Annotated in this window: 52 protein-coding genes (1 of these 52 only partly in view); 29 read left to right on the top strand and 23 right to left on the bottom strand. The window is 70.1% G+C overall.

Annotation, left to right across the window (positions count from 1 at the left end):
• The 3 genes from D3P35_RS11990 to D3P35_RS11980 all read left to right on the top strand — a co-directional run.
• On the top strand, positions 1–1,152 hold the 3' portion of the coding sequence (locus D3P35_RS11990; protein WP_118134970.1) for a bifunctional diguanylate cyclase/phosphodiesterase. 465 nt of this gene lie to the left of the window's left edge; the window shows 1,152 of its 1,617 coding nt (coding positions 466–1,617); the start codon falls outside the window, past its left edge; its stop codon occupies positions 1,150–1,152.
• A 63-nt stretch (positions 1,153–1,215) separates the two neighbouring features.
• Positions 1,216–2,319 carry a carbohydrate kinase gene (locus tag D3P35_RS11985; protein WP_198670592.1) on the top strand — a complete coding sequence of 368 codons (1,104 nt, stop codon included), beginning with the start codon at positions 1,216–1,218 and terminating at the stop codon, positions 2,317–2,319.
• A 16-nt stretch (positions 2,320–2,335) separates the two neighbouring features.
• Positions 2,336–3,265 carry a pseudouridine-5'-phosphate glycosidase gene (locus tag D3P35_RS11980; RefSeq protein WP_118134969.1) on the top strand — a complete coding sequence of 310 codons (930 nt, stop codon included), beginning with the start codon at positions 2,336–2,338 and terminating at the stop codon, positions 3,263–3,265.
• A 7-nt stretch (positions 3,266–3,272) separates the two neighbouring features.
• On the opposite strand, the gene D3P35_RS11975 is transcribed toward D3P35_RS11980, so the two are convergent.
• The 5 genes from D3P35_RS11975 to D3P35_RS11955 form a co-directional block, all read right to left on the bottom strand.
• A complete protein-coding gene (locus tag D3P35_RS11975; RefSeq protein WP_157982120.1) occupies positions 3,273–4,517 on the bottom strand; it encodes an MFS transporter in 1,245 nt (414 codons plus the stop codon).
• Positions 4,518–4,680: 163 nt separating this feature from the next.
• On the bottom strand, positions 4,681–6,582 hold the full coding sequence (locus D3P35_RS11970; RefSeq protein WP_118134967.1) for a methyl-accepting chemotaxis protein: 1,902 nt from the start codon (positions 6,580–6,582) through the stop codon (positions 4,681–4,683).
• A gap of 2 nt (positions 6,583–6,584) precedes the next feature.
• On the bottom strand, positions 6,585–7,130 hold the full coding sequence (locus D3P35_RS11965; protein ID WP_157982119.1) for a hypothetical protein: 546 nt from the start codon (positions 7,128–7,130) through the stop codon (positions 6,585–6,587).
• A 167-nt stretch (positions 7,131–7,297) separates the two neighbouring features.
• A complete protein-coding gene (locus D3P35_RS11960) occupies positions 7,298–8,461 on the bottom strand; it encodes a mechanosensitive ion channel family protein (RefSeq protein WP_118134965.1) in 1,164 nt (387 codons plus the stop codon).
• A gap of 161 nt (positions 8,462–8,622) precedes the next feature.
• A complete protein-coding gene (locus D3P35_RS11955; RefSeq protein ID WP_118134964.1) occupies positions 8,623–9,648 on the bottom strand; it encodes a LacI family DNA-binding transcriptional regulator in 1,026 nt (341 codons plus the stop codon).
• Between the two features lie 707 nt (positions 9,649–10,355).
• Here D3P35_RS11955 and cyoA point away from each other — a divergent pair.
• The 7 genes from cyoA (at position 10,356) to D3P35_RS11920 (ending at position 15,569) form a co-directional block, all read left to right on the top strand.
• Positions 10,356–11,219 (top strand): ubiquinol oxidase subunit II, encoded by an 864-nt coding sequence (cyoA, locus tag D3P35_RS11950; protein ID WP_118134963.1) that lies wholly within the window; start codon positions 10,356–10,358, stop codon positions 11,217–11,219.
• Between the two features lie 15 nt (positions 11,220–11,234).
• A complete protein-coding gene (gene cyoB / locus D3P35_RS11945; RefSeq protein ID WP_118134962.1) occupies positions 11,235–13,208 on the top strand; it encodes a cytochrome o ubiquinol oxidase subunit I in 1,974 nt (657 codons plus the stop codon).
• A gap of 2 nt (positions 13,209–13,210) precedes the next feature.
• The gene (gene cyoC / locus D3P35_RS11940) at positions 13,211–13,840 is read left to right on the top strand and encodes a cytochrome o ubiquinol oxidase subunit III (protein WP_118134961.1); all 630 of its coding nucleotides are present in this window, start codon (positions 13,211–13,213) and stop codon (positions 13,838–13,840) included.
• On the top strand, positions 13,840–14,202 hold the full coding sequence (gene cyoD, locus D3P35_RS11935) for a cytochrome o ubiquinol oxidase subunit IV (RefSeq protein WP_118134960.1): 363 nt from the start codon (positions 13,840–13,842) through the stop codon (positions 14,200–14,202). Before cyoC ends, cyoD begins: the two co-directional genes overlap by 1 nt.
• 163 nt (positions 14,203–14,365) lie before the next feature.
• Positions 14,366–14,686, top strand: coding sequence for a helix-turn-helix transcriptional regulator (locus tag D3P35_RS11930; protein ID WP_118134959.1), 321 nt, complete (start codon positions 14,366–14,368; stop codon positions 14,684–14,686).
• Complete coding sequence (locus D3P35_RS11925; protein WP_118134958.1) at positions 14,683–15,129, top strand: SRPBCC family protein; 447 nt, start codon at positions 14,683–14,685, stop codon at positions 15,127–15,129. Before D3P35_RS11930 ends, D3P35_RS11925 begins: the two co-directional genes overlap by 4 nt.
• A 20-nt stretch (positions 15,130–15,149) precedes the next feature.
• The gene (locus D3P35_RS11920; RefSeq protein ID WP_118134957.1) at positions 15,150–15,569 is read left to right on the top strand and encodes a GFA family protein; all 420 of its coding nucleotides are present in this window, start codon (positions 15,150–15,152) and stop codon (positions 15,567–15,569) included.
• Here D3P35_RS11920 and D3P35_RS11915 read toward each other — a convergent pair.
• Both D3P35_RS11915 and D3P35_RS11910 read right to left on the bottom strand, forming a co-directional pair.
• The gene (locus D3P35_RS11915; RefSeq protein ID WP_118134956.1) at positions 15,548–16,732 is read right to left on the bottom strand and encodes a TDT family transporter; all 1,185 of its coding nucleotides are present in this window, start codon (positions 16,730–16,732) and stop codon (positions 15,548–15,550) included. The genes D3P35_RS11920 and D3P35_RS11915 overlap by 22 nt on opposite strands.
• On the bottom strand, positions 16,729–17,613 hold the full coding sequence (locus D3P35_RS11910; RefSeq protein WP_118134955.1) for a LysR substrate-binding domain-containing protein: 885 nt from the start codon (positions 17,611–17,613) through the stop codon (positions 16,729–16,731). Before D3P35_RS11910 ends, D3P35_RS11915 begins: the two co-directional genes overlap by 4 nt.
• 177 nt (positions 17,614–17,790) lie before the next feature.
• On the opposite strand from D3P35_RS11910, the gene D3P35_RS11905 reads away from it, so the two are divergent.
• Entirely contained in the window at positions 17,791–17,925 is a 135-nt protein-coding gene (locus tag D3P35_RS11905; protein WP_118134954.1) for an aa3-type cytochrome c oxidase subunit IV, read from the top strand.
• A gap of 56 nt (positions 17,926–17,981) precedes the next feature.
• Here the strand turns inward: D3P35_RS11905 and D3P35_RS11900 are convergent, their stop codons facing one another.
• From D3P35_RS11900 to D3P35_RS11885, 4 genes are read right to left on the bottom strand one after another with little or no spacing between them, the layout of a single operon-like run.
• Positions 17,982–18,905, bottom strand: coding sequence for a sugar kinase (locus D3P35_RS11900; RefSeq protein WP_232830480.1), 924 nt, complete (start codon positions 18,903–18,905; stop codon positions 17,982–17,984).
• Entirely contained in the window at positions 18,902–20,404 is a 1,503-nt protein-coding gene (locus D3P35_RS11895; RefSeq protein ID WP_118134953.1) for a UxaA family hydrolase, read from the bottom strand. Before D3P35_RS11895 ends, D3P35_RS11900 begins: the two co-directional genes overlap by 4 nt.
• Positions 20,401–21,504 carry a mannitol dehydrogenase family protein gene (locus D3P35_RS11890; RefSeq protein ID WP_118134952.1) on the bottom strand — a complete coding sequence of 368 codons (1,104 nt, stop codon included), beginning with the start codon at positions 21,502–21,504 and terminating at the stop codon, positions 20,401–20,403. Before D3P35_RS11890 ends, D3P35_RS11895 begins: the two co-directional genes overlap by 4 nt.
• A 37-nt stretch (positions 21,505–21,541) precedes the next feature.
• Entirely contained in the window at positions 21,542–22,537 is a 996-nt protein-coding gene (locus D3P35_RS11885) for a zinc-binding alcohol dehydrogenase family protein (RefSeq protein WP_370031140.1), read from the bottom strand.
• A gap of 163 nt (positions 22,538–22,700) precedes the next feature.
• Between D3P35_RS11885 and D3P35_RS11880 the strand changes: the two genes are divergently transcribed.
• The 5 genes from D3P35_RS11880 (at position 22,701) to D3P35_RS11860 (ending at position 27,454) form a co-directional block, all read left to right on the top strand.
• A complete protein-coding gene (locus tag D3P35_RS11880) occupies positions 22,701–23,621 on the top strand; it encodes a GntR family transcriptional regulator (protein WP_118134950.1) in 921 nt (306 codons plus the stop codon).
• A 137-nt stretch (positions 23,622–23,758) separates the two neighbouring features.
• A complete protein-coding gene (locus tag D3P35_RS11875; RefSeq protein WP_118134949.1) occupies positions 23,759–24,463 on the top strand; it encodes a FadR/GntR family transcriptional regulator in 705 nt (234 codons plus the stop codon).
• 202 nt (positions 24,464–24,665) lie between these two features.
• On the top strand, positions 24,666–25,640 hold the full coding sequence (locus D3P35_RS11870) for a C4-dicarboxylate TRAP transporter substrate-binding protein (RefSeq protein WP_118134948.1): 975 nt from the start codon (positions 24,666–24,668) through the stop codon (positions 25,638–25,640).
• A 72-nt stretch (positions 25,641–25,712) separates the two neighbouring features.
• Complete coding sequence (locus D3P35_RS11865; RefSeq protein ID WP_118134947.1) at positions 25,713–26,186, top strand: TRAP transporter small permease; 474 nt, start codon at positions 25,713–25,715, stop codon at positions 26,184–26,186.
• Entirely contained in the window at positions 26,183–27,454 is a 1,272-nt protein-coding gene (locus D3P35_RS11860; RefSeq protein WP_118134946.1) for a TRAP transporter large permease, read from the top strand. Before D3P35_RS11865 ends, D3P35_RS11860 begins: the two co-directional genes overlap by 4 nt.
• A 123-nt stretch (positions 27,455–27,577) precedes the next feature.
• Here the strand turns inward: D3P35_RS11860 and D3P35_RS11855 are convergent, their stop codons facing one another.
• On the bottom strand, positions 27,578–28,684 hold the full coding sequence (locus D3P35_RS11855) for an AbrB family transcriptional regulator (RefSeq protein ID WP_118134945.1): 1,107 nt from the start codon (positions 28,682–28,684) through the stop codon (positions 27,578–27,580).
• A 5-nt stretch (positions 28,685–28,689) separates the two neighbouring features.
• A complete protein-coding gene (locus tag D3P35_RS11850; protein ID WP_118134944.1) occupies positions 28,690–29,262 on the bottom strand; it encodes a hydrolase in 573 nt (190 codons plus the stop codon).
• Positions 29,263–29,613: 351 nt separating this feature from the next.
• On the opposite strand from D3P35_RS11850, the gene D3P35_RS11845 reads away from it, so the two are divergent.
• Positions 29,614–31,914, top strand: coding sequence for a bifunctional diguanylate cyclase/phosphodiesterase (locus D3P35_RS11845; protein WP_118134943.1), 2,301 nt, complete (start codon positions 29,614–29,616; stop codon positions 31,912–31,914).
• 111 nt (positions 31,915–32,025) lie between these two features.
• A complete protein-coding gene (locus D3P35_RS11840) occupies positions 32,026–33,189 on the top strand; it encodes an acetyl-CoA acetyltransferase (RefSeq protein WP_118134942.1) in 1,164 nt (387 codons plus the stop codon).
• On the opposite strand, the gene D3P35_RS11835 is transcribed toward D3P35_RS11840, so the two are convergent.
• Together D3P35_RS11835 and D3P35_RS11830 are read right to left on the bottom strand one after the other, a co-directional pair.
• On the bottom strand, positions 33,156–33,812 hold the full coding sequence (locus D3P35_RS11835; RefSeq protein WP_118134941.1) for an alpha/beta hydrolase: 657 nt from the start codon (positions 33,810–33,812) through the stop codon (positions 33,156–33,158). The two genes, D3P35_RS11840 and D3P35_RS11835, sit on opposite strands and share 34 nt — an antisense overlap.
• A 59-nt stretch (positions 33,813–33,871) precedes the next feature.
• The gene (locus D3P35_RS11830; protein ID WP_118134940.1) at positions 33,872–34,801 is read right to left on the bottom strand and encodes a ring-cleaving dioxygenase; all 930 of its coding nucleotides are present in this window, start codon (positions 34,799–34,801) and stop codon (positions 33,872–33,874) included.
• Positions 34,802–34,915: 114 nt separating this feature from the next.
• Between D3P35_RS11830 and D3P35_RS11825 the strand changes: the two genes are divergently transcribed.
• Complete coding sequence (locus tag D3P35_RS11825) at positions 34,916–35,815, top strand: LysR family transcriptional regulator (RefSeq protein ID WP_118134939.1); 900 nt, start codon at positions 34,916–34,918, stop codon at positions 35,813–35,815.
• 299 nt (positions 35,816–36,114) lie between these two features.
• Here D3P35_RS11825 and D3P35_RS11820 read toward each other — a convergent pair whose 3' ends face one another.
• The 4 genes from D3P35_RS11820 to D3P35_RS11805 are packed head-to-tail and all read right to left on the bottom strand — an operon-like array spanning position 36,115 to position 39,650.
• Positions 36,115–37,221 (bottom strand): sulfotransferase, encoded by a 1,107-nt coding sequence (locus D3P35_RS11820; RefSeq protein WP_198670591.1) that lies wholly within the window; start codon positions 37,219–37,221, stop codon positions 36,115–36,117.
• Positions 37,218–37,937 (bottom strand): hypothetical protein, encoded by a 720-nt coding sequence (locus D3P35_RS11815; RefSeq protein WP_118134938.1) that lies wholly within the window; start codon positions 37,935–37,937, stop codon positions 37,218–37,220. The genes D3P35_RS11820 and D3P35_RS11815 overlap by 4 nt, the downstream gene beginning before the upstream one ends.
• A gap of 10 nt (positions 37,938–37,947) precedes the next feature.
• A complete protein-coding gene (locus tag D3P35_RS11810) occupies positions 37,948–38,202 on the bottom strand; it encodes a hypothetical protein (RefSeq protein ID WP_118134937.1) in 255 nt (84 codons plus the stop codon).
• Positions 38,202–39,650, bottom strand: coding sequence for an arylsulfotransferase family protein (locus D3P35_RS11805; RefSeq protein WP_118134936.1), 1,449 nt, complete (start codon positions 39,648–39,650; stop codon positions 38,202–38,204). The genes D3P35_RS11810 and D3P35_RS11805 overlap by 1 nt, the downstream gene beginning before the upstream one ends.
• 331 nt (positions 39,651–39,981) lie before the next feature.
• Here D3P35_RS11805 and D3P35_RS11800 point away from each other — a divergent pair, with 331 nt between their 5' ends.
• The 7 genes from D3P35_RS11800 to D3P35_RS11770 are packed head-to-tail and all read left to right on the top strand — an operon-like array spanning position 39,982 to position 47,001.
• Positions 39,982–40,695 (top strand): GntR family transcriptional regulator, encoded by a 714-nt coding sequence (locus D3P35_RS11800; protein ID WP_118134935.1) that lies wholly within the window; start codon positions 39,982–39,984, stop codon positions 40,693–40,695.
• On the top strand, positions 40,692–41,714 hold the full coding sequence (locus D3P35_RS11795) for an amino acid ABC transporter substrate-binding protein (protein WP_118134934.1): 1,023 nt from the start codon (positions 40,692–40,694) through the stop codon (positions 41,712–41,714). The genes D3P35_RS11800 and D3P35_RS11795 overlap by 4 nt, the downstream gene beginning before the upstream one ends.
• 25 nt (positions 41,715–41,739) lie before the next feature.
• Positions 41,740–42,924, top strand: a complete 1,185-nt coding sequence (locus D3P35_RS11790) for an amino acid ABC transporter permease (protein ID WP_118134933.1) — start codon at positions 41,740–41,742, stop codon at positions 42,922–42,924.
• 1 nt (position 42,925) lies between these two features.
• The gene (locus D3P35_RS11785) at positions 42,926–44,047 is read left to right on the top strand and encodes an amino acid ABC transporter permease (RefSeq protein ID WP_118134932.1); all 1,122 of its coding nucleotides are present in this window, start codon (positions 42,926–42,928) and stop codon (positions 44,045–44,047) included.
• Positions 44,044–44,787: an amino acid ABC transporter ATP-binding protein gene (locus D3P35_RS11780; RefSeq protein WP_118134931.1), complete on the top strand. Its 744-nt coding sequence runs from the start codon at positions 44,044–44,046 to the stop codon at positions 44,785–44,787. The genes D3P35_RS11785 and D3P35_RS11780 overlap by 4 nt, the downstream gene beginning before the upstream one ends.
• A 1-nt stretch (position 44,788) precedes the next feature.
• Positions 44,789–45,952, top strand: a complete 1,164-nt coding sequence (locus tag D3P35_RS11775) for an aminotransferase class V-fold PLP-dependent enzyme (protein ID WP_118134930.1) — start codon at positions 44,789–44,791, stop codon at positions 45,950–45,952.
• Complete coding sequence (locus D3P35_RS11770) at positions 45,949–47,001, top strand: low specificity L-threonine aldolase (protein ID WP_118134929.1); 1,053 nt, start codon at positions 45,949–45,951, stop codon at positions 46,999–47,001. The genes D3P35_RS11775 and D3P35_RS11770 overlap by 4 nt, the downstream gene beginning before the upstream one ends.
• A 15-nt stretch (positions 47,002–47,016) precedes the next feature.
• Here D3P35_RS11770 and D3P35_RS11765 read toward each other — a convergent pair whose 3' ends face one another.
• The 4 genes from D3P35_RS11765 to D3P35_RS11750 all read right to left on the bottom strand — a co-directional run bounded on the left by D3P35_RS11765 (position 47,017) and on the right by D3P35_RS11750 (position 53,143).
• Positions 47,017–47,958 (bottom strand): DMT family transporter, encoded by a 942-nt coding sequence (locus tag D3P35_RS11765; protein ID WP_118134928.1) that lies wholly within the window; start codon positions 47,956–47,958, stop codon positions 47,017–47,019.
• A 48-nt stretch (positions 47,959–48,006) separates the two neighbouring features.
• On the bottom strand, positions 48,007–48,624 hold the full coding sequence (locus D3P35_RS11760) for a TetR family transcriptional regulator (protein WP_198670590.1): 618 nt from the start codon (positions 48,622–48,624) through the stop codon (positions 48,007–48,009).
• Positions 48,625–48,700: 76 nt separating this feature from the next.
• On the bottom strand, positions 48,701–51,874 hold the full coding sequence (locus D3P35_RS11755; RefSeq protein ID WP_118134926.1) for an efflux RND transporter permease subunit: 3,174 nt from the start codon (positions 51,872–51,874) through the stop codon (positions 48,701–48,703).
• 12 nt (positions 51,875–51,886) lie between these two features.
• Positions 51,887–53,143, bottom strand: coding sequence for an efflux RND transporter periplasmic adaptor subunit (locus tag D3P35_RS11750; protein ID WP_118134925.1), 1,257 nt, complete (start codon positions 53,141–53,143; stop codon positions 51,887–51,889).
• 536 nt (positions 53,144–53,679) lie between these two features.
• Between D3P35_RS11750 and D3P35_RS11745 the strand changes: the two genes are divergently transcribed.
• The 3 genes from D3P35_RS11745 to D3P35_RS11735 form a co-directional block, all read left to right on the top strand.
• Positions 53,680–54,150 carry an antitoxin Xre/MbcA/ParS toxin-binding domain-containing protein gene (locus D3P35_RS11745; protein WP_118134924.1) on the top strand — a complete coding sequence of 157 codons (471 nt, stop codon included), beginning with the start codon at positions 53,680–53,682 and terminating at the stop codon, positions 54,148–54,150.
• On the top strand, positions 54,147–54,665 hold the full coding sequence (locus D3P35_RS11740) for an RES family NAD+ phosphorylase (RefSeq protein ID WP_118134923.1): 519 nt from the start codon (positions 54,147–54,149) through the stop codon (positions 54,663–54,665). The genes D3P35_RS11745 and D3P35_RS11740 overlap by 4 nt, the downstream gene beginning before the upstream one ends.
• 317 nt (positions 54,666–54,982) lie before the next feature.
• A partial coding sequence (locus tag D3P35_RS11735; RefSeq protein WP_198670589.1) for a hypothetical protein occupies positions 54,983–55,809 on the top strand: 827 nt, incomplete at its 3' end.

Genomic DNA, 55,809 nt, shown 5'->3' with positions numbered 1-55,809 from the left:
GACATCGACCGTTTTCGCGAGATCAACGATCTCCACGGGCACAGTGCGGGCGACCATCTGCTCGCCACCTATGCCCGGCGCCTCGGCACCAGCGGGCCGGAGGGCAGGGTGGCGTCGCGCATCGGGGCGGACGAGTTCGCCATAACCTGCCGCCATTCCGACCCGGAGGCGCTGGCGGCCGAGCTGGAGCGCCTGCGCGGGATCTTCGCGCGGCCGGTGCCGATCGGCGACATGGAGCTGCGCCCCAGGGTGAGCATCGGGGTGGCCTGCGCGCCCGAGCACGGCGAGACGCCGGACCAGCTCTTCAACAACGCCGAGCTCGCGATGCGGCGGGCCAAGGACCCCGGCTCGCCGGTCCTCTGCCGGTACGATCCGCAGATGGACGAGGCGGAACGCGCGCGCCGCGCCCTCGGCCGCGACCTGGGCACCGCGCTCGGGGCGGGCGGCATCGACATCGCCTACCAGCTCCAGGCCTGCGTGCGCAGCGGCGCGCCGGTGGGCTTCGAGGCGCTGGCACGCTGGACCCACCCGGTGCTGGGCCCGATCTCGCCGGGCGAGTTCATCCCGCTGGCCGAACAGACCGGCGAAATCGACCGGCTCGGCACCCTGGTGCTGGAGCGCGCCTGCCGTGCCGCGACCGGCTGGGCCGACGGCCTGCGCGTGGCGGTGAATCTCTCGCCCCTGCAGTTCAACAGCGGCGGCCTGCCGGCGGTGGTCGCCCGCGTGCTGCGCGAGACCGGCCTCGCCCCCGGGCGGCTGGAGCTCGAGATCACCGAGAGCGCGCTCATCGCCGAGCGCCGCACCGCCATCGCGCAGATGGAGGCGATCTCGCGCATGGGGGTCACCTTCGTGCTGGACGATTTCGGCAAGGGCTTCTCTTCCTTCGGCACGCTGCGGTCCTTCGTCTTCGGCAAGCTGAAGATCGACCGCAGCTTCATCGCCGGCGTCGATGGCGGCGAGCCGGCCCGGGCCGTGCTGCGCGCCATGGTGGCCCTCGGCCACAGCCTGGGGCTCAGCGTGCTGGCGGAGGGGATCGAGACCGAGGCCGAGCTCGCGGTGGTGCGCGCCGAAGGCTGCGACGAGATGCAGGGCTATCTCCTCGGCCGGCCGGCGCTGCCCGGAACGCCCGGCGCCCCCGATAACATCTGTTGACCAGTACAACACTTGTCTGGCATCAGGGCCGCCGCGGCCATCCCGGCCAGCGGAGGACATGGCGTGGAACTCGGACACCAGGAAACCGCGGTGCTGGACTGCATCGCCCGCAATCCGTTCGCGGGCCAGCAGGAGCTGGCGGACATGCTCGGCCTGGCCCGCTCCACCGTGGCCGCACATGTCGCGGCGCTCACCCGCAAGGGCTATATCCTCGGCCGCGGCTACGTGCTTGCAGGCTCGCGTCGCGTGGTCTGCCTCGGCGGCGCGGTGCTCGACCGCAAGTACCGCGCCCTGGGCGAGGTGGTGCGGGGCACCTCGAACCCGGTGGAGGGCCATCGCAGCTTCGGCGGCGTGGCGCGAAACGTGGCCGAGACCCTCGCCGCACTGGGGGTGGAGACCGCCTTCGTCTCCGCCGTGGGCGAGGACGAGGGCGGCCGCCTGATCCTTGACCATCTCCAGGCGCGTGGCGTCGACGTGAGCCAGGTGCTGCGCGGGGCAGGGGGGGCGACGGCCGAGTATGCCGCCATCCTCGACCGCAAGGGCGACCTGGTGCTCGGCATCGCCGACATGGCGATCTTCGACAGTCTCACGCCGGACATGCTCGACCGGGCCTGGCCCCATCTCGCCGGGGCCGACCGGGTGTTCTGCGACTGCAACCTGCCGGCCGCGACCCTGGAGGCGCTGATCGCCCGGGCCCGCGGCGCGCGCTTCCGCCTCGCGGTCGACGCGGTCTCGAGCCACAAGGTCACGCGCCTGCCCGCCTCGCTGGAGGGGGTCGACCTGATGCTGCTCAATTTCGACGAAGCCCGCGCCCTGCTCGACGCCGACCCGGCCACGCCGCGCGAGGCGGCGCGCGCCATCGTGGCGCGCGGCGCGGCGGGCGCGCTCGTCTCGGACGGGCCGCGCGGCCTCGCCGTCGCCGATGCCGGCGGCGCGCGCATGCTGGCCGCCGTGCCGGCGCATCCCGTCGACATCACCGGGGCGGGCGACGCGATGATCGCCGGCACGCTCTGCCGCCTGCTCGCCGGAGAGCCGCTTGCCGAGGCGGCGCGGGTGGGGGCGCTGCTCGGCGCCCTCGCCACCGAGAGCCACGGCAGCGTGATCCCCGAACTCACCGCCTCCTGGCTCGCCGCCCGGTCCCACCGCCTTCCTGCCGCCGCTTCCTGACATGCGAGGTCCCGTCATGGCATCCCGACCATCCACCCTGCTCACCCCCGACCTCGGCGAGGAGGTTGCCGCGGCGCTCGCGCAGGGGCGCGCCGTGGTGGCGCTCGAATCGACCATCATCACCCATGGCATGCCCTGGCCGGAAAACCTCGAGACTGCCCGCGCCGTCGAGGACGTGGTGCGTGCCGCGGGTGCGGTGCCGGCCACCATCGCGCTCATCGGGGGGCGGCTGAAGGCCGGCCTCGCGCCGGGCGAGCTGGAGGCGCTGGCCCGCGCCGGGCAGGTGGCCAAGGCATCGGGGCGCGATCTCGCCGCACTCATGGTCGGCGGCGCCACTGCCGGCACCACCGTATCGGCGACCATGCGTATCGCGGCGCTGGCCGGCATCGGCGTGTTTGCCACCGGCGGCATCGGCGGGGTGCACCGCGGTGCGGAGGAAAGCTTCGACATCTCCGCCGATCTCGGAGAGCTGGGCGCCACGCCGGTGGCCGTGGTCTGTGCCGGGGTGAAGTCTATCCTCGATATCCCCAAGACGCTGGAATATCTCGAGACGGCGCGGGTGCCGGTGATCGCCTACGGCACCGACGCCTTTCCCGCCTTCTTCTGCCGCGAGAGCGGGGCGCGGGCCGATCATCGCCTCGACACGCCGGGCGAGATCGCGGCAGCCATCGCGCTGCACCGGCGGATGGGCTCGGGCACCGGCCTGCTGATCGCGAACCCGGTGCCGCGCGAGGACGCGCTCGAGCCCGAGTACATCGACACGATCATCGCCCGGGCGGTCGGCGAGGCTGCGGCGCGCGGCGTGGTCGGCAAGGCGGTGACGCCGTTCCTGCTGGCACGGATCAACGAGGTGTCCGGCGGCCGCAGCCTCGCCGCCAACATCAGCCTCGTGCGCAACAACGCCCGGCTCGCCGCCGGGATCGCGGTGGCGCTGTCCGCCGGTTGAGGCCGGGTCAGGCCTCCTCCGCGTCGCGCCCGTCCTCGACCATCTCGACCGGGCCGATGGTCTGCGACACGACGACCGCCTCGTTGAAGCTGCCGCGCTCCTCCGCGGTGGGGGCGGCGCGGCGGGTGATTCGCCAGCCGGCATAGCCGGCGAGCGCCACATGGGTGAGCGCGGTGAACAGGAACAGCGCCGGTGCGCCGGCCTGGGCCATGGCCACGGAGGCGATGATCGGGCCCGCGACGCCGCCGAGCGACCAGATCAACAGCAGCCCGCTCGCGGTCTCCACCATCTCGCCGGGGGCGGCGAAGTCGTTCGAATGCGCCACCGCGAGCGCGTAGAGCGGGAAGCTGAAGCAGCCGAAGGCGATGACCCCGACGAAGACCGCGGTGGGGGAGCCGCCGTCCTGCAGGCTCAGGAACAGCCCGGCCAGCCCGGCCGCCGCGGCAGCTCCGATGATGACGATGCGCCGGTCGATCCGGTCCGACAGCCAGCCCATCGGCCATTGCACCACGGCAGCGGCAAGCGCGGGGGTCGCGGCGAGCAGTGCGATGTCGAGCGTGTCGAACCCCATGCGCAGGGCATAGACGGCGAGCAGCGCGCCGAAGGCGCCGTTCGCCAGCCCGGTGACCAGGCAGCCGACGAAACCCACCGGCGAGAAGCGGAAGATGCGCAGCGGCCGGATGTGCACCTCCGCGATCGGCGCGGGGGCCTCGCGCCGCGACAGCGCGACGGGCACGGCGGCGAGCGAGATCAGGATGGAGCCGAAGGCGAACATCTCGAAGCTCTCCGGGTCGGCGGTGGCGACCGAAAGCTGGCCCAGCGTGCCGACGCCGTTCACGATCATCGCGTAGGTGGAGAAGACGGCCCCGCGGGTGCTGTTGTCCGACTTCTCGTTCAGCCAGCTCTCGATGATCATGAACAGGATGGCGAAGCAGAAGCCCGTGGCGCCGCGCAGCACCCACCAGACCGATGGCAGCACGAAGAGCGAGTGTGCCAGAATGACGCAGGAGGCGATCGCGACCACAGCGGCGAAGGCGCGAATGTGCCCGACATTCTGCACGATTCGGGGCCCGCGGAAGCAGCCGAGCGTGAAGCCGACGAAATAGGCCGATCCGAGCAGACCGATTTCCGGCTGGTCGAAATTCTCCATCTGGGCGCGCAGGGGCAGCAGGAGCCCCTGGAGACTGCTGCCGAACATCAGGAGCGTGATGCCGAGAAGAAGGGGGATGACCGGGGTCAGTGCGCGTATCAAGTCTCCGCCTCCGAAGCTCGGCCCTCGCTGTCCGGGCGTATCCCGGGGCAGGGCAGCCATTCCTGCTGGCCCGAAACCACCATCGGGGTCAAGCCCCGGTGGCGACTCCGCGCCCCCGGAAGCGGCGGCAAGCCGGCTTCCGGGGGGCGGATCACGGACCGCATCAGGCCGCGGCGCGCAGGCCCTCGAGACGGAAGCGCGACACCAGGGTCTCGAGCTCGCGCATCTGCTCGAGCAGGCCGCCGGCGGCGGTTGCGGATTGCTCGGACATCGCCGAGTTCTCCTGCGTGAGCTGGTCCATGTGACTCACGGCGCGGTTGATCTCCTCGATGCCGGAGGCCTGCTCCTTGCCCGCGAAGCTCACTGCCTTCACCGTCTCGGTGAGGCTGCTGATGGCGCGGGTGATCTCGTCGAGCGCGGAGTTGGTCTCACCCACCATGCGCACGCCCTCGTTCACTTTCGCGGTGCTCTCGGCGATCAGCGTGTTGATCTCCCGCGCCGCCTCGGAGGAGCGCTGCGCGAGCGTGCGCACCTCGGAGGCCACCACGGCGAAGCCGCGGCCGGCATCACCAGCCCGTGCAGCCTCGACGGCGGCGTTGAGCGCCAGCAGGTTGGTCTGGAACGCGATCGAGTCGATCACCGTGATGATCTCGTTGATCTTTTCCGAGCTCTGCTGGATCTGGTGCACGGCATCCGTGGCGGCCTTCACCGTACGCCCGCCCTGTTCGGACTTGCGGGTCACCTCCACGGCGAGCCCCTCGGCGTCCGAGAGCGATTCGGCATTGCTGCGCACGGTGGAGGACAGCTCCTCGGTGGTGGCCGCGGTCTCCTCCAGCGAGGCGGCCTGGGTGACGGTCCGGTCGGAGAGCTGGGTCATCGCCGAGGAGATGCGCTCGCTGGCCGATTTCGCTGCGCGGGAGGCCTCGAGGATGCCTGTCACCAGCTCGGTCAGCCGGTTCGCGGTTTCGTTGGCGTTGTCGCGCAGTTCGGCGAAGGCGCCGCGGTAGTCGCCCTTCATCCGGCGGGTGAGGTCTGCCTCGGCGAGGGCCTGGAGCATCTCGGCCGTCTCGCCGATGCCGCTTCCTACGGTGCGCAGCATCTCGTTCATCCGGGTGGCGAGCCTGTCGAGCACCGGGTCGGCGAAATTCTCCTCGATCCGGTGGGAGAAATCCCCCTCCACCGCGGCGGAGACGATGTCGCCGAAGCTGCGGTCGAGCCGGTTCATGATCGCCTCGCGCTCGGCCTCGCTGCGGGCCTCGGCCTGGCGCTGCGCCTCGGCGGCCTCCTCGGCGGAGCGGGCCTTCTCCCGGAAGGCCTGGGCGGCGCGCGCCATGGCGCCGATCTCGTCGCGCCGGGCCAGCTCGGCCTCGGCGATGTCGACGTCGCCATCGGCCATCGAGGACATGCGCCGGGTCATCTGGCCGAGCAGCCGCGCGTTCACCATGCCGAAGCTGATGGCGATGGCGGCCACGACCAGGGCACTCGCGATCGAGACGATGATGAGCGATTCCACCGCAGCGCTCTGGTGCACGCGCTGTTCGGCAACGAACTCCTGCACCGTGGCGAGCAGCCCGTCCGTGCCCGTCCTGATCTGCTCGGCGAGCCGATCGCCCTGGCCGGAGACCTCCACCGCGCGGGCCATGTCGACGGTGCCGGGATCCGACATGAGGCGCAGGATCATGTCGGCGTGGCTGGTGAGCCAGACCTGGACACTCTCCTCGATCTCGTCCAGCGCCGGGCGCAGCCGCTCGGCGTCTATGTCCTCCAGCACGGTCACGAAGTCATTGTAGTCGCGCTCGACGCTGTCGCGCGCCGAGGTGAACTCCGCAAGGTCGCTCCTGTCGCCCGACAGCACGAAGGATTTCAGTGTCGAGGCCAGGTCCTGGGCATTCTCGCTCAGCGTCCGGGTGCTGTTGTTCACCCGCTGGGCGTCGAGGTTGAGCTGCACGCTCTTGCGCACCTCGAGAGCCTGGAAGACGCTCATCCCGCCAGCAGAGAGCGTGACGATGCCGATGACCAGGAAGGCCATCAGCGACTTCTGCTTCATCGTGAGACTGTTCAGCATGGTCAGATGATCCCCAGCTCGGCCCGGCGGGCCAGTTCATCGAGATTCACGACGAAGGTGACCGCACCGATGGCTTTCCTGTCCGCGTCCGAGACCGTGAGCGTGACGGTGACGTACCAGTAGTGGTACTCGGCGTTCCACTTCGGCCCGAAGACCGCCATGCCGCCGGGCCCCTTGTCGAAGGCGAGGCGGAACTCGTCCTCGTCGCCCTGCCAGAAATCGTTGGTGGGCAGGGTCTGGCCCACGTTCAGGCCGTTCTGGTCGGTGGCCCAGATCTTGCGGAACAGGCCTTCCGACCCGGCCTGGAGGCGGATGAGATAGCTCGACAGCGGGTTCGAGAGGGTCATCGCGATGAGCGGCTTGAGGCTCGAATCGCGCTCGCGCGCCCATTGCTCGTCAAGCCGGGTGATCTCGTCCTGGCTGAGATTGCCGTAGTGGCGGTTCTGCGAGGAGATGGCGAGCAGCACGATCTCTTCGCGGATGATCTGCTGCAGGCTGTCCGACAGCCCGGATTCCATCAGGTTTCCGATGTCCGGTGCCTCGGACACGGGAGGTTGCTCGGGCCCCGACGTCTGCGAGGCCGCGAAGCCCGAGTACGCCAGGAGCGCGAGGGCGGCCAACGCCGGTGTAAGTCTCAGCCCCATGCTCGTTCCTTTCCTGTGAACGAGCAAGCAACTACTCCCCTCGCGTGTAGAAAGGGTTAGCGCGTCGGCGCTCAGCCCGGTCCGGCGGCGGCCCGTCCGCCGGGGGCCTCGGGCGCTTCCATGCCGGCGAAGTCGCGGCCGGGCAGGGGGGGCACGGGGCCGGTCCAGTTCTCCATCATCTGCAGGCCGGTGCGCTGGCGCGGCAGCGACTGGGGGTAGGTCGCCTGCAGCCAGGCGATCATCTTCTCGCGGATCTCGCAGCGCAGGTCCCACACCCGGGGCGAATTGCGCGCCGACATCAGCGCCCGCACCGTCATGGTGGTGGAATTCGCCTCGATCACCTGCAGGTTCAGCACGTTGCCGTCCCAGAGCTTGCTCTCGCGGGCGAACTCGTCGAGCTTGGAGCGCATCTCCTCGACCGGCAGGGTGTAGTCCACCTCCCAGACCACGGCGCCGATGATGTTGGAGCTGCGCCGCGTCCAGTTCTGGAAGGGCTTCTCGATGAAATAGGACAGCGGCACCACCATGCGCCGCCAGTCCCAGATGCGCACCACGACATAGGTGGAGGTGATCTCCTCGATCCAGCCCCACTCGCCTTCCACGATCACCACGTCCTCCAGCCGGATCGGCTGGGTGAGGGCGATCTGGATGCCGGCGATCAGGTTGGCGAAGACCGGCCGCGCCGCGAGGCCGAGCACGATACCGGCGGCACCGGCGGAGGCGAGCAGGCTCACGCCCCATTCGCGGACCTCGTCGAAGGTCACCAGCACCGCGGCGGCGGTGATGAGGAAGATCATGATGCGCGTGCACTGCACCAGAACCCGGATCTGGGTGTGGAACTTGCGCGCGATCAGGTTCTCCTCGTCGTCGAGCCGGTAGCGCCGCGAGGCCCGGTCGGCGATCACGGTCACGATGATGTGCAGCGACCAGCCGATGAGGATGATCAGCATCACCAGCGCGGCGTGCTGGAAGAGCAGGCGCCAGTCCCGCGGCAGGTTCGCCGCGGGCAGGATGAGCACGATGGTGAGAAACAGCACCGCCAGCCGCGAGGGGCTGCGCAACCGGCGAAGCGAGTGTGAAACGAAGCCGTTATGGCCCTCGATCACGTTCAGCAGCAGCCGCATCACCAGCGTGTGCAGCACCCAGGCGATGGCGAGGGCGAGCAGCACGAGGCCGACTTCCAGCGCCCAGGAGGGCACCCATTGGCTTATCCAGAGCTTGGCTTGCGTGATCATGCGTCTCCCTGTCCTGCGGCGGGGGATGTGCCGTGCGCCGCCTGTGCGGGTGGCGCCTCGCGGGCCGGCGGGGCGGGGGCCGGGCCGGTCCGGGAGAGAGTCTATCCCGATTTTGCGCCGCGAAAACCCCGGAAGGGCAAGCTGCCGCACGAAGCGGCGCCTCAGCCCGGTGGCGGAGGGGCGGTGCTCTCGCGCTCGAGAAGCTGCACCGGCAGCAGGATGTCGAGGGCGGTCGCGGCGGTGGCGGGGCCCTGGCCGATCTGGTCGAGCAGGGCCCGGGCGGCCTGTGCGCCCAGCTCGGCGCGCGGCTGGCGCAGGGTGGTGAGCGCGGGGCTGAGCAGGCCGCAGAGCTCGATGTCGTCGAAGCCGACGACGGAGACGTCGCGCGGCACGTCCAGCCCGGCCGCGTGCAGCTCGAGCACGAATCCCAGGGCCATCTCGTCATTCGCGAAGACCATTGCGGTGGGCCGGTCCGGCAGGGTGCGCCAGGCCCGGGCCGCCCGGCGGCCCGCATCCAGGGTGAAATCGCCGGGCAGCACCCAGTCCGCGCTCCGCGGCAGCCCGAGGGCGGAGAGCGCGTCCTGCACCCCGCGGGCCCGGGCGCGGGTGAGCACGTTTCCCGCCGGGCCGGTCACATGGCCGATGCGCCGGTGGCCGAGCCGGGCGAGATGGCGCACCGCCAGCCCGGCGCCGTCGCAGTTGTCCGCGCGCACGCGCGGCGCGGAGAGCCCCTCGATCCACTCGCAGGCCTGGACGAGCGGCGGCAGGCCGCGCCCGCCGGCCGCCGGGGCGAAAAGGCCGGGGTCGAGCGTGCCGTCCAGCAGGATGATGCCGTCGGCGCGGCCGCGGTCGATGTAGTCGAGCAGGGTGCGCGCCTCGGAAAGCCGGGCGGAGGTGTCGGCCACCAGCAGCGCGTATCCCGCCGGGGTCAGCACCGAGGCCATGCCCGAAAGGATCCGTGTGAAGAACGGGTTCGAGAGGCCGGGCACCAGCGCCACCACCCCGCCGGACGAGCCGCCGTGCGGCCCCCTCGGCGCGCGGTAGCCGGAGGCCTCGATGGCGGCGTGAACCGCCCGCCGCGTGGCCTCCGACACGAGATCCGGTCTCGACAGGGTGCGGCTGACGGTGGCTGTCGAGACCCCGGCGAGCAGGGCGACGTCCTGGATGCGGGCGGCTTTGCTTGGCATGCGATCCTGTTCGATTTTCGATCAGTCTGTCCGTTCCGGGCCCGGGCGCAATTGAAATCCGCGCGATTGACGTAACGCCTGAACATTCCGATTGTACTGAAAAATCCGGATACAATGTACAATTGCGAGATCTCGCATTGATACAATATTCGGGCGCCGCGTTATGTCGGTTCGCAATTCGGCCGCGCGGAAGCCTGGGTGAAACGGTTCTTTTCACCCGCAATGTTGCGATGCACAAAAAACAGGAAGCCAGGCCGAGTCGCGCCGAACTTTCCTGGCGCATCGGCGTCTCTCCCGAAAAAGTGAACCAGAATACCCTATTGCGGCTTTTCCGGGAAAGGTGCAGGGGGAGTCTCGCCGATTAGATGAGTCCCTCGAATAAAATATCGCGACAATCCGCCGCATAATCCAAGGTAGGCGTTGCGGCGACCGCGAGATGGGCGTAGCTCAGGCGCAGTCGCAGAACTGGTCCGCGTTCGGACGACAAGACAGCCGCATCACTTCCGACACAATCGTTCTGATTGTGCCCTTGATACGCTCTTGCCGCGTATTTGCCTGCGCGTTTCGCACGCGCTTCCAAATGCCTCCCGATCGTCACGCCGTCGGCGACCCACGAGTCTGACGGAGCCATGTTACATGCCAGTCCATTCTATCTTCCGCGCCCAGCTCCCGCTTGGTCGGCGCGCGTCGGGCAAGGGGAGGAAGGGATGATCGCCAAAACCCTGCGCCGCCTCTTCCTGCTCTCGCTCCTGCCGCTGCTGGCGGCCTGCCGCTTTCCCGTCCTGGACCCCAAGGGCCAGGTGGGCATCGAGGAGCGCAACCTCATCGTGACCGCCACGCTGCTGATGCTGATCGTCGTGATCCCGGTGATCGTGATGACCCTTCTCTTCGCCTGGCGCTACCGCGACCGCGAGGGCCACAGCGGCTACCTCCCGAACTGGTCGCATTCCGGCAAGATCGAGTTCGTGGTCTGGGCCGTGCCCTGCGTGATTATCGCCATCCTGGCCGTCATCACCTGGAACTCCTCCCACGACCTCGACCCCTACAAGCCGCTCGACCATGCCGAGGAGCCGGTGAACATCCAGGTCGTCTCGCTCGACTGGAAATGGCTGTTCATCTACCCCGAAGAGGGCATCGCCACGGTGAACGAGATCGTCGTTCCGGCGAACCGCCCGGTGAACTTCTCGATCTCTTCCTCCGCGCTGATGAATTCCTTCTGGATCCCGGAACTGGGCGGCCAGATCTACGCGATGGCGGGCATGGAGACGAAGCTCCACCTCATCGCCGATCACGAGGGCGTCTATGACGGCCTGTCGGCCAACTACTCCGGCCACGGCTTCTCGGACATGCAGTTCAAGATGCGGGCCGTCACCGACCAGGCCTACGACGCCTGGATCGATACCGTCCATGCCGGGCACAACACCCTGAACGGCGACAGCTATCAGGATCTCGCCCGGCCGAGCACGAACGTGGAGCCGATGTTCTACGCCCAGGTCCAGCCCGGGCTCTTCGACGACATCGTCCGCAACAAGTACATGGTGCTCGGACACCATGTCGAGCCGCGCTCGTGAACACGGAGCTCTGACATGTTCGGAAAACTCACACTCAATTCGGTCCCCTGGCACGAGCCGATCATCATGGTCGTGTTCGCCGGGATCGTCATCGGCGGTCTCGCCGTCCTGTCGCTGATCACCTGGTTCGGCAAGTGGCGCTACCTCTGGGACGAGTGGCTCACCTCGGTGGACCACAAGCGCATCGGCGTCATGTACGTGATCCTCGCGTTCATCATGCTGCTGCGCGGCTTCTCGGACGCCATCATGATGCGCGGCCAGCAGGCCATCGCGGCCAATGACGCCGCCGGCTACCTGCCGCCGCACCACTACGACCAGGTGTTCACCGCGCATGGCGTGATCATGATCTTCTTCATGGCCATGCCCTTCGCGATCGGGCTCATGAACATCGTCATGCCGCTGCAGATCGGCGCGCGCGACGTGGCCTTCCCCTTCGTGAACTCGCTGAGCTTCTGGCTCACCGCGGGCGGCGCCATCCTCATCAACATCTCGCTCGTCGTCGGCGAATTCGCCAAGACCGGCTGGCTGGCCTATCCGCCGCTCTCCGAGCTCGGCTACAGCCCGGATGTCGGGGTGGACTACTACATCTGGGCGCTGCAGCTCTCGGGCATCGGCACGACGTTGTCAGGTGTCAACCTGATCACGACGATCATGAAGATGCGCGCGCGCGGCATGAACATGATGCGCGTCCCGGTCTTCACCTGGACCACGCTGGTCGCCAACGTGCTGATCGTGGCCTCCTTCCCGATCCTCACCGCCACCCTGGTGCTGCTCACCCTCGACCGCTACCTCGGCTTCCACTTCTTCACCGTGGACGGCGGCGGCAACCCGATGATGTACATCAACCTCATCTGGGCCTGGGGCCATCCGGAGGTCTACATCCTCATCCTGCCGGCCTTCGGCATCTTCTCGGAGGTGATCTCCACCTTCTCGGGCAAGCCGCTGTTCGGCTACAAGTCGATGGTCTATGCCACGGTGTGCATCGGCGTGCTCTCCTTCCTCGTCTGGGTGCACCACTTCTTCACCATGGGTGCCGGCGCCGACGTGAACGCCGTCTTCGGCATCACCACGATGATCATCTCCATCCCCACGGGCGTGAAGATCTTCAACTGGCTGTTCACCATGTACCGCGGCAAGGTGCGGCTCACCCCGCCCGTGCTCTGGACCATCGGCTTCATGATCACCTTCACCATCGGTGGCATGACCGGCGTTCTGCTCGCGGTGCCCGGCGCGGACTTCCAGCTGCACAACTCGCTGTTCCTGATCGCCCACTTCCACAACGTGATCATCGGCGGCGTGCTGTTCGGCTACCTGGCGGGCTTCGCCTACTGGTTCCCGAAGGTGTTCGGGTTCAAGCTGAACGAGCGGTGGGGCAAGGCGTCCTTCTTCTGCTGGATCGTCGGCTTCTACATGGCCTTCATGCCGCTCTACGTGCTGGGCTTCATGGGCATGACCCGTCGCATCAACCACTACGACAACCCCGACTGGCAGCCCTGGCTCATCTTCGCGGCCTGTGGCGCGGTGGTGATCGCTGCGGGCATCGCCTGCCAGCTCATCCAGCTGGTGGTCAGCATCCGCGACCGCAAGGCACTGGCCGACACCACGGGCGACCCCTGGGACGGCCGCACCCTGGAGTGGTCGGTGTCCTCGCCCCCGCCGTTCTACAACTTCGCGGAGGAGCCCGAGGTGACCGAGCTCGACGCCTACTGGGATACCAAGCAGCGCAACCGCAAGGGCCCCGCAAAGCCCTACGGCCCGATCCACATGCCCAAGAGCACCGGCGCGGGCTTCGTGCTGGCCATGCTCGGGCTGGTGGTCGGCTTCGCCCTGGTCTGGCACATCTGGTGGCTGGCCATCGCGGGCTTCGCGATCACCGTGGTCGGGATCATCACCCATACCTTCTCGACCGACCGCGACTATGACGTGCCGGCCGAGGAAGTGGCCCGGATCGAGGCCCTTACCGCTCCGCGTCCGATGATGGAGGCCTGAAAATGAGCTCTTCTACCCTGGCAAACCACGGCGCCCACGGCGCCGCGGTCCACCACGAGGATGATCACCACCACGACGTCGACGGGACCACCCAGCTCGGCTTCTGGATCTACCTCATGAGCGATTGCATCATCTTCGCGACGCTCTTCGCCACCTACGCCGTGCTGGCGGGCGCCACCGACGGCGGCCCCACCGGCCGGGAGCTCTTCGAGCTGGGCTTCGTCTTCATCGAGACGATGTTCCTGCTCGCCTCCTCCGGCACCTGCGGGCTGGCCATGCTCGCCTCCGACAGGGGCGACGCCGACAAGGTGTCGTTCTGGCTGAAGATCACCTTTGTGCTCGGCGCCTGCTTCATCGCGATGGAGGTCTACGAGTTCCAGCACCTCATCCACGAGGGCGCCAGCCCGCAGCGCAGTGCCTTCCTCTCGGCGTTCTTCACCCTGGTGGGCACGCATGGCCTGCATGTCACCGCCGGCCTGGTCTGGATGGGCGTGCTGATGTTCCAGATCAAGCGCTTCGGCGTGGGCGGCTTCATGACCCGTCGCCTGGCCACGTTCAGCATGTTCTGGCATTTCCTCGACGTGGTGTGGATCTGCGTGTTCACGCTCGTCTACCTGAAAGGAGCGATGTGATGTCCGGTTCGTCCTCGCACGGAAGCCACGGCACCCCGCAGATCCTGTTCACCGGTCTCGGGCTGGCCTTCGGCCTCACCGTCATCCCGTTCCTCATCGTGACGACGGGCATGTTCAGCACGGAGACGACGCTTTTCGCCATCGCCCTGCTGGCGGTGATCCAGATCGTCGTCCACCTGGTGTATTTCCTGCACATGGACTTCACGAAGAAGGGCGGCTGGACGCTGCTGTCCTTCGTGTTCACCGTCACGATCGTCGTGCTGTTCGTGGGCGGGTCGCTGTGGATCATGTATCACCTGAACACGAACATGATGCCGCCCGACATGATGGTGGACCACATGCTGAAGGAAAACATGCGCTGAGGCGCGGGGGCGGGCCCTCCCGCCCCGGTTTCCGATACGCAAGGGCGGCTCCCCCCGGGGGGCCGCCCTTTTTCATGCCCGGATAAAAACGCAGGTATTTGCCTGCATGTCTTGACGTGCAGGCAAATACCTGCATATTTCAGGACAGGCAGCGGAGTGACGGATGGACGACGACAAGGTGTTCAAGGCCCTGGCCGACAGGGCGCGGAGGCAGTTGCTCGACCGGCTCTGCGCGCGCAATGGCCAGACGCTCGGCCAGCTTTGCGAGGAGATGGGGATGACCCGGCAATCGGTCACCCAGCACCTTGCGCTGCTGGAGCAGGCCAACCTGGTGAGCACGGTGCGCCGCGGCCGCGAGAAGCTGCATTTCATCAACCCGGTGCCGCTGCACGAGGTCTACGGGCGCTGGGTGCGGAAGTTCGAGGAAGGCCGCCTGGACCTTCTGCACGACCTCAGGACCGAGCTCGAAAGGAAGCAGGAATGACCGACAGATCAGCAAGCTTCGTCTATGTCACCTACATCCGCACCACGCCGGAGAAGGTGTTCGAGGCCATCACCCGGCCCGAGCTCGCGCGGCGCTACTGGGGCCACGAGAACCTCGCCGAAGCCTGGACCCCCGGCAGCGCCTGGTGCCACGTGCGCACCGATGCCGCGCGCACGGTCGACCTGGTGGGCGAGGTGCTGGAGAGCGCGCCGCCCCGCCGCCTCGTGCTGAGCTGGGCCAACGAAAGCGCCCGCGCCGACCCCGAGGCCTACAGCCGGGTCACCTTCGACATCGAGCCCCAGGGCGAGACGGTGAAGCTCACCGTGACCCACGAGGAGCTGCAGCCCGGCAGCGGCATGTTCAACGGCATCTCGAAGGGCTGGCCGCTGGTGCTCTCCAGCCTGAAATCCTTCCTCGAAACCGGCCGGGGCATGGAGCTCTGAGCCCCTGCGGGAGAGACATGATGAGCGACACATCCTTCAGCGGCGGTTGCGCCTGCGGCGCCATCCGCTACCTGGCCGGGGGCGCGCCGGTGGCGCAGCTCCACTGCCAGTGCCGCCACTGCCGGATGCGCAGCGGCACCGGGCATTCCTCCTATCTCGTCTTCGCGGGGGAGGGGGCGGTTCAGGTCACCGGCGCGCCGGCCACCTGGCGCGTGGCGGGGGAGAGCGGGGCGGAGAAGATCCACGCCTTCTGCCCCACCTGCGGCACGCCCACCCATCTCGGCTTCGCCGCAAACCCCGGGCTCACCGCCATCCACGCCGGCAGCCTCGATGCGCCGGAGGCCTTCCGCCCCACGCTCGTCACCTTCGCGGCGCGGGGCCTCGCCTGGGACAGGCCGGGCCCCGGCCTCGCCGCGTTTCAGGAGGGACCGCCGGGCTGAAGTTCCGCGCCGCCGCGGGGCAGCCCGGCGATGCAGGGCGAGAAGAACAGCGCCCCGCTCCAGCAGCCCTTCAGGGTGCGCAGGCTCACCGCCGCCCAGAGCAGCACCAGCCCGGCGGCGAGCACGGTGCCCAGCCCCTCGAAAGCCGCGAGGTTCAGCTCGGCGCCCAGCCGGAAGGTGGCCAGCGTGTAGACCCCGATGGGGAAGGTATAGCCCCAGACGCCGAGGTTGAACGGGATGCCCCGGCGCAGGTGGTGCGCGGTGATCAGCGTGGCGAGCAGGAACCACCAGGCGCCGAAGCCCCAGAGCACCAGCCCCGCCACCAGCCCCAGCCCGGCGGCGACATGGCCCGCCGCCTCCAGCCCGTGCGCGGCGAAGATCGCCGGCGCCTCGCCGCCCAGCACCAGCATCCCCAGCGCCCCGGTGCCGATCGGCCCGAGCGCGAGCCAGCTCGTCGAGGCCATGCCCTGCTCGGGCAGCTTGTGCAGTGCCATGCGCAGCATCAGGATGCCGATCATCGCGAAGGCCACGGGCACCGAGCAGGCCCAGAGCGCGTAGGAGGCGATGAGCATGCCGAAGCGCGCGCCCGGCTCGGCGAGATGCGGCGCGATGAGCCCGCCGCTCGCCGCCGCCACCTCCGCCGCCACCACCGGCAGCAGCCAGACCGCCGTCATCGCCTCGAACCGGTGCTCCTGGCGCGAGAACATCAGGAAGGGCACGCCCACGCCGCAGGCCAGCGCCATCGCCGCATCGGCCCACCACAGCGCCTCGGCAACCGGCACCACGCCCGCCCCCCAGCGCGGCAACCCGTAGAGGATGAGCCCGTTGATCAGCGTGGCGAGGCCCATCGGGATGGTGCCGAAGAACATCGACACCACGCCATGGTCGAAGATCCGCCGCGCCTCGCGCGCGAACAGGATCCAGCGCAGGGCGTAGAGCAGGCTGAACAGGGCGAAGAGCCCGATGTTGAGCATCCAGAGCGCCTCTCCCACCGGCGCCAGCACCGGCCCCGCGCCGGGCACCTGCGGCAGGATGAGCGAGACCACGCCGGTGCCCATGGTGACGGCGAACCAGTTCGGGGTGAACTGGCGGATCACCTCGAGCGGGGTCTCCAGCGCGGAGAAGGGGCGCAGCCGCATGGCTGCAAGGGCCAATCTGGTCATGGCTCGAGGCTCCTGATGAGGGCGAGCAGCGCCCCCGTGGCGCGGCTGCGGGCGCGCGCACCGTGGCGCAGCGCGTGGAAGGCGCGGGCCGGCAGTCCGGCGGGCAGCGCGCGGACCGAGCCGCCCGCCACCGCCCGGGCCACCACCCGTTCCGAGAGCACCGCCACCCCCGCCCCGGCCTCCACCGCCGAGAGAACCCCGGCGTTGGAGGGCAGGGTGAGCGCCACGGTGAGGCCCGCGGGGTCGATGCCGCGGGCGGTGAGGATCTCCTCGAGGCTGGAGCGCGTGCCCGAGCCCTGCTCGCGCAGGATCCAGGGTGCTGCGCGCAGCCAGTCGTCATCCGCCGGGCCGTCGGGGGCCGGCAGCCCCGGGGGGGCGACCAGCACAAGCGGGTCCTCGGCCACCAGCTCCTGGCGCAGGGCGGGCGCGCGCACCGTGCCCTCCACGAAGCCCAGCTCGGCGGCTCCGCTCTCAACCTGCGCCGCGGCGCCCTCGGTGTTGGCGATGGCGAGGCTGAGGTCGATGCTCGGGTGGCGGGCCCGGAAGGCGGCGAGCACCGGCGGCAGCCAGTGGTCGGCGATGGTCTGGCTCGCCACCAGCCGCAGCCGGCCGCGCACCAGCCCGCCGAACTCGCCCAGCACCTGCTCGGCCGCCTCGGCCCGGGCCAGCACGGCGCGCGCCTCGGCAAGGAAGGTCTCGCCGATCTCGGTGAGCTCGATGCGCCGCCCCACGCGGTGGAACAGCGCCACGCCGTGGCGGTCCTCCAGCGCAGCGATCGCCGCACTCACCGCCGATTGCGACAGGTGCAGCACCTCGGCGGCCCGGGTCATGTGCTCGAGCTCGGCGACGGCGACGAAGATGCGGAGTTGTTCGAGGGTCATCATAGGCTCCTTGGCCGTGCCACAGAGATAGGCAGCGCGAACCAATCGTTCAAACGAATTGATCTGATCAATATGACCGAAAAAATCGATTGAAAACCTGTGGAACCTGCAGGCACAACGCGGCGTTCACCCGTTGCGGTGTGACTTCCGCGCCCCGCGACAGTCGGGAGACGGGCCATGGCCCATCATGAACACGGTCACATGAACATCGAACAGCAGCAGCACACGTTCCACGGCTTCCTGCGCATCACGCAGTGGGTGGTGGGGCTGGTGTTCGTGCTGCTCCTGCTGCTGGCGGCCTTCAACAGCTGACACCCCGCCCCGGTGAGGGGCAGGGCTGGCAATGTCGGGATGCGGGGAACCCGCCGTCAGGCGGGCTGGGGGGCCTTGCGCGGCAGGATGGCGCCGCGGTGGCCGATGACTTCCATCGACAGCGCATGCGCGCGCACGGCCGCTTCGGGGATGCTTGCGCCCTGCAGGCGGGCGGCGAAGTAGCCGGCGTTGAAACTGTCGCCGGCCCCGGTGGTGTCGACCACGCGCTCGGCGCGCGGGAAGGCGGCGAGTTCCTGCACCGTGCCGCCGGTGATGGCGAGCGGGCCGGCCGCGCCGCGCTTGATCAGCACCTCGGCGTTCAGGGCGGCGAAGCGCGCCACGGTCTCGGCCTCGCCGCCGCCGTGCAGGGCGATCTCGTCATCGATCGAGGGCAGGGCGATGTCGGCCTGCGCCCAGAAGCGGGCCAGCACCGTGCGGGCCTCCTCGGGCGAGGACCACAGGCGGGGGCGGTAGTTGCTGTCGAAGGCAAAGCGGCCGCCGGCAGCGCGGTAGCCGGGCAGGAAGGCGAGCAGCGCCGCGCGCGCCTCCTCCGACAGGATCGCCACCGAGATGCCGGAGAGGTAGATCAGCCCGTAGCCCGCGAGCGCCTCCGGCGCCGGCCCGGCCTCGCCGGTGAACAGGCGCCGGGCGGCGGCGGATTCGCGCCAGTAGCGGAAATGCCGCTCGCCGTCGGGGTCGTTCTCAATGAGGTAGATGCCCGGCAGGCGCTCCGGGTGGCGGCCGACATGCTCGGTCGACAGCCCCTCGGAGGCCATGTAGCGCAGCATCGAATCGGACACCGCGTCCTGGCCCAGCAGGGTGACATAGGCCACCTCCGGCAGGCCGAGCCGGGCGAGGTAGACAGCGGTGTTCAGCGTGTCGCCGGCAAAGGCATTGCTGAGGCGCAGCGGCTCGGCGCCGGTCTCGCCGGACAGCTCGAGCATGGCCTCGCCGATGCAGGCGACGGTGGTATTGGTCACAGGACGGCTCCGATCTTCCAGGGAACGAACTCGTTGTCACCGTAGCCGAATTCCTCGGAGCGTGTCTTCTTTCCCGAGGCCGTGTCGAGCAGGAAGTCGTAGATCTGCCGGCCGACCTCCTCCAGGCTCGCGCCCTCCTCGAGGATGGTGCCGCAGTTGATGTCCATGTCCTCGGGCATCGAGCGGAACAGCGCGCCGTTGGAGGCGAGCTTCACCGAGGGCGCGGGCTTGGCGCCGAAGCACGAGCCGCGCCCGGTGGTGAAGGCGATGATGTTCGCCCCGCTCGCCACCTGGCCGGTGGCCGCAACCGGGTCGTAGCCCGGGCTGTCCATGTAGACGAAGCCGGGCCGGTCGATGCGCTCGGCATAGGCATAGGCGCCCGAGAGCGGCGAGAGGCCGCCCTTGGCCACCGCGCCGAGGGATTTCTCGAGGATGGTGGTGAGGCCGCCGCGCTTGTTGCCCGGCGAGGGGTTGTTGTCGAGCGAGGCGCCGTTGCGATCGGCATAGGCGCGCCACCAGTCGATCATCGCCTCGATCTTCGCGCCGGTCTCGGGGTCGGCCCGGGCGATGAGCAGGTGCTCGGCGCCGAAGATCTCCGGGGTTTCCGACAGGATCGAGGTACCGCCCGCGGCCACCAGCATGTCCGAGGCGACACCGAGTGCGGGGTTCGCCGAGATGCCGGAGAAGCCGTCCGAGCCGCCGCACTGCATGCCCAGCGTGAGCAGCGAGACCGGCAGCGTCTCGCGCACGTCGCGGTTCGCCGCCTCGGCGATGGGCTCGAGCAGTTCCACCGCGCGGCGCACGGCGGAGGCGGAGCCGCCCACTTCCTGGATGTTGAAGGTCTGGAAGCGCTCGCGGGTCCAGTCATCGCGCTTGTAGAGCGTGAGCTGGTTCACCTCGCAGCCGAGGCCGACGATGAGCACGCCGGCGAAATTCGGGTGGTCGCGGTAGCCCTTGAGGGTGCGCACCAGCGTGTCGAAGCCCTCGCCCGAGCCGGCCATGCCGCAGCCCTGGTCGTGCACGATGGGGGCGAAGCCGTCCACCCCGGGGTATTTCGGCTTCAGCACCCGGTTCGCCTCCGCCGCGATGGCGCCGCAGACGGTCGAGGAGCAGTTCACCGAGGCGAGGATGCCGATGTAGTTGCGCGTGCCGGCGCGGCCGTCGGGGCGCAGGAAGCCCTCGAAGGTGGTGCGCTCGGGCTTCGCGTGGACCTGCCCGCGCTGCTCGGACTCGGTGGAATGCTCCTCGGCCATGGCGCAGTTCTGCACGTGGACATGCTCGCCCGCGGCGATGTCGGCGGTGGCGGTGGCCATCACCTGGCCGTATTTCACCACCGGGCTGCCCTTGGCCACCGGCATCACGGCAAACTTGTGGCCCATGGGCACGTCGGTGAGGAGGGTGGTTCCGTCCACCGTCTCGCCGGCCTTGAGCGCACGGAGCGCCACGGCCACGTTGTCGGCGGTATTGAGATGCATGCTGTCGCGCACGAGGGTTGTCATTGGCCTGACCTTGCTGTGATGGCCTCCAGCCGGGGCATTCCGGCGGGGCCGCCATTGGCTTTTGCCCAGTCCATGAAGGCCACGATGCGGCGGGCGACCTTCTGGGCATGGTTCTGGGCGATGTCGGAAATGCGGTGGTCGAGGAACGGGTTCGCGAAACGCTCCAGCGTGGTGGCGAGATAGGCCTCCGCCTCGGTGCCACGGCCCGCCGCGGCGAAGGCGGGAAGCACCTCCTCGGCGAAGATCGCATCGAGCTCGGCGCGCACCTCCGGGATGGCGATGAAGTCGCGCACCACGGCGGATGGGTCCGCCCCCCGGCGCTGCCACATGTCCACGAGAGACGTATGTCCGAGGTTGAGGATATGCAACTTCAGCCGCTCGATCTCCTCGAGATCGGGCACCAGCTGCACGCAGGGATGCACGCAGGGCGCGGTGACACCCGGCGCCGCCTCGATGGCCCAGAGCGCGTAGGGCTCGGCCACCGCGCCGGCGGGCTCCAGCGGCTCGGAGACGATGCGGTCGACCAGGCTCGAGGCCCAGACCACCTGCTGGCCGATCCAGTCGACCAGCGCGGGCGCGGCGGCATTGGCGGCGGCGATCTCGAGCACGCGGGCGCGCAGCACGCGGCCGTTCTCGGGCACCAGTTCCATCGGCATCACGGTGAGGGGCTCGGCGCCGGCGGCAAAGCGGGCGGCGAGCAGGTGGTAGAGCTTCGCGGGGAAGCTCATGCCCTGCGCGAAATCGGGCGCGGTGTCATCGGGGCGCGGGGCATAGCCCGCGTCGCCGGTGTTGGAGATCACCACCTCGGCTTCCTCGCAGAACACGCGGGTGACCTCCGCCCAGTCGGTCGCGGTGGAGAGGGTGCGCTTCACCGAGGTGACGCGGCGCTCCTCGTCGATCACCGTGCCGGCCTCCAGCCCGCGGATGCGGACCGGGTAGCCTTCCGGGGCGGCGAGGGCGCCGAGGCGCTTTGCGCGCGACGCGTCGCCGGAGGATTGCACCACCGTGACCGCGAGCGGGCTCTCGGCCTCGGCGAAGAACAGGTCGGCATGCGCCTGCAGGAACCGGCTGGTGCCGAACTGGAGTACGGGAGTGGTCAAGCCTCTGGCCTCTTCGTGTCGCTGGAGGAGCGGGAGATCAGACGCGGATCAGCGCCTTGATCAGCGTGCCGCGGTCGTTCGCCCACTCGGGCAGGTTGGTCACCGCGTCCTCGAAGGAGGTCTCGTGGGTGGCGAGCGCGTCGATCGGCACCAGGCCGTCGCGGATGCAGGCGAGCACGTGGTCGAAATCCGCCTTCAGCGCGTTGCGGCTGCCGATAAGCGTGGTCTCGCGCTTGTGGAACTCGGGATCGGCGAAGGAGAGGTCGCCCTTGACCACCGAGAGCAGCACGTAGGAGCCGCCGTGGGCGAGGTAGTTGAGCCCGGCGTTCATCGCGTGGATGTTGCCGGTGGCGTCGAACACCGTGTCGTAGGACAGCAGGTCGTCGGACTGGTCGGCCGGCTTCGCGAGCTCGGTCTTCGCGTTGGGCAGCACCTTCGCGGCGAGGGCGAGGCGCGCCTCGGACGTGTCCTTCAGGGTGATCTCGGCGCCGTCGATGGCGGCGAAGAGCGCTGCGCCGATGCCGATCGGGCCCGCGCCCACCACCAGCGCCTTCGAGCCCTTCGCGAGCTTCGAGCGCCGCACGCCATGCGCGCCGATGGCGAGGAATTCCACCATCGCCGCCGCCTTCGCCTCCATGCCCTCGACCGGGTAGAGGTTGCCCTCGGGCACAACGATCTCCTCGCACATGCCGCCGTCGGTGTGCACGCCGAGCACGGCGATGTTCTGGCAGCAGTTGGGCTTGCCGATCTCGCAGGCATGGCAGGTGCCGCAGACGAGGTAGGGGTTCACCACCACGAGGTCACCTTCCCTGATGCGCCCGTCGGCCGAGGCCTCCAGCGCGCGGCCGGACAGCTCGTGGCCCATCACGCGCGGGTACTGCAGGAAGGGCTGCTGGCCGCCGTAGATGTGGTAGTCGGTGCCGCAGATGCCGATGTACTCGATCTTCACCCGCACCTTGCCGGGCGCCGCCTCGGGGCGGGGGCGTTCGGTGAGGGTGAGCGTGCCAGGCTGCTCGCACAGGAGCGCTTTCATCGACATGTCGGATCTTCCTTCGTGTGGCAGGGACGCGGGGCGCGCCGCGATTTCGGTCTTTTATTTATTAAAAACCCTTTCCGTCAATTGTTTTTTATGAGAGGAAGCGCGGGCCCGAACCTGTCAACGAACCCTTCCCCCGAGCCTGCCGGAGCCGTGGCCCATGGCCAGACACAACAAGGTCTTCAAGGACGTCTTCAACCGTTGCCTCGAAGATCTCGACCGCATGAGCCCCGGCACGCCGCTGGGCTCGGAGACCCAGATCGCCGCCATGCTGGGCGTGAGCCGCACCACGGTGCGCGCGGTGCTCGCACGGCTCTCCGAGCGCGGGATCCTCGCCTGGGACGGCCGCCGCAAGACCCTGCTGCGCCGCCCCTCCCGCGCCGACCGCTTCGGCACGGAGGAGACGGAATCGGTGGCAGGCCGCATCGAGGCCGCCTTCATGGAGTGGATCCTGAAGGGCGATCTCGCGCCCGGCACCACGCTCAACGAGGCCGATCTCGCGCGGCGATTCTCCGTGTCCGCCGCGGCGCTCCGGGAGTTCCTCATCCGCTTCGCGCGCTTCGGGCTGATCTCGAAGCGGCCGAACCGGCACTGGGTGCTGGAGGGGTTCACGCTGGATTTCGCCCAGGAGATGTTCGACATCCGCGAGATGTACGAAACCCGGGCCGCCGCCGCCTTCCTCGCCCTGCCGCCCGGCCATGCCCACTGGGACCGGCTGGCGCGCATCGCCGAGGACCATGAGCGGCTGATCGCCGGGCGCAGCGACGTGCTCGATTTCCCCCGGCTCGACGAGCGCTTCCACCGTCTGGTCTGCACCGCCGCCGGCAACCGTTTCATCGACGATTTCAACCGGATGATCTCGGTGGTGGTGCATTACCACTACCGCTGGAACAAGCGCGACGAGGCCGAGCGCAACCACACGGCCGCGCGCGAGCACATGGCGGTGATCGCCGCGCTGGAGGCCCGCGATGCCGGGGCCGTGGCCCAGACCCTCGGGGCGCATCTGCGCACCGCGCGGCAGACCCTGCTCGCCTCGGTGAAATGGGGCGAGGAGGATTCGCCCGCGGCCGCGGCCTGTTAACCATTTAGCAAGATTCTGTCCCCCCGCACCGCGCCGCTGAAACTTGACGATAGGTCGAATCGCGGCTAGTCACTGGTCCAACAATAGGACCAGAGGCACGCAAAGTGCCCTCGAACGCTGCGGGAGGAACCTCAGACATGAGTCGAAAAACGGCCGTGGGCCATGTTCTGGAGCTGCTCAGGCGCGACATCGCCGAGCATTACGCCCCGGGCGACATGCTCCCCACCGAGCGCGAGCTCGCCGAACGCTACGGCGTGGCGCGCAACACGATGCGCGAGACGATGATCTACCTCGAAGCCTACAGCCTGATCGAGAAGACCCAGCGCGGCGCGCGCGTGCGCACCCCGGGGTTCGAGCCGATGTTCGAGGCCTTCACCCAGCATTTCGACCGCTCGCTCTCCGCCTACCGCGAGGTTCTGGAGTTCCGCCGCATCGTCGAGACCGGGGCGGCGCCGGCCGTGGCCGCCGGCATCACCGATGCCGAGCTCGCGGCGCTCGAGGCGCACAACGACCGCATGGCCTCGGCCCTCACCGCCCATGACGCGGCGGAGGCCGATTACGCCTTCCACCTCGGCCTGGTGCTGGGCGCGCGCAACGCCGTGGTGCAGCGCATGTACCAGGTGATGTCCATGCCGCTGAAATTCTACCTCGAAGTGGGCAAGACCCGGAGGCCGGACACCGAGCGCGCGCATGAGCAGCATGCCCGCATCATCGCTGCCGCCCGGGCGCGCGACGCCGCGGCGCTCACCGAGGCGCTGCACAGCCATTTCAGCCATTCCGGCGCGGTGCTGGCGACACAGGAACCCGTCGCCGACAGCACCGGCGGGGCAGGGCGCGCATGAGCCTGTCGCCCGCCCCCTGCCACCCTGCGCTCCGGCGCCCCGGCCTCCGCGCCGGGGCCTGTCGGCCCGCCACCGCGACCGGGCCCGCCGCCCGCGCGCCACAGATCCGCCGGGAGGGCCCGCGTGCAGGCGCCCCGGCGGCCGGCCGGAGAAACGCTCCGGCCCCGAGCCATCGCACGACGATCCTTTCGGGAGGAAACTGATGAAGTCTTTTGCTTTCGGCCTCGCCACCGCGGCGCTTGCCGTGCTTGCCGCCCCGGCCTTCGCGCAGAGCGTCACGGTCAAGGTCGCCTATGAGAACAACCCCGGCGAGCCGGTCGACATGGTGATGAACCGCTGGAAGGACCTCGTGCACGAGGCCTCCGGCGGCGACGTGGAGCTCGAGCTCTACCCGTCCTCGCAGCTCGGCGCCAAGCAGGACGTGATCGAGCAGGGCCTGCTCGGCGTGAACGTGATCACCCTCGCCGACGTGGGTTTCCTCACCGATTACGACCCCGATCTCGGCATCCTCTTCGGCCCCTACCTGACCGACAACCCCCAGCAGCTCTTCAAGATCTACGAGAGCGACTGGTTCAAGCAGAAGGACGAGGAGCTGCGTGAGAAGGGCGTGCACATCGTCATCAACAACTACCTCTACGGCACGCGCCAGCTGCTGGCGAACAAGCCGGTCGAGACCCCGGCCGACCTGGAGGGGATGAAGATCCGCACCCCCAACAACATCATGCAGATCCGCGCCATCGAGGCGATGGGCGGCACGCCCACCCCGATGCCGCTGGGCGATGTCTACCCCGCCCTCACCCAGGGCGTGATCGACGGCGTGGAAAACCCGCTGCCGGTGCTCTACGGCCAGAAGCTGCACGAGCAGGCGAAGTACCTCTCGATGATCTCCTACCTCAACAACACCTCGCTCTGGCTGGGTGGCGAGGCCTTCTTCTCCACCCTCGACCCCGAAGTGGTGCAGATGCTGCATGACACCGGCTACCAGGCCGGCCTCTACAGCCAGGAGCTCGCCGCCTCGCAGGACGAGGAGATCATCGCGGACATGAAGGCCCAGGGCGTGACCGTCGTCACCCCCGACATCGCGCCGTTCCGCGAGAAGGCCATGGCCGTCTACAAGGAATTCCCCGAGTGGTCCGAGGGCCTCTACGAGGAAATCCAGGCCCAGCTCAAGGACTGAGCCACGCAGTGACACCGCGTCGGGCGGGCCCCTCCGGGCCTGCCCGTTTTCCTTCAACGATCGGATAATTCCATGAAGTATATCGGACAGCTGGCGGTTCTCGTCGCCTCGCTGCTGCTCGTCGTCCTGGTGGGCATCACGGTCGCCTCGGTGGGCATGCGCTACATCGCCGGCGCGCCGCTGCAGTGGACCGAGGAGATCTCGGGCCTGCTGATGGTCTGGATCGTGATGATCGGCGCCATCGCCTGCGAGCGCGAGAAACAGCACCTCACCATCGATTTCATCGTGGCGCTGCTGCCACGCCGGGCCGGGGCGCTGGTCGGCATCGTGGTGGGGCTGGCCTCGCTGGGGCTGCTCGCCGCCATGGGCTGGCTGTCCTGGGAGCTGGCGCAGACCGCGCAGTTCAAGTCCACGCAGATCCTGCGCATCTCCTGGTTCTGGCTCGACATCGCGCTCACCGTGGGCGCCGCCGGCATCGCGCTCTTCGTGATCGCCTCGCTGGTGCGCAAGGCCCGCATCGTCGCCGGAGGGGACGACACCGAATGACCTGGTTCATCATCATCCCGATCATGTTCGGCCTGTTCGCGCTGAACATGCGGCTCTACCTCGCGATGTTCGCGGCGGTCCTGCTCTACTTCCTGTTCTTCGCCTCCATGCCGCTGCAGATCGCCGTGCAGCGCATCATCGCGCCGACGCAGAACGCCTCGCTGCTGGCCATTCCCTTCTTCGTGCTGCTGGGCACGCTGCTGGGCTCCACCGGCATCGCCGAGCGGCTGCTGAAGGTGGCGGACCTGCTGGTGGGGCGCTTCACCGGCGGGCTCGGCCTGACCAACGTGATGCTCTCCACCCTGATGGGCGGGCTCTCGGCCTCCAACCTGGCGGATGCCGGCATGATGTGCCGGATGATCGTGCCGGAGATGGAGAAGGAGGGCTACAACCGTGGCGTGGCGGCGGCGCTCACTGCGGCCTCCTCGCTGATCACCCCGATCATCCCGCCGGGCATCGCGCTGATCATCTACGGGCTGATCGCCAATGTCTCGATCGGCTCGATGTTCGTGGCCGGCATCCTGCCCGGGCTGCTCTGCGCGGCGCTGCTGCTGTTCACCACCTATTTCGTGGCGAAGCGCGAGGGCTACAAGCCCACCCGCACCGCCCGCCCCACCATGGCCGAGACCGGCCGCACCCTGCTGCTGGCCTGGCCGGCGCTGTTCCTGGTGGTGGTGGTGATCGGCGGCATCCGCTTCTCTGTGTTCACGCCGACAGAGGCGGGCGCCGTGGCCGTGGTGGTGACGCTGCTGATCGGCTTCTTCCTCTACCGGCGCATGAACCTCGCCGACGTGGGCTCCGCCCTCTCGGAGACGGCGCGGCAGACCTCCGCCGTGCTGCTGGTGATCATGACCAGCTCGGCGCTCGCCTGGATCTTCTCCATGGAGCGCGCCGGCATCGGCATGGCGGAATTCGTCACCGGCCTCACCGACAACCCGGTGGTGTTCCTGCTCATCGTGAACGTGCTGCTGCTGGTGCTGGGCATGTTCATCGAGGGCACGGCGCTGATGATCATCCTGGTGCCGCTGCTGCTGCCGGTGGTCAAGCAGCTCGGCATCGACCCGGTGCATTTCGGCATCGTGATGATCCTCAACCTCTCGGTGGGCACGCTCACGCCGCCGGTGGGCACGGTGATGCTGCTGGTGTGCAGCCTCACGAAGGTGTCGATCCCGGAGTTCGTGAAGCGCGGCTGGCCGTTCTTCGCGGCGCTGATCCTGGCGCTGCTGCTGGTGACGCTGGTGCCGGCGCTCTCGCTCGCCTTCGTGTGAGCCGCCGCGGGCCTTCCCGCGGGGAAGGCCCTCCTCATCCCCTCCCGGGGCGGGAGGGGAGTTCGTCGGGCCTCGCCCCGCCCGGGGGCGGGGCGGCGCCAGCCCCGGCCGCTTTCCCGGTCCTCAGGGCGTGCCGCCGGCGAGGCGCCTGCGTACCAGCCTCGCGATCAGCCGGGCCAGGGCAGGGCCGGTGACCAGCACCACGAGGAAGCGGGATGTCTGCATCGCCATCACGAAGGAGACGTCGACATCGCTCGACGCGGCGATGATCGCCACCGAATCCGCGCCGCCGGGGCTGGTGGCCAGGTAGGCGGTGAGCGGGTCCACCCCCGCGAAGGCCACCAGTGCCGCCGCGAAGGCGCCGCAGATCGCCATCAGCAGCAGGATGGAGGCCACGAGCCGGGGCAGGGCGCGCATCGCGTGGCGCAGGATCGACCGGGTGAAGCGCAGCCCGATGCTCCAGCCCACCATGGCGTAGCTCAGCGCCAGCAGCCACAGCGGCAGCTCGATGCGGATCAGCCCGGCCCCCTCCAGCGCCACGCCGAGCACCAGCGGCAGCAGGAAGGGCCCGGAGCGGAAGCGCAGCGCCATCGAGAGCCCCACGCAGCCCCAGGCCAGCGCCAGCGTCATCGCGAGGCCCGCCCAGTCGGTCTCGGGGAACCAGACCGGCGCCGGCGCGCCGCCGCCCGCCCCCACCCAGATGCGCGCCACCGCGGAGGCCGCGACGGCCACCAGCACCACGCGCACGTATTGCATGAAGGCGACGAGGCGCACGTCGGCGCCATGCGCCTCGGCCATGAACACCATCGCCGCGGCCGCCCCGGGCGACGAGCCCCAGACCGCCGTGGTGCCCGGCAGCACCTGGGCACGGGCGAGCAACCAGCCCAGCAACGCGCTTGCCGCGACCACCGAGAGCACGCCGGCGAGGAAGATCGGCCAGTCCGCCGCCACTTCCGCGAGCGTGGCGGGGGTGATCACCCGGGCGATCATGCAGCCGATCACCGCCTGGGCGAGCTGGAAGGGCAGGCGCGGCACCCGCACCCGCACCTCCGCCGATGCGAGGATGATCGCGGCCACCATCGGGCCGAGCAGCAGCGCCGCGGGCAGTCGCAACAGCTCCAGCAGCGCGACCATCACCACCGAGAGCAGCACGAGGAGCAGGAACTGCGCCGGCAGCGGCTGGCGCGCGAGGCGGCCTTGCGGGGCGGGAGACGTGTCGCTGCAGGCCATTGTGCTCACTCCGCCGCCAGCAGGATGTCACCCGACAGGCGCACCCGCGAGATGCGCGGCATCACCGCGCGCAGGCTCATCTCGTGCAGTTCGGCCGAGACGCTGGTGCACAGGTCTTCCGCCAGCACCACATCGTAGCCGTGCTCCCAGGCGGCGCGGGCGGTGGACTCGACACCGAAATTCGTCGCGATCCCGCCCAGGACGATGCTGCGCACCCCGCGGCGGCGGAGCTGCAGGTCGAGCTCGGTGCCGTGGAAGGCGCCCCAGTGGCGCTTGGTGATCACCAGGTCGCCGGGTCGCTCGAGCCCCGGGGCGAGACGGCCCCAGCCCTCGGGCAGGCCGCCCTCCGGCCGGGGCAGCGGCTGGTCGACCGCCTGCGGCGGCGCGTCGGCAAAATCCGCCGCCCAGCCCACCCGCACCAGAACCACCGGCGCTCCCGCGGCGCGGAACCGCTCCGCCACCGGCCGCGCCGCCGCCAGCACCTCGGAGCCGGACCGCGGCGCGAGCGGCATCGACAGGATGCCCTCCTGCAGGTCGATGAGCACGAGGGCGGCGGCGGCGGGGAGCAGACGGGTCATGGACGGTACCTTGAAGCGGAACGGCGCGGGAGAGCGGGCAGGAGGCGAGGCCACGCGACGGTGACGGGGCGCTGTCCGGCAGATGTGCGAGAATGGTCCCGCATAACCGGAAAAGGTGAGGATGTCTGCCCCGAAGTCGGGCACGGTCGTGCAGCCCATGAAGGCGGTGCCGCCGGCGCCGCACTGCTCAAGGAAAGCCGGATGCTGCTTGATGCCGCAATTGCAACACTCTGCCCCGATGATCAGGATATATTCACCAAATTGCCACAATGACGGTTCTCGTGCGTGGTTTGTGCTAGACGTGGCCGGGCGCCGCGGCCTCCCCCCGGCCGCCCGCTGAAAGGAGCAGGAGTGTCGTTCGGTAGCCAGCCAACCCGCAACGTCGGGCCCAGCGAGTTCAACAAGCGCGCCTTCCTGCTGTGGAGGGTCCTTCCGACGATCCTCATCGCGCTCGCGGTGAGCGGGGCGGCCTTCCTGCTGCTGGAGTGGAGCGCGCGCGAGGCCGATCGCCTGTCGCTCGAGCGGCAGAGGCGGTTGTTCAGCCTCGCGGTCATGGATATGACCGAGAACATCGCCCACCAGCAGGAGAGCGTGACGGTCTGGGACGACTCGGTGCTGCATCTGCAGGAGGAACCGCGCGACCAGGAGTGGCTCGACGCCAACATGGGCAGCTGGCTCTACAGCTACTTCGGCATCGACGCCTCCTACCTGCTCGACCCCGATGACCGGGCGATCTTTGCCTCCGAGCAGGGCCGCCTGCTGACACCGGAAGTCTTCGCCGGCGTGGCGGCCGCCGTGCTCCCGCGGGTCGACCGGCTGCGCGCCGTGCTGCGCCGCGACGATCCCGCGGACGTTCCCGACAGGATGGACAGCGCCGGGGTCACCGACCTCGCGATGGTGCGTGGCCATCCCGCGATCGTGAGCGCGAAGCCGGTGGTGAGCGACACGGGCGACATCGTCCAGACCCCGGGGGAGCAGTACGTGCACGTCGCGGTGCGCTACCTCGACGGCAGTTTCCTTGCCGAGGTGCAGGAGCGCTACCTGTTCAACGACCTGCAGTTCGACGCCGATGTCGCCAACGCGCCGGGCGCGCTGCAGCTCTACCCGCTGTTCGATGGCTCCGATGCCACGCTGGGGTATTTCACCTGGCGGCCGGTGCTGCCGGGCGCGGGGGTGAGCCGGCGCATCCTGCCGGCTCTCGCCGTGCTCTGCATGCTCGCCTTCGCCGGGCTCGGCCTGTTCCTGTGGCTGCTCTGGCGGAGATCCGTGGCCCTGGGCGCCACGGAGGCCCGGATGCATTACATGGCCCTGCACGACGCCCTCACCGGCCTGCCCAACCGGGCGATGTTCGTCGAGCGGGTGGAGAGCGCGCTCACCCGCAGCGCCGCGGGGCGCGGGGGCACCGCGCTGCTCTACATCGACCTCGATCACTTCAAGCAGGTGAACGACACCCTCGGCCACCCGGCCGGGGACCAGCTCATCCAGGAGGCCGGCCGCCGCCTGCAGGGCCTCACCCGCGACACGGACACCGTGGCCCGCGTGGGGGGCGACGAGTTCGCCATCGTGATGACCGGCGTCACGGAGCAGGCCCATGTCGAGCGGCTGTGCGACCGTATCGGCGATTCCGCCCGCATCCCCTTCGACATCGAGGGCAACCAGATCTTCATGGGCATGAGCATCGGCTATGCCATGGCCGGGGCGGACGGGCCGGGGCTCAACGAGCTGGTACGCCGGGCCGACGTGGCGCTCTACCGGGCCAAATCCCTCGGCCGCAGCCGCCACGTGGTCTACGAGAAGGACATGGACGCGCTGCTGCAGGAGCGCCGCCGCACCGAGGCCGACCTGCGCATCGCCCTGCGAGAGGGGGGGCAGCTGCAGGTGTGCTACCAGCCGATCTATGCCGCGCGCAACGGCGCGCTCACCGGCTTCGAGGCGCTGCTGCGCTGGCAGCACCCCGAACTGGGCCCGATATCGCCCGAGGTCTTCATCCCCATCGCCGAGGAAACCGGGCTGATCGAGCCTCTCGGCGCCTGGGTGATGCGCGAAGCCTGCACCGCCGCGGGCGGCTGGCCGGATCTGGTGATCTCGGTGAACGTCTCGGCCATCGAACTGCGCGACCCGGACTATGCCGGCCGCCTCGCCGACCTGCTGCGCGAAACCGGGCTGGCGCCGGAGCGGCTGGAGCTCGAGCTCACCGAGAGCACGATGATCGAGGCTCCTGGCGCCCACATGCAGAACCTGCGCAGCCTGCGCGGCATGGGCGTGCGGCTGGTGATCGACGATTTCGGCACCGGCTTCTCCTGTCTCGGCCGGTTGCAGAGCCTGGAGGTGGACCGCATCAAGATCGACCGCAGCTTCATCCACGCCCTCGGCCGCTCCTCGAGCGACGAGGCGATCGTGCGCGCGATCATCGACCTCGCCCATGCCACGATTCTCGAGACCACCGCCGAGGGGGTCGAGACCGAGGAGCAGCGTGCCCGCATCCGCGCACTCGGCTGCGACAGCCTGCAGGGCTTCCTGTTTTCCGAGGCGCTCTCGCACCGGGACGCGGACGCGCTGGTTGCCGCCGGAACCCGCGGCGCGGGGCCCGAGCCCGGCGCGACGGACAGCAGGGCAGCCAGAGAGGCCGACAATCTCGCCGGGCCGGGCTGATCGGCGGCGCCCGCGCCGCGCAATTGGGCTCGACGCGCCCCCCCTCCGGGCGCTAGCTCTTGGAAAAAGGGCGCGCGCCCCCCGCGCGCCCGCCAGTGCGGGAGGAAAGGCATGGACGCGGCAATCGTCGGCTGGGGACACACGAAATTCGGGCGCATGGACGCGCTGAGCCTCGAGGAGCTCATCACCATGGCCGCGGCGGAGGCGCTCGGCGATGCCGGGCTCACCGGGGCGGACGTGGACGCGGTCTGGCTGGGGCATTTCAACGCCGGGCTGGTGAAGGACGGCTTCGCCGCCTCCATGGTGCTCGGGGCGGACGATGGCATGCGCTTCAAGCCGGCCACGCGCTGCGAGAACGCCTGCGCCTCCGGCTCGGCCGCGCTCTACGCCGCCATCGACGCGGTGCGCGCGGGCCGCATCCGCGTGGCCCTGGTGGTTGGGGCGGAGAAGATGACCCATCTCGACACCGCCTCCGTCACCGCCGCCCTCGGCTGCGCGAGCTACCAGAAGGAGGAGGCCGGCAAGAGCTTCCCGCAGATCTTCGCCGATTTCGCCTCCGCCTACGCGGAGCGGTACGGCGACCCGACCGAGGCCATGGCCCGCATCGCTGTGAAGAACCACGCCAACGCGATGCACAATCCGCTGGCGCAGATGCACCGGCCGCTGGAGCTCGATTTCTGCCGGAATGTCTCGGAGAAGAACCCGATGATCGCGGCCCCGCTGAAGGTGACCGACTGTTCGCTGGTCTCGGACGGCGCCGCGGCCGTGGTGGTGGCGCGCACCGACATGCTGGGGGATTTCCGCCGCGCCGTGGGCTTCCGCGCCGCGGTGCAGGTGAACGACTACCTGCCGATCTCCGCCAAGGACCCCGCCGCCTTCGAGGGCCCGCGCGAGGCGGTGCGCCGCGCCTACGAGACCGCCGGAATCGGGGTGGACGACCTCGATTTCGCCGAGGTGCACGATTGCTTCACCATCGCCGAGCTGCTCGCCACCGAGGCGCTCGGCCTCGCCCCCGCCGGCAGCGGGCGCGAGGTGGTGATCGAGGGGCAGACCGCGCCGGGCGGCCGGCTGCCTGTCAACCTCTCGGGCGGGCTGAAGGCCAAGGGCCACCCGGTGGGGGCGACCGGCGTGTCGATGCACGTGCTCGCCGCCCGCCAGCTCACCGGCGAGGCGGGCGGCATGCAGTCCCCGGGCGCTGCCCTGGGCCTGTGCTTCAACATGGGCGGCGGTGCCGTGGCGAACTACGTCTCGGTGCTCGAGCCGCTGAAGGCCTGAGCCTCCGCCGCCAGCCACTCGGCGGTGATCCGCAGGTCGGACTGGGTGAGCCCGTGCGAGGCCGGCAGCACCTGCCGGGTGACCCGGGCGCCGACGCGCTCGAGATCGGTGGCGAGCCCTTCGGAATTCGCCGCCGGCACGATCGGGTCCATCGCGCCCGAGAGCAGCAGCACCGGCGTGCCGGAGCGGGCCGGGGCAGGGGCCGCCGCGAAGGGCCGCATCGCGCGCAGCAGCACCCCGCCTGCGAGCACGCCGGGGTGGCGCAGCAGCAGCGCCGCGGCGATGTTCGCGCCGTTGGAGAAGCCCACCGCCACCGGGGCGGCGAGCCCGTATTCCGCCCGCGCCGCGGCGATGAATTCCGCCAGCTCGTCGGTGCGGCGGGCGAGGTCGGCCTCGTCGAACACGCCTTCGCGCAGGCGGCGGAAGAAGCGCGGCATGCCGTTCTCCAGCACGCTGCCGCGCGGCGAGAGCAGCGCCGCCTCGGGCGCGAGGGTGCGGCCCAGCGGCAGCAGGTCGGTCTCGTCGCCGCCGGTGCCGTGCAGCAGCAGGAGCGGCGGCCGGCCCGGGGCCGTGGCCGGTTCGAAACGGTGCGGGCGGGCGAGGATGTCGGTCGTCGTGGTCATGGCGGGTCTCCCGGGCGGATGAGGGGCAGCCCCCGGGGAGGTCCGGGGGCCGCGGCGTGTCAGGCGAGCGCGGGCAGCGTGGCCTCGATCATCTCGCGATGCGCCTCGTATTGCGGCGGCAGCTTCAGCGCGGTGCCGAGGCTGGCGGCGGGCTCGTCGACCGCAAAGCCGGGGTCGTCCGTCGCGATCTCGAACAGCACGCCGCCGGGCTCGCGGAAGTAGACCGATCGGAAGTAGTTGCGGTCCTTCTGCTCGGTGGTGCGCAGCCCGTGGTTGCGGGCGAGCTTCTCCACCATCTCCGCCTGGCCGGCCTCGTCGGCGCGGAAGGCGACATGATGCACCGAGCCCGCGCCCTGCCGGGCCTTGAGGAACTCGCCCGCGGCATGCAGGTCGACGATGCCGCCGATGGTGGTGCCCGGCACGGCGAAGCGGCGCAGGCTGCCTTCCTGCCCGATCTCGGCGAAGCCGAAGACATCGGTGAGCACCTCGGCCGTGGCACCCGCGTCGGCCAGCAGCAGGTTCACGCTGTGGAAGCCGCGGATCGCGTGTTCGGCGGGCACGCTGCCGTCACTCCAGCCGGGTTCGGCCTCGATGCCGGGCACGCCGGCAAAGGCGAGGCGCAGGCCGTCGGGGTCGCGGAAGGCGAGGAAGCTCTCGCCGAAGCGCTGCACCGGCATCTCGTGGGCGACGCCCTTCTCCAGCAGGCGGTGGAGCCAGAAGCCCATCGAGGCCGCCGGCACGCGGAACACGGTCTGCTGCGCCTCGCCGATCCCGCCCCGGCCGGGGGCCGCATGCTCCCAAGGGAAGAAGGTGAGGATGGTGCCGGGCTGGCCGGCCTCGTCGCCGTAATAGAAGTGATAGGTGCCGGGGTCGTCGAAGTTCACGGTCTTCTTGACCAGGCGCAGTCCCAGCACCCCGGAGTAGAACTCCAGGTTCCGACGCGCGGGGCCGGCGATGGCCGTCACGTGATGAATGCCGTTGATGTGCATTGTCTCTCTCCGTCGCGGGGCGGGATTGCCCTGTCGCTCTCATATGGGCAATATAACTACGGATGCGAGGCAGGAGGCATTGCAAGTTTGCAATGAAGGATTTGCGAGGCGGGGATGAACGACGGCGCGGACTGGGATGATTTCCGGCTGGTGGGGGCGATCGCGGCGGCGGGCAGCCTGCCGGCGGCGGCGGAGCGTGCGGGGCTCGCGCATTCCACCCTGTTCCGCCGGCTGGGCCAGATCGAGGAGCGGCTCGGCGTGCCGCTGTTCGAGCGCCACCGCTCGGGCTACGTGCCCACGCCGGCGGGCGAGGAGATGGTGGCGGTGGCGGAGGCGATGGAGGCGCGGGTGGCGGGCTTTTCCCGGCGCCTCGCGGGGCAGGAGATCGCGGTGAGCGGCGAGATCCGGGTCACCACCTCCGACACGCTGCTGCTGCACCTGCTCACGCCGCATCTCGCGCGGTTCCGCGCCGCCTGCCCGGGCGTGCGGCTCGACATGGTGCTGGCGAACGCGGCGCTGAACCTGTCGCGGCGCGACGCCGACGTGGCGATCCGCGCCACCGATACGCCCCCCGAGACGCTGGTGGGCCGCCGGGTGGCGCGGCTGGCCTGGACGCTCTACGCCGCCACCGGCGCCGAGCTGCCGGCAGACCGGCTCGCCGGCTGCGACTGGGTGAGCCTGTCAGACCCCGGCGGGCGAATGAAGGTGGTCAAGCACGTCGAGGCCACGGTGCCGGCCGAGCGCCTCGCCTACCGGGTGAACAGCGTGCTGGGCCTCGCGGAGGCGGTGGAGGCGGGGCTCGGCATCGGCTACCTGCCGTGCTTCATCGCCGACACCCGCCCCGGCCTGCGCCGCCTCGCCGCGCCGGACCCGGATTTCACCGCCGACCTCTGGCTGCTCACCCACCCCGACCTGCGCCGCGCGCCGCGCGTGCGCGCCTTTCTCGATCACATGGCAGAAGCGCTCACCGGCCAGCGGGCGCTGCTGGAAGGCGGGGCGGAGCGAGCGGGCTGAGGTGTGGAAGGACGCGGCCTATAAGGAAGATTATGTTATGAACTTGGAATGCCCCGGCTGTTCTGCAGGCCGACGCGCTGGTGTTTCGCTACGCAGTGACGGGTATTCGGCTTGTGAGAGCAGGCCTGCGACCGGTCAATCGACGCGATCGGCGCATTGTGCCGGGGACGAATGTCGTCACCAGCCGTGCGGCCGCCGTCTTTCGCTGCGCGTGAAGCGGGTGGCAGCCGCCCTCGCGGGGGCAGGATTTCGGCCGGCGCGGCGCCTGACGGGAGGGGAACGCCGCGCCGGCCCTGTCTTCAGCGAAGGGTGCCGAGCCGCGCCAGCACAGGGGCGGTGCGGGCCTCGAGCGCGGCACGCTCTGTGTCGCTGAAGGCAGGTTCGTAATAGTCGGGCGCGCTCACCCGGGCGGCGGCCTGCTCGGGCAGGTCCTCGTGGGAGAGGCCGCAATGGTCGAGCAGGCTGGCCATTTCGGCGGCCGGGTCGGCGCAGAATTCCTCGTAGCGCACCAGGCGGGTGGCGGAGGCGAGGTCGGCGTCGCGCGCCAGCGTGTCGGCCACGTGGCCGTAGACGTTCGCCCAGTGCAGAGCCCAGCCCTCCACCTCGCGGCCCTCGGCCCAGAGCGCCTCGATCTCGGCCACCACCTCCGGGTCTCCGGTGTTGATGGTCTGCCGGTCGGGGCCGAACTCGAAATGCCCGGCGCGGCGCAGGTGGCGGCGCACCCGCGGGTCGGTTTCGCCCGGGCCGCTGAACAGCGCGTGCTGCTTCATCAGCGAGGCGACGTGCCACAGCGGATCGCGCACCGGCACCACGAAGCGCGCGTCGGGGAAGAGACGGCGCAGGTAGGCGAGGCGGGTGATGTTGTAGTTGCCCTTGGCGAGGTAGCGGTGCCCGCCGCGCAGCAGCATCAGCTTGAGGATGTGCTCCTCGTAGAAGCGCTCGAAGGCGGCGTTGGAGGTGTTGCGGGTGAGCACCGCGCTCTGGCTGGGGTCGTGCGCGCCCTCGAAGAAGGCCATCCACAGCACCTCCTCGAAGGCCTCCGGGCTCTCGGGGGTCACGGTGATGCGGTCGCGGTGGGCGCGCTCGGAGGGGGCCTGGTCGGGGCGGCCGGCCCGGTCGATGAACCAGTTCCACGACCAGGGCGTCATCACCAGCGGGAAGTCGCGGTAGCGATGGGTGGCGATGTCGGGGTGGCGGGCGAGCAGCTCGAGCAGGATGGTGCTGCCCGAGCGCGCGATCCCGGCGATGTAGACCGGCCGGTCCACCCGCGCCTCCTCCAGCCGCTCGCCGAGCATCCGCGTCTCGCGGTCGGCGATGCGGCGGCAGAGGCCGGGGTGGCGCTCGGCGAGGCCGCCGAGCAGGTCGGTCCAGTAGTCGACTTTCATGTCCGATCCGGCGATGGTCATTCGATGCGCCTCAGGGATTTGAAGGAAAAGGCAAACAGGGTGAGGGCGGCGAAGAAGAACACTTCCCAGCCCCGCATCCAGTCCGGCCCCACGGGCAGGAGCTGCTGGCGCGGCAGGGCCACTTCCACGCGGTCCACCGGGGCGTCGTCGGGCAGGTAGCCTGCCGGGTTGCCGATCAGCGTGTTCCACCATTCGCGCTTGTGGATCACCGGCACCGGGGCGGCGAGCGGCACCTCGGCCACCGGCGTGCCGGTTTCGTTGGTGATCTCGGCGCGCGGCGTGCCGGCGCCCTCGTCCACCCAGCGGCCGTCGTAGCCGTTCGAGACCTGCACGGCCACGGGCTGGCCCGGCTCGGGGTATTCGCCGCCGTAGCGGCCGTCGAGCCAGACGATGAGCATCAGCACCGGCAGCGAGCCGATGATGGTGGCCGGCAGCACGATGGCCACGCGCCGGAGCGCGAGGCCGAGCATGCGGCGGATCATCGGCCAGGCCTCCTCGAACTCGCCGTCGAACTGCGAGACCTGCTTCTGCTGGGCCTGCAGCGCCGTCTTCAGCCCCGCGATGCGCTTCTGGGGCGACAGCAGCCGGTAGAGCTCCATCGAGACGATGGCGATCAGCGCCGACCAGACCGCCAGCCGCACCAGCGGCGGCAGGAACCCGGCCAGCCAGCCGTCGACGGCGCTGAACAGCGGGGCGGGTATGTCGAGCAGGCCCATGGCGCCGCCCTCAGTCGCGCTGTTCGGCGCGGGCCGAGGCAGCGGTTGCGGTGGCCGGCCGGGCCTGCCCCGCGCGGCGGCGGCGCAGCATCTTGCGGATCGGCCAGATGGCCACGAAGACGAGGGCGGTGCCCAGGGCCGCGACAAGCGCCCAGAGTGCGCCGAGCAGGCTCAGCCCCGCGCCGGGGCCCACGTAGGCCATGGCGGTTCCGGGAACGGTGAGGGCGGCAACCATGAGGCAGATGGCGATTTCGGTCTTCTTCATCAGTTCGTCTCCTTGGTCGTGTCGTCGAGGGGAAGGGACGCAGGCGTGAGCGCTGCGGGGTCGAGGGAGGCCTGCCGGCTGGGGGGCACCAGCAGGGAGGGGTCGAGGGTGGTGGGGTCGAGCCGCTCGGCCCAGGCCACGATCGGGATGATGGTCTGGCCGTTGAACTCGGTGCGGACGGGGTTCATGAACTCCCAGACGATCTCGCCCTCGGGCGTCACCTCCAGGATGCGGCCGCCGTTCGACTCGGTGATCATCGTGTTGCCATTGGCGAGGCGCTGCTGGTCGGAACGGATGCGGCTTTCCAGCGGCTGGTCCTTCGTGCCGGCGTACTGCCAGACGATGCCCATGGTCTCGGGGTCGATTTCGAGCACGCGGGAGGAGCCGTCCTCGCCCTGGTAGTTGGCGTAATTGTCGAACAGCAGCAGGTGACCGTTGTCGAGCAGGTCGGCGTCGTGCTGGCCCAGCCAGGGGCCGCGGGTGGCCCAGTGCACCTCCTCGGTCTCGGGGTTCAGGATCGCGACACCGTTCGCCTCGCGGAAGGAGAACAGCAGGTCGCCCTCCTCGGCCCAGGGGAAGTTCGCGGCCTGCTCGGCGGTGATGTATTTCACCGCGTTCGCGTGCAGCGGGTCACCCAGCGCGAAGCCGGAGGTGGCGTAGAGGATGTGGCGGAACTTCGAGGCCGCCATCGCCGGCAGCAGGCGGATCTTCTTCAGCTCCTCGCCATCGGGCGAGAGCACGACGAGGAAATCCTCCAGCCGCGGGCTTTCCAGGTGCTCGAAGCTCGGCAGCACGTCGTCCACGATCTCGTGGGTGAGGGTGTAGATATTGCCGTCCGGCCCCACGGAGAACTGGTGGTGCGCCCGGCCCGGATAGCTCCAGATCACGTTGGAATCCTTGTCGATCTTCACGAGGCCATAGCCGTAGGGCGTGTCGCCCACGCCTTCGTAGATCGCGAGGAGATCGCCGTTGGGGTAGACATGCGCGTGGCGGAAATAGACGAACTCGTCGGGCTGCGGCTCGGCCACGCCGCCCCAGTCGGCCGACCAGACCTGGCTGAAGGGCTTGGTCCACTGGTGCAGCACCTGCCCGTCCATGTCGACGAGATAGGCCGAGGGCTGGTCGCCGGTGGTGTAGAGCGTGACACCGCCCTGCGAGCGCTCGGTGGCGGGGATGGTGACGCCTTTTTCGGGGGTGCGCTCGGGGAACCAGAGGTCCGAGGTGTGGACGTTCTGGGTCATCGTGGCCTTCTCGTAGAGCGCCATCCCGCCGTCATAGGCGCGGCGGATCTCCGGCCCGGGGAAGAAACCGCCGATGGTCACCACCGCACCGGCAAGAAACAGAATCACCGCACAACCGACGAGAGAAACGGCGGCAAAGAACGTATCCCCGCGGGACTTGTTCTCTTCGGCAGGCAGGTCGCTGTTGTTGTCTGCTTTCATGGTCATCTGCGGGCCTTGACTGACAGGCGCCCCGATCTCGCGGAGGCAAAAGAAAAGTATTTCCAGACGCGAAGGCGCCGGAGCTCATAGTGAATTCAAAGCCTTTCCGAGGCTGATTTCTGGAGTCTTAGAGCCGGGGAAAACGGGTTCAAGTAACGAGAGCGCGAAAAAACGTCATGACTGAATACATTACTTCCGAATAGGTAAGTTTCCGCCGAAGCCCTCGGCGGCGCCGGGCCGGCATAGGCGTGAATCCGCTCATCGCCGCCCCGTCGGGAGTGCAGTGCAGCGCGCTTTCGCACTTGCAACTGGTATACCGGTCGTCCAGTATCCCGGCATGTCAGCAAGTTTCGAATTCGAGCGCGACCGCGCCTACAACCGCATCGTCGCCCTGATCTTCGGCGGCACCTACGATGCCGCCACGCCGCTGTCCGAGCGCAAGCTCGCGCAGGCCCTCGACATGGGGCGCATGCCGGTGCGCGAGGCCCTGCGCCAGCTCGAGCAGGAGGGGGTGGTCGAGGTGCGGCCCGCCCGCGGCACCTTTGTGCGCTCGGTCTCGCCGGAGGATCTCGCCGAGGTCTACCGCGTGCGCGAGGCGCTGGAGGGGCTGGCGGCCGAGCTTGCCGCCGGGCGCCCGACCACCGGGGCGCTTGCGGCCTGCGGCACGCGCATGCGCATCATGGCGCGCGACGCCTCCGCCTTCACCGCCGCCGAGATCGACGACGCGGGCACCGAGTTCCACAACCTGCTGATGGAGGCCTCCGGCTCGGTGCCGCTCAGCGAGGCGGTGCGGCTGTTCCGCATGCGCTTCCGGCTGGCCTTCCACCTGCCGCGCTACTTCGCCCAGGAGATCGCGCAGGAAACCCTCGCCGAACACATCGCCATCCTCGAGGCCGTCGAGGCGCGCGATCCCGTCGCCGCCCGGGCCCGCATGGTCGACCACCTCGCGCGCGGCCTGGAGCTGCGCCTGAAGCTCGAAACCGGAGTCGGCCGGAAACCCGCAAAGGGCACCGACACCTCGTCCAACAGTGGAATGGAGAAAACCCAGTGAACACGCTTGCCGCCCTTCTCTGCGCCGGCCTCGGCGCCGCCGCCGCGCTCGGCTCTGCCGCCTCCGCCGGAACCCTCGACACCGTGCGCCAGAACGGCGTGGTGAAATGCGCCGTGAACGGCAGCCGCCCGGGCTTTTCCTCGGTCGACAGCCATGGCGCCTGGCACGGCATCGACATCGACACCTGCCGCGCCGTGGCCGCGGCCGTGTTCGGCGACCCCTCGAAGGCGCAGTTCCTCAAGACCAACAACCAGACCCGCCTCACCGCGCTGCAGACCGGCGAGGTGGACCTCACCGCCGCCAACACCACCTGGACCCGCGCGCGCGACACCGACCTCGGGCTCGATTTCATCTCCCCCACCTTCTACGACGGCCAGGGGCTGATGGTGGCCAAGGAGCTCGGCGTGACCTCGGTGGCCGAGCTCGACGGCGCCAGCGTCTGCGTGCGCCCCGGCTCCACCTCCGAGCGCGTGGTGGCCGACATCCAGAAGAAATACGACATCTCGCTGAGCCTCGTGGTGATCGAGGACCAGAAGGAGATCAACACCGCCTTCTTCGGCGGGCGCTGCGACGTGGCGGTGCAGTCCTCCTCCGGCCTCTCCTCCACCCGCGCCGCGGTGGCGCCGAACCCGGATGACTACGTGATCCTGCCCGAGCTCTTCGGCAAGGACCCGATGGGCCCGGTGGTGCGCCAGGACGACGCCCAGTGGCGCGACATCGTGCAGTGGACGATCTACACCCTGTTCCAGGCCGAGGAGAGCGGTGTCACCGCCGCCAATGTCGACGAGATGCGCGAGACCTCCGACGACCCCGCCGTGCGCCGCCTGCTGGGCGTCGACGATGCCGGCGGCGAGGGCCTCGGCCTCGACAAGGACTGGGCCTACAACGTCATCAAGGCGGTGGGGAACTACTCCGAGGTGTTCGAGCGCAACGTGGGCATGGGCTCGCCCCTCAAGCTGCCGCGCGGCATCAACGCCCTCTACACCGAGGGCGGCCTGATCTACTCGCCGCCGCTCTGAACATCCTCGCGGCGGAGACGGCACGATGACCGATATCGCACCCCCCGCCCGGCCGCCGCGCTTTGCGCGGCTGCGCCGGGGCGGGCCGCGGGCCGCCCTGTGGCAGCTCGCGGTGCTCGCCGCCGTGATCGCCCTCGGGGTGTGGCTGGTGGCCAATGCCCGCGCCGCACTCGAGGCGCGCGGCATGACATCGGGGCTCGACTTCCTCTTCGCCGCGGCGCCCTTCTCGCTCGGGGAGGGGTTCTTCTCCTTCTCCTCGGGCGACAGCTACCTCTCCGCCCTCGGCGTGGGCCTGGGCAACACGGTGATGCTCTCGCTGGTCAGCATGGTCACCGCCACGCTGATCGGCGCGGTGACCGGGGTGGCGGCGCTGTCGCGCAACCCGCTCGCCGCCGGCCTCGCGCGTGGCTACATTGATCTGTTCCGCAACACGCCGCAGCTGGTGCAGATCGTGTTCTGGTACACGTTCTTCACCCTGATGCCCGCGGCGCGCGACGCCTGGTCGATCCTCGACGTCGCCTTCGCCTCGAACCGCGGCCTCACCGTGCCTGCGCCGGATGACCGCGAGACGCTGGCGCTCGTGTTCCTCGCCTTCTGCGGCGGGCTGCTGCTCGCCTTCCTCATCGGCCGCCTCGCCCGCCGCCGCCCGGCCGACCCGCAGCGCCCGCGCCGCTGGACCGGGCCGCTCGTCGCCCTGCTGGTGCTCGGCCCGCCGCTCGCGGTCTGGCTCGGGGCCGGGGTGCCGCTGGGCTGGTCGGTGCCCGCCTTGGGCAAGTTCAACTTCTCGGGCGGCGCCACGCTCAGCCCCGAATTCCTCGCCATCTACTTCGGCCTCTCCTTCTACATCGCCGCCTTCATCGCCGAGATCGTGCGCGGCGGGGTGCAGAGCGTGGATGCGGGCCAGGTGGAGGCGGCGCGCACCATCGGCCTGTCGCCGGGCTCGATCTACCGGCGCATCGTGGCGCCGCAGGCCTTCCGGGTGGTGATCCCGCCGCTGGCCGCGCAATACGTGAGCCTGATCAAGAACAGCTCGCTCGGCGTGGCCGTGGGCTACCCCGACCTGTTCAGCACCTCCAACACCGCGCTCACCTACTCGGGCCGCACCATCGAGGTGCTGGTGGTGATGGCCTGCATCTACCTCGCGCTCTCGGTCTCGGTGGGGCTGGTGGCCAACCTGTTCAACCGCCTCGTGCAGATCCCGGGACGCTGAGATGAGCGTGACCTCCTTCGCCACCCCCGGCACCGGCGCCGCCCCCCGCCCTGCCCCAGAGGCCGAGGGCCGCGCCGCGGGCACCCTGCGCCGGCTGTTCCGCAGCCCGCTCTCCGGCGCGCTCACACTCGTGATCGCGCTGGTGCTGGTGGCGGTGGCCTGGCCCCTCCTCCGCTGGGCGGTGATCGACGCCGTGTGGTATGCGCCCGACCCCGCCGCCTGCCGGGCCGAGGGCGCCGGCGCCTGCTGGGCGGTGATCGTGGAAAAGCACCGCGTCATCCTCTTCGGTGCCTTTCCCTATGAGCAGCAATGGCGCGGCGCGGTGATCGTGGCGCTCTGGCTGGGCTGGGCGCTGCTCACCGCGCCGCGGCTGCTGCCGCTCGCGGTCCGGCTCGGCGGCTGGGTCGTGGTGTTCCTCGTCTCGCTGGTGCTGATGCGCGGCGGCATCCTCGGCCTCGCGCCGGTGGGAACCGACCTCTGGGGCGGCCTGCCGCTCACCTTCCTGATCTTCGGCGGCACGGTGGCGGGGGGGCTGCCGCTCGCGGTGGCGCTGGCGCTCGGCCGGCGCTCGGACTGGCCGGTGATCTCCTTCCTCTGCGCCGCCTTCGTGGAATGCGTGCGCGGCTTCCCGCTCCTCGTGGTGCTGTTCTTCGCCGCGCTCATCCTGCCGCTGTTCCTGCCGCCCGAGCTTACCATCGACAAGCTGCTGCGCGCCGAGATCGGCATGATCGTGTTCTTCGCCGCCTACGCGGCGGAGGCGGTGCGCGGCGGGTTGCAGGCCCTGCCCGACGGTCAGGAGGAGGCGGCCAAGGCGCTGGGGATGTCCTACTGGCTGCGCCTGCGCAAGGTGGTGCTGCCGCAGGCCATCGCGGTCGCCCTGCCCGCGCTCTTCAACGACATCATCCGCGCCTTCAAGAACACCACCTTCTTCTCGATCCTCGGGCTGTTCGACGTGCTCGGCGCCACCAAGGCCGCCCTGCAGGACCCCGACTGGGTGCGCTACGGGCTGGAGGGCTATCTTTTCGTGTTCCTGCTCTACTTCCTGATCTGCACCGGCCTGTCGCTCTACGGCCGCTCCATCGAGCGCGACAACCTGCGCCGCCTGCGGAGGGCGGGCGAATGAGCGCGCCGGCGGTGGAGATCTCCGGGCTCAACAAGTGGTTCGGCCCCCATCACGTGCTGCGCGACGTGAGCCTCGGCCTCGGCGCCGGCGAGAAGCTGGTGCTCTGCGGGCCCTCGGGCTCGGGCAAGTCGACGCTGATCCGCTGCATCATCGGGCTGGAGAGCTTCCAGGAAGGTTCCGTCACCCTGTGCGGCCGGCGGCTCGACGGCACGGCGGCGGCCCTGCGCGACGTGCGGGCCATGTCCGGCATGGTGTTCCAGAGCTTCAACCTCTTTCCGCATCTCACGGTGCTGGAAAACCTCACCATCGGCCCGGTGCACGGCCGCGGCATGGCGCGGGCGGCGGCGGCGGAGCGGGCGCGCGAGCTGCTCGCCCGCGTGCGGCTCTCCGACCAGGCGGCGAAATATCCCGGCCAGCTCTCCGGCGGCCAGGCGCAGCGCGTGGCCATTGCCCGCACGCTGATGCTCGCGCCGCGGGTGCTGCTGTTCGACGAGCCCACCTCGGCGCTCGACCCCGAAATGGTGCACGAGGTGCTCGAGGTGATGGAGGAGCTCGCGGCCCAGGGCCAGTCGATGATCGTCGTCACCCACGAGATGGGCTTTGCCCGGCGCGTGGCCGATCTCGTGGTGTTCATGGACGCCGGCGAGATCGTCGAGGCGACCGACCCCGAGAGCTTCTTCGCCGCCCCGCGCAGCCCGCGCGCGGCGGAATTCGTAGCCCAGATCTCGCACGGAGACTGAGATGTCCGACACGCCTTCCCCGGACTGGGCCGCCCTGCGCGCACTGTTCCCGGCCACGCAGAGCACCGTCTACCTCGACACCGCGCGCAAGGCGCTGCTGCCGCGCTGCGCGGGCCAGGCGGCGCAGGACTGGTTTGCCGATATCGCGAGCCCCGAGGCCGGCGCCACCTCATTCGCCATGGACGGCGTGGAGCAGACCCGCGCCACCGTGGGCCGGGTGTTCGGCGCGGATGCGGAGAGCATCGCGCTCATCCGCAACACTTCCGAGGCGATGAACATCGTCGCCACCGGGCTCGACTGGAAGGAGGGCGACAACGTGGTGCTCTCCTCCGCCGAGCACGAGAACAACACCTTCCCCTGGCGCCCGCTCACCCGCCGCGGCGTGGAACTGCGCATCGTGCCCGAGGGGCCGGACGGCGTGGTGAGCACCGATGCGCTGCGCGAGGCGGTGGACGGCCGCACCCGCGTGCTCACCGTGGCCTGGCTGAGCTACGGCGCCGGGCAGCGGGCCGACCTCGCGGCCCTGGCCCAGATCGCCCGGGCGAAGGACGCGCTCTTCGTGGTCGACGCCATCCAGGCGCTCGGGGTGATCGACCAGCGGCTCGACGACCTCGGCGCCGACCTGGTGGCGGCGGGCGGCCACAAGGGCCAGCTCTCGGTCACCGGCGCGGGGCTGATGCATCTCGGGCCGCGGGCGATGGAGCGCATCACCCCGCCCTTCGCGGCGAAATACTCCTTCGACACGCTCGACCGCGCGGTGGCCGAGCCCGGCTGGGCGCCCGGCGCGCGGCGCTTCGAATACGGCAACCCGAATTTCCTCGGCCTCGCCATCCAGCGCCGCTCGGCCGATTTCATCGGCCGCATCGGCTTGCGCAACATCGAGCTGAGGGTGCGCGACCTCACCACCCTGCTCATAGAGCAGCTCGACGCCGGGCAGGTGGCGGTGCGCACGCCCCGCCCCTGGGCGCAGCGCGGCGGCATCGTGAGCATGGAGACCGGCGGCGTGCGGGCCGAGACGCTGGAAGCAGCGTTGGCCGCCGAGGGCATCCGGGTTGCGGCGAAAGACGGGCACCTGCGCGCCGCCGTGCATTTCTACAACACCGAGGAGGACGTGACGCGCTTTGCCTCGCGCCTCCTCCACCACCTGGGGCGGGGCCACCGATGAGCACGCATATCGAGATCGACCTGATTTCCGACACGTCCACCCGCCCCTCGGCCGGCATGCTGGCGGCGATGACCGCGGCGGAGACCGGCGACGAGCAGCGCTACGAGGACCCCACCACCATCGCGCTGGAACAGCGCGTGGCGGAGCTGCTGGGCATGGAGGCCGCGGTCTTCCTGCCCTCGGGCACCATGTGCAACCAGATCGCCTACCTGGTGCACTGCCGGCCGGGCGACGAGATCATCGCCGCCTCCAACGCCCATGTCTTCGGCTCGGAGGGCGCGGGGGCGGCGGCCCTGGCCGGGGCCCAGTTCCGCACCGTGGAGACAGCGGACGGCATCTTCGATGCCGACACCTTCGAAGCGGCGCTGCGCGCGCCGCGGCATCGATCGCCCCGCAGCCGGGTGGTGACCGCCGAGCAGACCACGAACCGCGGCGGCGGCGCGATCTGGCCGGCGGCCACGCTCAACGCCCTCGCGAAGCGCGCCCGCGCCCGCGGCATCGCCGCGCATATCGACGGCGCCCGGCTGCTCAACGCCGCGGCGGAGGAGGGCGTGGCCCCCTCCCACTACACGCGCGGCTTCGACTCGGCGTGGATCGACCTCTCGAAGGGGCTGGGCTGCCCGGTGGGCGGCGTGCTCGCAGGCGCGCGCGGGTTCATCGAGGAGGCCTGGTTCTGGAAGCACCGGCTGGGCGGGGCGCTGCGCCAATCCGGCTTCCTCGCCGCCGCCGGGCTCTACGCGCTCGACAACAACGTCCAGCGGCTGGTGGAGGACCACGAGAACGCCCGGCTCTTCGCCGGGCTGGTGGCGGACTGCCCGGGGGTGAAGGTGTTTCCGGAGCGGGTGCGCACCAACATCCTGTTCCTCGACCTCTCGGAGAGCGGGCGCGCGGCGGCCGACGTGTCGGCGGAGATGCAGCGCCACGGGGTGCGCCTCGGGGTGGAGGGGCCGACGCGGATGCGCGTGGTCACCCATCTCGACGCGCCCCGTGCCGCGGTGCGCCGCGCGGCGGAGACCTTCCTCGCGGTGATGAAGCGCCCGGCCGCCTGAGCGGGGCGGGCGGGTTCAGAGCAGCAGCACGCCGGCCACGCCCGCGGCCAGCATCGCGATGCCCGCCACCTCGCGCGGGCGCAGGGGCTGGGCCTTCATCCGCCGCGACACGAGCTGGGCGAAGAGGATCTCGCTCAGCCCCGCCGTGCGCACCAGCGAGGCGGATTGCAGCGCGAAGGCGAGGAACCAGAGCTGCGAGGCGAAGGCGCCGGCAAAGCCCGCGGGCAGCGACTGCCCCGGGTTGGCGAGCAGGGCGCGCAGCACGCCGGGCTGGCGCAGCCCGAGCCAGAGGCTCAGCACCGCCACCTGGAAGCCGAGCGCGCAGACGAGGGTGAAACTGGCGTCGAGCAGGAACAGCCCGGAGCCCACGCCGCCGATCGCGCCGCGAAAGCACACCGCCGAGACCGCGAACATCCCGCCCGACATCAGCCCCAGCGCCACCGGCGCCGCCCAGGGCTGGCCACGCATCTCGCGCCCGGGCCAGGACATGGTCATCACCCCCGCCGTGGCCAGCGCCACCGCGGCCATGGCCGCGAGGCTCACCGTCTCGCCCAGCAGCGCCCAGGCGACGAGGATCACCAGAACCGGCTCGCTCTTGGTATAGGCGGTGACGATGAGGAAGGCGCGCCTGCGCATCGCCGCCAGCATCAGCCCCGTGGCGAGGATCTGGGTGAGCGCGCCGCCTGCCAGCATCAGCGCGAAGCGCCCGTCGGGCATCGGCGGCAGCCGGCCGGCCCAGAGCAGCACCAGCCCGAAGAACACCAGCGCGAAGGGCAGCCCGTAGAGAAAGCGCACATGCGTGGCCCCGGCGGTGCCGAGCGTCTCGGTGAGGCCGCGCTGCAACGCGTTGCGGAAGGTCTGGGAGAGGGCCGCGCCCAGGGTGAAGAGGATCCAGAGCGAGTCGGGCCAGATCCAGTCGGGCCAGATCCAGTCGGGCCGAAGCAGGTCGGGGGTCATGCGGGGGTGTCCGTGGGCGAAGGCGCGGTGCGGGGCGCCGCCGCCGGTTTAGGACACCGCGGCCAGATGGTCGAGGAAAAGCTCGACGATCTCGCCGCCGCGCGCGCCGATGTCGAAGGCCTCGGCCTCGCGCGACCATTCCTCGAGCAGCCCGGTGACCAGCGCATGATAGGCCATGGCGGCGGTCTCGGGGCTCCAGATCGGGTTGAGCCTGCCATGCCGGTGGGCATAGGCGAAGACCTTCTCGAGCTGTTTGTGCACCAGGCGGGTGCGGTTCACCTGCAGCGCCGTCTGGCGCGGGGCGTCCTGCGCGGCGCAGGTCATCTGGCGCATGATGCTGTAGATGCAGCGCTTGCGGTCATCCTGCTGCACGCGGGTGAACATTTCCCGGGTGAGCGAGGAAAGCGCTCCCACCGGGTCGTCCACCAGGTTCCCCGTGAGGCCGGTCACCAGGTCGTCGATCGGCGCGCATTCCATCTCCAGGATGGCGTCGAGGATGGCGGCCTTGTTGGCGAAATACCAGTAGATCGCCCCGCGGGTGACGCCCGCCGCCTCGGCGATGGCCTCGAGCGAGGTCTGCTCGAAGCCCTTCTCGGCGAAGAGGCTGTAGGCGGCGGCGAGAATGTCGGCCCGCGTGCGGGCCGCCTGTTCCTTCGTGCGTCTCATGCCCCGGCCTCCCGCCGATGGCGCCGGCGCGCGGGAGAGCTCCCGCGCGCCGGGGTGCGACGCTGGCCGAACGCTATCACTCGGCCGCCCCGTGGCCCTGCGCGGCCGGGGGCACGATGCCCTTCTCGGCGTTGCTGCGGGCATGCTCCTCCAGCACCCGGTCCGCCTTCGTGTTGGAGAGCACGAAGACGAAGAACACCGGCACCAGGAACACCGCCAGCACCGTGGCCGAGATCATCCCGCCCAGCACCGAGGTGCCGAGGGCGTTCTGGCTCGCGGCCGAGGCGCCGGTGGCGATGGCCATCGGGATCACGCCCATGGAGAAGGCGAGCGAGGTCATCAGGATGGGCCGGAAGCGCAGCCGGCAGGCCTCGATGGTGGACTCGTGCAGGCTCTTGCCGCTCTCGCGCAGCTCCTTGGCGAACTCCACGATCAGGATCGCGTTCTTCGCCGAGAGGCCGATGATGGTGATGATGCCCACCGTGAAGTACACGTCGTTGGTCATGCCCCGCAGGGTGACTGCGGCCACGGCCCCGATCACGCCCAGCGGCACCACCAGCATCACCGAGAGCGGGATGGCCCAGCTCTCGTAGAGCGCGGCGAGACACAGGAACACCACGAAGATCGACAGGCCGATCAGCGCCGGCGCCTGGCTGCCGGACTGGATCTCCTGCAGCGACTGGCCGGTCCACTCGAAGGCGAAGCCGGAGGGCAGCTCGCCCGCCAGCCGCTCCATCTCCGCGATGGCGTCGCCCGAGGCATAGCCCGGGGCGGCCTCGCCGGAGATGCGCACCGCGGGATAGCCGTTGTAGCCCACCGCCTGTGCCGTGCCGGTGGTCCAGGAGATGTCCGCGAAGGCCGAGATCGGCACGGAGGCGCCGTTCTGGTTGATGACGTTGAGGTTCAGGATGTCCTGCACGTTGGTGCGCGAGCGGTCCTGGGCCTGCACCGTCACCTGCTGCATGCGCCCGTTGTTGGGGAAGTCGTTCACGTAGTTCGAGCCGAGCGCCGTGGAGATCGTCGAGTTGATGTCCGCGAAGGTGACGCCGAAGGTGTTGGCCTTCTCCCGGTCGATGCGCACGCGCACCTGCGGGCCGTCGGGCAGGCCCTCGACGCGCATGCCGGTGAGCACCGGGCTCTGCGAGGCGGCGGCCATGAGCTGGTCGCGCGCCGCCGCGAGCTCGGCCTGCGAGCCGCCCGAGCGCTGCTGCAGCCGGAACTCGAACCCGCCGGTGGTGCCGAGGCCCTGGATCGGCGGCGGTGACAGCGCGAAGGCGATCGCGTCGCGGAACTGGCTGAAGGCGATGGAGAACTGCATGCCCAGCGAGGCCGCGTCCTGTCCCTCGCCGCGCTCGGCCCAGTCCTTCAGGGTGATGAAGGCGAGGCTGGCGTTCTGCCCGGCACCGGAGAAGGAGAAGCCCTGGATGGTGATCATCGTCTCCACCGCCTCGTTGTCGAGAACGATGCCCTCGGCCGCCGAGGTGACGGTGCGCATGCGGTTGTCCGTGGCGTCCGAGGGGCCCTGGAAGCTGGCGATCAGGAAGCCCTGGTCCTCCTGCGGCAGGAAGGCGGAGGGCAGGTTGAGGAACATCCAGCCCATCCCCGCGACGAGCGCGAGATAGATGATCATGAAGCGCCAGGTGCGCTTGGCCATCCGGCCCACGCCGCGCGAGTAGCTGTGCGCCGTGCGGTCGAACCCGCGGTTGAACCAGCCGAAGAAGCCGCCCTTGGCGTGGTGGTGCCCGGCCTCCACCGGCTTGAGCAGGGTGGCGCAGAGCGCCGGGGTGAGCGAGAGCGCCATCAGCGCCGAGAACAGGATCGACACCACCATGGTGAGCGAGAACTGCTGGTAGATGATGCCCACCGAGCCGGGGAAGAAGGCGAGCGGCACGAACACCGCGCAGAGCACCAGCGTGATGCCGATGATGGCGCCGGTGATCTGGGTCATCGCCTTCTTGGTGGCTTCCTTGGGGGGGAGCCCTTCCTCGGACATGATGCGCTCGACGTTCTCCACCACGATGATCGCGTCATCGACGAGGATGCCGATGGCCAGCACCATGGCGAACATGGTGAGCACGTTGATGGAGAAGCCCGCCACCAGCATGATCGCCAGCGTGCCGCACAGCGCGATGGGCACCACGATGGTGGGGATGATCGTGTAGCGGAAGTTCTGCAGGAACAGGAACATCACGAGGAACACGAGCACCATGGCCTCGATGAGGGTGTGGATCACTTTGGTGATCGATTCCTCCACGAAGGGCGAGGTGTCGTAGGGGATCTGGTAGCTCACGCCCGGCGGGAAGGTGCCCTCGAGCTGGGCCATCAGTTCCTGCACCGCCTGCGAGGTGGCCAGCGCGTTGCCCGTGGGCGAGAGCTGCACGCCCACGGCGGCGGAGGGCTTGCCGTCGAGGTAGGAGGAGAAGGCGTAGCTTTCCGCGTCCACCTCGGTGGTGGCGACATCGCGCAGGCGCACGAGGCTGCCGTCGGGGTTGGAGCGCAGCACGATGGCGCCGAATTCCTCCGGCGTGGTGAGCTGGCCGGTCACGAGCACCGTCGCCGTGGTCTGCTGCGAGACCGGGTTGGGTGCTGCACCGATGGAGCCTGCGGCCACCTGGGCATTCTGCGCCTGGATGGCGGCGATGATCTCGGCGGTGGAGAGGTCGTAGCCCACCATCTTGTCGGGGTCGATCCACACGCGCATCGCGCGCTCGGAGGCAAACACCTGCGCGCGGCCCACGCCGGGCACGCGGCGGATCTCGTTCACGATGTTGCGCTGCACGAAGTCGCCGAGCGCCACCGCGTCCTGGCTGCCGTCATCGGAGATGAGCGAGACCACCATGAGGAAGGCGTTGCCCGCCTCCTCGACCTGCACGCCCTGCTGCTGGACCACCGATGGCAGCGAGGCCTCCACGCGCCCGATGCGGTTCTGCGTGTCGACCATCGCCTGGCTGATGTCGGTGCCGCTCTCGAAGGTGACGGTGATCGAGACGCGGCCGGTCGCGTCGGAGGTGCTCTCGTAGTAGATCAGCCCGGGGATGCCGTTGAGCTCCTCCTCGATGGGCTTGGTGACCGTGAGGTAGAGGTCCTCGGCCGAGGCGCCGGGGTAGACGGTCGAGACGGTGACCTGGGGCGGTGCCACGTTCGGATACTGCGCGATCGGCAGCATCGGGATGGCCAGGACGCCCGCCAGGACGATGAAGATTGCGACGACCCAGGCAAAGATGGGCCGGTCGATAAAGAAACGTGGCATCGGGATCCGTCCTCAGTCCGAGCTGGTGGCGCCGTCGGGTGCCGTCTGGGTGGCCTGGCCGCCTTCACCGCCGGCGCCCTCGCCCGCCTCGCCGGCCGGCGCGGAGCCGTCCTGCTCGAGCGGGTTGTGCCAGTCGGTGGTCTGAACGGGGGCGCCCGGGCCGATCTTCTGGAACCCGTCGACGACGACGCGCTCGCCGGGCTCGAGGCCCTGGTCGATCACGGTGCGGTCGTTGATCACGCGCGAGGCGATGACCGGGCGGAGGCTGAGCGTGTCGTCATTGCCCACCACGTAGACCAGCGAGCGGCCGCTGGCGTCGCGCTGGATCGCCTGGTTGGGCACCGCGATGGCGTTGCCCTGGATGCCCTGCTCGATGCGCACGCGCACGTACATGCCGGGCAGCAGCGTCAGGTCGGGGTTGGGGAACTCGCAGCGCAGCAGCACCTGGCCGGAGGTGGGGTCCACCGTGGTCTCGGAGAACAGCAGCTTGCCCGGGTGCTTGTAGACCGAGCCGTCGTCGCGCACCAGCATCACGCGGGCGGCGTTGGGCTCGACCTGCTGCAGCTCGCCGTTGCGCAGCGCCTCCTGCAGCTTGATGAGCTGCGAGACCGGCTGCTGGAAGTCGGCGTAGACCGGGTCGAGCTGCTGGATGGTCGCCAGCGCCTCGGTGTTGTTGGCCGAGACCAGCGCGCCCTCGGTGACCTGCGCACGGCCGATGCGGCCGGAGATCGGGGCAGTGACGGTGGTGTAGTCGAGGTTGAGCTGCGCCTGGCGCACCTCGGCCTGGGCCAGCGCCACGTCGGCCTTGGCCTGGGCGAGTGAGGCGACCGCGTTGTCGTAGGCCGAGCGGCTCACCGCGTTGCTGCCCACGAGGGCGCTGGCGCGGTCGGCGTCCTGCTGGGCCTGCAGCTGGGTCGCCTCGGCGCGCGCGAGGCCGGCCTTGGCGGATTCGAGCGCCACCTGGTAGGTCGCGGGGTCGATGCGGAACAGCGGGTCGCCCGCCTCCACGTTCGCGCCCTGCTCGAACACCCGCTCGAGCACGATGCCGCCCACGCGCGGGCGCACCTCGGCGATGCGGGTGGCGGCCACGCGGCCCGGCAGCTCGGACTGGAAGGGCACGGCTTCGCCCTTGGTGGTGATGATGGCCACCTGCGAGGGCGGCCGCTGGGCCTGTCCGCCCTGCGCGGCGTCCTCTTCCTCACGGCAGCCGGCGAGAACCAGCACCATCAGCGACGCAAGGGCGAGTCGGGAGCGGAGAAAGTCTTGCATGTATGAAGCCTGCAAATTGCAATGCCCGGAGTGGCATGGATACGGAACGAGTCGGACAGTCGGACGGCAGGCAAGGTCCGCCTACTGTGCGGTGCAACATACATACATGACTGGATGTTGCAAGCCGCCATGTTCGCGCAATTGCAACTATCTTCGCCGCGCGACGGATGCGCAGGAGCCGGCCCGGCGGTGCAACAGGCTGCATTCGCGGGAATTTTCCGCCGCCGGGGCGCGGGCCCCCCGGCGGCGGCGGGACGGGAAGCGGCCGTCGGGCGTGGCGGCATTCCGCCGCACCCGCCCCGTTCCGCGCCTCCGCACTGCGGGCGCGAACCGCCCCGCGCGACAGGCTTGAATCGGTCTGCGTCAAGTGTCATATAAGGAAGCGACATCTGTCGCAGCCCGGCGCTGGCCCGCCGGACGTGCCGGTGGACGAGCTCCCGTGGCACAGGATCCGGGGACAGGATGGCGACCGTCCGGGACAGGACGACGAGAGCGAACAGGTCGACGAGAGCGAAGAGCGAAAGGAGGCGCCTGCCATGCGCAACGCACTTCAGGCCGATGACAGCGATTTCGGCGCCGTCGCCGCGCTCCTGGGCGGCGAGGACACGCTGCACCGGATCATCCGCACCCCGCTCGATGCGCACGAGATGATCGCCGGCGGCCTGCCGCAGGCGGCGGTGGCCAGCCTGCGCCGGCGCCTCGCCCGGCTGGGCGACCGGCAGAGCTTCGCCCGCGCCCTGGGTGTCTCCGCCCGCACGCTGGAGCGACAGGAGAAGGCCCGCCGCCCGCGCCTGAACGTCGAGCAGAGCGCCCGCGCCTGGACCTTTGCGAGCGTGCTCGCCAGGGCGACCGAGGTGCTGGGCTCGCAGGCCGCGGCGGAACAATGGCTCGCCAGCCCGGCCACCGGGCTCGACGGGCGCACGCCGATGGACCTGCTCGGCACGCCCGCCGGCGCCGAGATGGTCCAGACCCTGCTCGTGCGCATGGAGTACGGCGTCTACTCATGACCCCCCTGCCCTTCCCGCTCGAGCAGGGGCCGCTCACCGCCTGGCGCATCGACCACGCCCGTTTCGCCGCGAGCTGGGACAGCGGCGAGGGCGCCTTTCGCGTGGGCGGGCGCTGGAACACGCCCCGCCGCCGCGCGGTCTACTGCGCCTTCGATCCCGCCACGGCGATCCTCGAGGTGGCGGTGCACAAGGGGTTCGCCCTGCTCGACGCGACTCCGAGCGTGCTCACCGCGCTCGAGGTGCTGGTGCCGCGGTCGATCCGTGTGGTGCGCCCCGAGGAGGTGCCCAACCCCGGCTGGCTGGTGCCCGGCTATCCGGGCGCCGGGCAGATGCGCTTCGGCGACGCCCTGCTCGCCGAGCACGGGATGATCGCGATCCCCAGCACCGTCTCGCGCAGGAGCTGGAACCTCGTCTTCGACCCCGAGGTGGCCGCCGGCCGCTACCGGCTGCTGAGGCAGGAGCCGCTCGCGCTCGACACCCGGCTCAATCCGCCGCCCGCCGCCCCGGGCGGCTGACCCCCCGCATTCTCCCGCGCCGCCGTGGAACGAATGGTCGCGCCGCGCGTTTTCCTGATGCCCGGATGACGGGGCTTCGCGGCCCGGCCCGGCCGTGTCCTCGCCACCCGCGCGAGGCAGGCCAGGGAGCGGAACCGACGCGGCCCGACCCGCCCGACAGGCGCCCTGTCCTGGCGGTGGGGTCACGTCGCCGGTTCAGGATTGCGTAGCGTAGCCAGTGATCGCGTGTGCGGCTGCCGGCCCGGGCGGGGTTCGTTTCCCGTCTGCCCGGGTCGGTGGCCGTTTCGGCCCACGGTCGGGAGGACCGGGGCCTCGGAATGCAACAAGGGGGTCTCCAGAATGCCCGCGACGACGTCCGCCTGCCCGCCTGCCGCCCCGGCCAGCTTCCCGGCCCAAGCTCCCGCCTGCCCCGGCTCTCCGGCATGACGCCGCCGGTTCTTCTCGCCCTGCGCGCGAGCGATCTCGCAGCGCTCGGAGAGGGTGCGGCACTTCCCGTGGAGGGGTTCTCCGGCGTGCTCTTCGACGAAGCGGCCCTGCCCGGTCAGGCGGAGCGCGTCACGCGCCTGCGCGCCGGCGGCATCCTGCCCTGGATGCGGCTGCGCGCCCCGCGCCCGCCGGCGCCCGCCACCCCCTCTGCCGAGCCCGCGCTCGCCGGGGCTCCGCTCGATCCGCGAAACCTGCCGCCACTGCCGCCCGGGCTGCTCTCGCCCGCGGCGGACGCGCGGGATGCGGTGGACAGCGGCCTCGCCGAGCGGCTGGAAGCCGCGGCCGCGGCGGGTGTCGCCGGCGTGGTGATCGATGCGCCGCAGCGCCTGCCGGCGGAGGCGGCCGCCGCCCTCTTCGCCGCGCTGCGCGCGCGCCACCCCGGGCTGTGCGTGGTGGCCAACAGCGCCGGACTGCCGCAGGCCGTGGCAGAGGCGCTGGCCGCGCAGGGCTACGACATGCTCGCCTCCTCGCTCGGCTGGTGGGACTACCGCGCCCGCTGGCTGCCGCAGGAGACCCTGTCGCGTCGCCCGTCCCGTCCGCCCATGGCGCTGCTCACCGATGCGCCGCCCGCCACGGCGCCGGCCCGGCTGGCGCGGCGGGTGCGTGCCGCCGCCGCGCTGTGCGGCGGGCTGGCCCTGCCGCTCGCGGAGGCGCGCCG

It is taken from the genome of Oceanicella sp. SM1341 (assembly GCF_003448965.1).
Taxonomy (GTDB): Bacteria; Pseudomonadota; Alphaproteobacteria; order Rhodobacterales; family Rhodobacteraceae; genus Paroceanicella.
The sequence above is the reverse complement of the archived record's forward strand: the minus strand, read 5'-3'. Positions and strand labels throughout refer to the sequence as shown.

What these genes read in the sequence shown, in the direction of transcription:
- D3P35_RS11980 (WP_118134969.1), top strand. Translation starts at nt 2,336, where the DNA reads ATGGCATCCCGACCATCCACCCTGCTCACCCCCGACCTCGGCGAGGAG.
- cyoC (WP_118134961.1), top strand. Translation starts at nt 13,211, where the DNA reads ATGAGCTCTTCTACCCTGGCAAACCACGGCGCCCACGGCGCCGCGGTC.
- D3P35_RS11920 (WP_118134957.1), top strand. Translation starts at nt 15,150, where the DNA reads ATGAGCGACACATCCTTCAGCGGCGGTTGCGCCTGCGGCGCCATCCGC.
- D3P35_RS11745 (WP_118134924.1), top strand. Translation starts at nt 53,680, where the DNA reads ATGCGCAACGCACTTCAGGCCGATGACAGCGATTTCGGCGCCGTCGCC.
- D3P35_RS11810 (WP_118134937.1), bottom strand. Translation starts at nt 38,202, where the DNA reads ATGAAGAAGACCGAAATCGCCATCTGCCTCATGGTTGCCGCCCTCACC.
- D3P35_RS11960 (WP_118134965.1), bottom strand. Translation starts at nt 8,461, where the DNA reads ATGATCACGCAAGCCAAGCTCTGGATAAGCCAATGGGTGCCCTCCTGG.
- D3P35_RS11970 (WP_118134967.1), bottom strand. Translation starts at nt 6,582, where the DNA reads ATGCTGAACAGTCTCACGATGAAGCAGAAGTCGCTGATGGCCTTCCTG.
- D3P35_RS11850 (WP_118134944.1), bottom strand. Translation starts at nt 29,262, where the DNA reads ATGACCCGTCTGCTCCCCGCCGCCGCCGCCCTCGTGCTCATCGACCTG.
- D3P35_RS11925 (WP_118134958.1), top strand. Translation starts at nt 14,683, where the DNA reads ATGACCGACAGATCAGCAAGCTTCGTCTATGTCACCTACATCCGCACC.
- D3P35_RS11860 (WP_118134946.1), top strand. Translation starts at nt 26,183, where the DNA reads ATGACCTGGTTCATCATCATCCCGATCATGTTCGGCCTGTTCGCGCTG.
- cyoA (WP_118134963.1), top strand. Translation starts at nt 10,356, where the DNA reads ATGATCGCCAAAACCCTGCGCCGCCTCTTCCTGCTCTCGCTCCTGCCG.
- D3P35_RS11930 (WP_118134959.1), top strand. Translation starts at nt 14,366, where the DNA reads ATGGACGACGACAAGGTGTTCAAGGCCCTGGCCGACAGGGCGCGGAGG.
- D3P35_RS11755 (WP_118134926.1), bottom strand. Translation starts at nt 51,874, where the DNA reads ATGCCACGTTTCTTTATCGACCGGCCCATCTTTGCCTGGGTCGTCGCA.
- D3P35_RS11800 (WP_118134935.1), top strand. Translation starts at nt 39,982, where the DNA reads ATGTCAGCAAGTTTCGAATTCGAGCGCGACCGCGCCTACAACCGCATC.
- D3P35_RS11785 (WP_118134932.1), top strand. Translation starts at nt 42,926, where the DNA reads ATGAGCGTGACCTCCTTCGCCACCCCCGGCACCGGCGCCGCCCCCCGC.
- D3P35_RS11840 (WP_118134942.1), top strand. Translation starts at nt 32,026, where the DNA reads ATGGACGCGGCAATCGTCGGCTGGGGACACACGAAATTCGGGCGCATG.
- D3P35_RS11775 (WP_118134930.1), top strand. Translation starts at nt 44,789, where the DNA reads ATGTCCGACACGCCTTCCCCGGACTGGGCCGCCCTGCGCGCACTGTTC.
- D3P35_RS11765 (WP_118134928.1), bottom strand. Translation starts at nt 47,958, where the DNA reads ATGACCCCCGACCTGCTTCGGCCCGACTGGATCTGGCCCGACTGGATC.
- D3P35_RS11740 (WP_118134923.1), top strand. Translation starts at nt 54,147, where the DNA reads ATGACCCCCCTGCCCTTCCCGCTCGAGCAGGGGCCGCTCACCGCCTGG.
- D3P35_RS11910 (WP_118134955.1), bottom strand. Translation starts at nt 17,613, where the DNA reads ATGACCCTCGAACAACTCCGCATCTTCGTCGCCGTCGCCGAGCTCGAG.
- D3P35_RS11895 (WP_118134953.1), bottom strand. Translation starts at nt 20,404, where the DNA reads ATGACAACCCTCGTGCGCGACAGCATGCATCTCAATACCGCCGACAAC.
- cyoD (WP_118134960.1), top strand. Translation starts at nt 13,840, where the DNA reads ATGTCCGGTTCGTCCTCGCACGGAAGCCACGGCACCCCGCAGATCCTG.
- D3P35_RS11750 (WP_118134925.1), bottom strand. Translation starts at nt 53,143, where the DNA reads ATGCAAGACTTTCTCCGCTCCCGACTCGCCCTTGCGTCGCTGATGGTG.
- cyoB (WP_118134962.1), top strand. Translation starts at nt 11,235, where the DNA reads ATGTTCGGAAAACTCACACTCAATTCGGTCCCCTGGCACGAGCCGATC.
- D3P35_RS11915 (WP_118134956.1), bottom strand. Translation starts at nt 16,732, where the DNA reads ATGACCAGATTGGCCCTTGCAGCCATGCGGCTGCGCCCCTTCTCCGCG.
- D3P35_RS11790 (WP_118134933.1), top strand. Translation starts at nt 41,740, where the DNA reads ATGACCGATATCGCACCCCCCGCCCGGCCGCCGCGCTTTGCGCGGCTG.
- D3P35_RS11830 (WP_118134940.1), bottom strand. Translation starts at nt 34,801, where the DNA reads ATGCACATCAACGGCATTCATCACGTGACGGCCATCGCCGGCCCCGCG.
- D3P35_RS11815 (WP_118134938.1), bottom strand. Translation starts at nt 37,937, where the DNA reads ATGGGCCTGCTCGACATACCCGCCCCGCTGTTCAGCGCCGTCGACGGC.
- D3P35_RS11905 (WP_118134954.1), top strand. Translation starts at nt 17,791, where the DNA reads ATGGCCCATCATGAACACGGTCACATGAACATCGAACAGCAGCAGCAC.
- D3P35_RS11770 (WP_118134929.1), top strand. Translation starts at nt 45,949, where the DNA reads ATGAGCACGCATATCGAGATCGACCTGATTTCCGACACGTCCACCCGC.
- D3P35_RS11855 (WP_118134945.1), bottom strand. Translation starts at nt 28,684, where the DNA reads ATGGCCTGCAGCGACACGTCTCCCGCCCCGCAAGGCCGCCTCGCGCGC.
- D3P35_RS11880 (WP_118134950.1), top strand. Translation starts at nt 22,701, where the DNA reads ATGGCCAGACACAACAAGGTCTTCAAGGACGTCTTCAACCGTTGCCTC.
- D3P35_RS11820 (WP_198670591.1), bottom strand. Translation starts at nt 37,221, where the DNA reads ATGACCATCGCCGGATCGGACATGAAAGTCGACTACTGGACCGACCTG.
- D3P35_RS11760 (WP_198670590.1), bottom strand. Translation starts at nt 48,624, where the DNA reads ATGAGACGCACGAAGGAACAGGCGGCCCGCACGCGGGCCGACATTCTC.
- D3P35_RS11865 (WP_118134947.1), top strand. Translation starts at nt 25,713, where the DNA reads ATGAAGTATATCGGACAGCTGGCGGTTCTCGTCGCCTCGCTGCTGCTC.
- D3P35_RS11825 (WP_118134939.1), top strand. Translation starts at nt 34,916, where the DNA reads ATGAACGACGGCGCGGACTGGGATGATTTCCGGCTGGTGGGGGCGATC.
- D3P35_RS11835 (WP_118134941.1), bottom strand. Translation starts at nt 33,812, where the DNA reads ATGACCACGACGACCGACATCCTCGCCCGCCCGCACCGTTTCGAACCG.
- D3P35_RS11780 (WP_118134931.1), top strand. Translation starts at nt 44,044, where the DNA reads ATGAGCGCGCCGGCGGTGGAGATCTCCGGGCTCAACAAGTGGTTCGGC.
- D3P35_RS11955 (WP_118134964.1), bottom strand. Translation starts at nt 9,648, where the DNA reads ATGCCAAGCAAAGCCGCCCGCATCCAGGACGTCGCCCTGCTCGCCGGG.
- D3P35_RS11875 (WP_118134949.1), top strand. Translation starts at nt 23,759, where the DNA reads ATGAGTCGAAAAACGGCCGTGGGCCATGTTCTGGAGCTGCTCAGGCGC.
- D3P35_RS11885 (WP_370031140.1), bottom strand. Translation starts at nt 22,537, where the DNA reads ATGAAAGCGCTCCTGTGCGAGCAGCCTGGCACGCTCACCCTCACCGAA.
- D3P35_RS11870 (WP_118134948.1), top strand. Translation starts at nt 24,666, where the DNA reads ATGAAGTCTTTTGCTTTCGGCCTCGCCACCGCGGCGCTTGCCGTGCTT.
- D3P35_RS11805 (WP_118134936.1), bottom strand. Translation starts at nt 39,650, where the DNA reads ATGACCATGAAAGCAGACAACAACAGCGACCTGCCTGCCGAAGAGAAC.